We start from the raw sequence: 56,243 nt of genomic DNA, 5'->3' as shown, positions 1-56,243 counted from the left end.
GAAGGCGGCGAGAACAGCGTGCTGCACGGCGACCCCGGCAGCGAGCAGTTCCTGTCGGAGCTGTTCAACCCGGCGAGCTACCCCGACCGCCACCTGTCGATGGAAGGCATCTACGAGTACGGCTCGCGCGTCGGCGTATGGCGCTTCCTGCGCGAATTCGAACGCCGCGGCCTGCCGCTGACCGTGTTCGGCGTGGCGATGGCGCTCGAACGCCACCCGGAACTCACCGCCGCCTTCCGCGAACTCGGCCACGAGATCGCCTGCCACGGCTGGCGCTGGATCCACTACCAGAACACGCCGGAAGAAATCGAGCGCGAACACATGCGCATCGGCATGGAGATCATCGAACGCCTCACCGGCGAGCGCGCGCTGGGCTGGTACACCGGCCGCGATTCGCCCAACACGCGCCGGCTGGTGGCCGACTACGGCGGCTTCCTGTACGACTCGGACTATTACGGCGACGACCTGCCGTTCTGGACCGAGGTGCAGAAGACCGACGGCACCACCGTGCCCCACCTGATCGTGCCCTACACGCTCGACACCAACGACATGCGCTTCGCGCTGCCGCAGGGCTTCTCGCACGGCGACCCGTTCTTCCAATACCTGCGCGACGCCTTCGACGTACTCTATGCCGAAGGCGACGAACGCCCCGCGATGCTGAGCATCGGCATGCACTGCCGCCTGCTCGGCCGCCCGGGCCGCTTTCGCGCCCTGCAGCGTTTCCTGGATCATGTGGAAAAGCATGACCGGGTGTGGGTATGCCGCCGCGTGGACATCGCGCGGCACTGGATTGAAGAACACCCGTATGGGCGAAAGGCGTAATGGGTGGGGCGGCTCGAGCTTGGGTCGGGCGGGCTCCACGGTTTTGTCTTTCCCCTTTCGGGGGTAACGCCACGGGTTTCGGTACCCAGCGCTCGCTGCCTGTCGAAGGGCGGATGCAGTGGCCCGCTGGAGTGCTCCTCCGCGGCGCAACGGGGCAGGAGATGGTTTTCGTTCCTCCCCCTTCAAGGGGGAGGGTAGGAGGGGGATGGGGTTTTGGCACCGCGCGGCCCCGACCCCATCCCCACCCCAGCCCTCCCCTTGAAGGGGAGGGAGTACCTGCGCTCCCACTCGCCGCGTATGAAGGCCCAACAACACAAGTACAGATTGCCGCACTGACACATCGGAACCACCAGGAAAACAGCACATGGCCAGCATCCCCGGCACCCCCGTCTTCGCTCCCCCCGCCGACCTGCCCGAGTGGGCGCGGCGCTCGGTCGACCTTGCCAGCGTCCGCCTCGGCGCGAAGGCGCTCTACGCCTCCGACGACTTCTTCGCCCCGGTCGAGCGCATGCTCGACCCCGCGCCGGCGCAATTCGTGCCCGGCAAGTACGACGCCAACGGCAAATGGATGGACGGCTGGGAGTCGCGCCGCAAGCGCGTGGCCGGGCATGACTGGGCGCTGGTCAAGCTCGGCGTGCGCGGCGTCATCCGCGGCTTCGACGTGGATACCAGCCACTTCACCGGCAACTACCCGCCGGCGGTCTCGATCGAGGCCTGCGTGTCCGTCAGCGACGATGTCGAGGCGCTGAAGGCGGCGGCATGGACCGAAATCCTGCCCGCGACCCCCCTCGGCCCGAACAGCCACCACCTGCTGGAATGCGCGAGCACCGCGGCCTGGACCCACCTGCGCGTCAACATCTACCCGGACGGCGGCATCGCCCGCCTGCGGGTGTATGGCCGCCCGCTCGGTGCGCTGGCAAACGTGCCGGCGGATGCAACGGTCGATCTGGTGGCGATGGAGAACGGCGGCCGCGCGGTGTCGTGGAACGACGCCAGCTTCGGCTCCTCCGCCTCCGCGCTGCTGCTGCCCGGGCGCGGGCTGGACATGGGCGACGGCTGGGAGACGCGCCGCCGGCGCGAACCCGGCAACGACTGGTGCGTGCTGGAACTCGGCACGCCCGGCATCATCGAGCGCGTGGAGGTGGACACCGCGTTCTACAAGGGCAACTACCCGGACCGCTGCTCCCTCCAGGCCGCCTTCGTCAGCGGCGGCACCGACCGCTCGATCACCACCCAGAGCATGTTCTGGGCGACGCTGCTGCCCGAGCACAAGCTGGAGATGGACGCCGTCCATAGCTTCACCGCACTGGCCCCGCTCGGCCCGGTCACCCATGTGCGCTTCAACATCTTCCCCGACGGTGGCGTCTCGCGCCTGCGCCTGTGGGGCAAGGTCGCGCCGCGCTGATGCCGCCCCGCCCCGCCATGTCCGACACCGCCCGCGCGCTCGCCGTCGAACCCCTCAGCCGCGCCGCCTTTGCCCCGTTCGGCGACGTGATCGAGGCGAGCGACGCGGTGCGCCACTTCACCATCAACGCCGGCAACACCGAGCGCTACCACGACCTCGCGCAGGTGGAACCGGGGCCGGAGGGGCGCGCCATCCTCTCCATCTTCCGCGGCCAGCCGCGCGCGCTGCCGTTTGCGGTGACGATGATGGAGCGCCACCCGCTGGCCTCGCAGGCCTTCATCCCGATGTCCGGCAAGCCCTACTTGGTGGTGGTGGCACCCGCCGGGGCGGCGCCCGCGGTGGCGGACCTGCGCGTGTTCCTCGCGCGCGGCGACCAGGGCGTCAACTACGCGCCGGGCGTGTGGCACCACCCGCTGCTCGCGCTCGACACCGTGTGCGATTTTCTGGTGGTGGATCGCGCGGGGCCGGGGCACAACTGCGACGAAGTGGCGGTGGCGCCGCCGGGGCTGATCCTGTCGGTCTGAGCGTTTTGCGCCGGGACGGGGCGGGCGCACCGAAGCCCGCCCGGAAGCCCCGCTCGCGCGCGGTGGCGCGGGCGCGACGTTCCAGCCGCCGGCGGGCTCAGGCAAGCCGCCAGCGGATGTAGAACAGCAGCCCCACCACCAGCGCGCCCAACACCGCCGACAAGCACTTCCAGAACAGCACCGGATCGCGCTCCACCAGCGGCGTGCGCTGCGCGCGCTGGAAGCGCGCGCCGGGCGTGCGCAGGTCGTGCACGAACTCCGACACCGCCTCCTGCCGCTTGGCCGGCGCCACCTGCAGCGCCTTGGCGAGCACGCCGTCCAGCCACGCGGGCAGGTCCGGCCGGTGGTGGCGCAGCGGCACGTAGCGCAGGTTGCGCAGGTCCTGTTGGGTGCGCACCCGCGTCACGCTCAGCCCGTAGGGCAGCTGGCCGCACAGCATCTGGTAGGTGATCGCCGCCAGCGAGAAGAGGTCCGCCGCGGCGCTGGCCGGCTGGCCGAGCAGGCATTCCGGCGCCATGTACTGCAGCGTGCCGGGCGGCGCGCCCTGCTCCGCCCCGCCGCGGCCTTCGGCAAGGCCGGCGACGTGCACATTGGCGAGGTCGATCAGTTTGACCGTGCCGTCGCGGTCGATCATCACGTTTTCGGGACGCAGGTCGCGATGCAGCATGTCGCGGCCGTGCAGCGCCTGCACGCCCTGGGCGAGTTGCTCGACGATGGCGCGCACCGCTTCCAGCGCCGGCGCGGGGTGGTCGGTCATCCACTGCGCCAGCGTCTGGCCTTCGATGTACTCCATCGCCACGTAGAGATGCCGGCGGCGGCGTTCGCCCGGCCAGGCCTTGATTACGTGCGGGCTGTCGACCCGGCGCGCCACCCATTCCTCCAGCACGAAGCTGTCGAGATAGGCGGCGTCGCCGCGCAGATCGACCGAGGGCGCCTTCAGCACCACCGGCCGCCCGCTGTCCTTGTCAGTGGCCAGCAGCACGTGGCTGCGCGCGCTCACCTGCAGCTCGCGCACGATGGTGAAGCCTTCGAACTCGCTGCGCGGGGTCAGCGCCGGCGGCAGCGCCAGGCCCTCCCGGCGCAGCTGCGCCTGCGGCGCGTCGTCCTGCGGCAGTTCGTCGATGCGCAGCAGTTGCAGCGTGGCGTCGTCGTCGCTGCCGGCCGCGCGCGCCTGCGCCACCAGCGCCGCGGCGGCCGCATCGAGGTCGTCGGCATGGTGGGCGATGGCCCGGTGGATGGCCGCGGCGTCGAGCTGAGCGTAGGCGCCGTCGGTGGCGAGCACGTAAATCTCGCCCGCCTCCGCTTCCCAGCTGCGGTAGTCGATCTCGACGTGCGGACCGGTGCCGAGCGCGCGGGCGAGATAGCTTTCGACCGAGGAATGGCGGACGCGGTGGTCTTCGGTGAGCTGTTCGAGCGACTGCGGATGCAGCCGGTAGATGCGCGAGTCGCCGACGTGCAGCAGATGGAGGTCGCGGCCCTTCAGCACCAGCGCGCTGAAGGTGCAGACGTAGCCGCGGTCCTTGTCGAAGCGGCCCTCGCCGCGCTGGGTCTGGCCGTGCAGCCAGGCGTTGGTGGCGCCGAGCACGCGCTGCGCCGCGCGGCGAACGGTCCACGCCTCGGAGGTGGCGTAGTAGTCCTCAAGGAAGGAACCGACCGCGGTCTGGCTGGCGAGGTGGCTGACGCTGCTGGAGCTGATGCCGTCCGCCAGCGCCAGCGCGATGCCCTTGGCGGCGAGCAGATGCCCGCCCGGCAGCACCGCGCCATGGAAATCCTGGTTGGTGTCGTGCGCGCCGGCCAGCGAGTGCTGGCCGACGGACACACGGAGCGACTTCCGCATCGTTTGCGGTTGCCGGCGCCGCTTATGCGACCTTGCGCTTGGGCGCGGTCTTGTAGTGGGTGGAGTACAGCGTGGCGCCGACGAAGGTGAGGCCGCCCACGAGGTTGCCGAGCACGGTCGGGATCTCGTTCCAGATCAGGTAGTCCATGAAGGTGAACTGGCCGCCCAGCATCAGGCCCGAGGGGAACAGGTACATGTTGACGATGCTGTGCTCGAAGCCCATGTAGAAGAACACCAGGATGGGCATCCACATCGCGATGACCTTGCCGGACACGCTGGTGGACATCATCGCGGCGACCACGCCGGTGGAGACCATCCAGTTGCACATCACCGCGCGCACGAACAGCGTGAGCATGCCGGCCGCGCCGTGGGCGGCGTAACCGACCGTGCGGCCTTCGCCGATGTGGCCGATCTTCTGGCCGATGGCGTTGGGCGCTTCGGAGAAGCCGTTGGTGAAGATGATGGCCATGAACACCGCCACGGTGAGCGCGCCGGCGAAGTTGCCGGTGAACACCAGCGACCAGTTGCGCATCACGCCGCTCCAGGTGGCGCCGGGGCGGCGGTCCAGCACCGCCAGCGGTGCCAGCGTGAACACGCCGGTGAGCAGGTCGAAGCCGAGCAGGTAGAGCATGCAGAAGCCGACCGGGAACAGCAGCGCACCGATCAGCGGGTTACCGGTATTCACCGTGATCGACACCGCGAAGGCCGCCGCCAGCGCCAGGATGGCGCCGGCCATGTAGGCGCGGATGAGGGTGTCGCGGGTGGACATCAGCAGTTTGGATTCGCCGGCATCGATCATCTTGGTGACGAATTCGGCAGGAGCCAGGTAGGCCATGTTGTCGTTTTCCTGAATGCGTTGAACGAGGTCAGCCGAGCGCGACGAGCACGTCGTCGCCGCTGATCTGCACGCGGTGCGCGCGCACCGAGTGCTCCGGCGCTTCCAGGCATGCCCCGGTGCGCAGGTCGAAGTGGTTCTTGTAGATCGGCGAGGCCACCACGATGTGCTCGCCGAGGTTGCCGATCAGCCCGCGCGACAGCACGCTGACGCCAGAGCGCGGGTCGATGTTGTCGATGGCGTAGAAGTTGTCCTTGCCGAGGCGGAACACCGCCACGTGCCGCTCATCGACCAGCGCGCACACGCCGGTGCCGGGGAGGATGTCGCCGACCTTGCAGACGGCGGTCCAGTTGAGGGTTTCGGTAGTCATGTTGGCTATTCCTGTTCGGGCTCAGACGGCGAGCGGATCGGCGGTGGCGGCGTCGCGCTCTTCGGCGCGGGCCGGGCGGATCTGGCCGCGCTCCTTGACGAAGACGATGCGCTTGTCGGCCTGCGGGTCATTGACGAAGGTGCGGAAGCGCTTGCGCACGTCCGGATCGGTCACCGCGGTCTTCCATTCGCACTGGTAGGTGTCGACCACGTGCTGCATCTGCGCTTCCAGCTCGGCGCACAGGCCGAGGCTGTCGGCGATCAGCACGTCCTTCAGGTAATCCAGCCCGCCTTCCAGGTTTTCGCGCCAGGTGCTGGTGCGCTGCAGGCGGTCGGCGGTGCGCACGTAGAACATCAGGAAGCGGTCGATCAGGCGGATCAGCGCGGCCTTGTCGAGGTCGGAGGCGATCAGCTCGGCGTGGCGCGGCTTCATGCCGCCGTTGCCGCACACATAGAGGTTCCAGCCGCGCTCGGTGGCGATGATGCCGACGTCCTTGCCCTGGGCCTCGGCGCACTCGCGGGTGCAGCCGGACACGCCGAACTTGATCTTGTGCGGCGCGCGCAGGCCCTTGTAGCGGTTCTCCAGCTCCACCGCGAGACCCACCGAATCATCCACGCCGTAGCGGCACCAGGTGCTGCCGACGCAGCTCTTCACCGTGCGCAGCGCCTTGCCGTAGGCGTGGCCGGACTCGAAGCCGGCGGCGATCAGCTCTTCCCAGATCGCCGGCAACTGCTCGACGCGCGCGCCGAACAGGTCGACGCGCTGGCCGCCGGTGACCTTGGTGTAGAGGCCGTACTTCTTCGCCACCTGGCCGACGGCGATCAGGCCGTCCGGCGTCACCTCGCCGCCCGGCATGCGCGGCACCACCGAGTAGGTGCCGTCCTTCTGGATGTTGCCGAGGAAGTAGTCGTTGCTGTCCTGCAGGCTGGCGAGTTCGCCCTGCAGCACGAAGTCGTTCCAGCACGAGGCGAAGATCGACGCCGCAGTCGGCTTGCAGATGTCGCAGCCGTGGCCCTGCCCGTGGCGCGCCAGCAGGTCCTCGAAAGACTTGATGCCGCCGACGCGCACCAGGTGGAACAGCTCCTGGCGGGAATACGGGAAGTGCTCGCACAGGTGGTTGTTCACCGCCATGCCGCGCTTGGCCATTTCGGCCTTCATGATCTGCGTCACCAGCGGCACACAGCCGCCGCAGGTAGCGCCGGCCTTGGTGCACGACTTGATCTCGCCGATGCTGGTGGCGCCCTCGCCCACCGCCGCGCAGATCTGGCCCTTGCTGACGTTGTTGCACGAACAGATCTGCGCGCTGTCGGGCAGCGCATCCGGGCCCAGGCCGGGCTTGGCCTTGCCGTCGCTGGAGGGCAGGATCAGGAATTCCGGTTCGGCCGGCGGCGCGATGCCGTTCAGCGCCATCTGCAGCAGCGTGCCGTATTCGTCGGCATTGCCCACCAGCACCGCGCCGAGCAGGCGCTTGCCGTCCTCGCTGACGACGATCTTCTTGTAGACCTGCTTCACCTCGTCGCTGTAGCGGAAGCTGCGGCAGCCCGCCGTCTTGCCGTGGGCGTCGCCGATGCTGGCCACATCCACGCCCATCAGCTTGAGCTTGGTGCTCATGTCGGCGCCGGCAAAGGCCGCCTTGGTCTCGCCAGCCAGATGGCGGGCAACGAGGCGCGCCATGTCGTAGCCGGGGGCGACGAGGCCGAAGGTCTGGTCGCGCCACGCGGCGCATTCGCCGATCGCATAGATGTCCGGGTCGCTGGTGCGGCAGTGGTCGTCCACCGCGATGCCGCCGCGCGCGCCCACCGCCAGCGCGTTCTGCCGCGCCAGCTCGTCGCGCGGGCGGATCCCGGCGGAGAACACGATCATGTCGGTTTCGAGATGGCTGCCGTCGGCAAACACCATGCGGTGGCGCGCGGTCATGCCGTCGGTGATCTCGGTGGTGTTGCGGCTGGTATGCACCTGCACGCCGAGTTGTTCGATCTTCTCGCGCAGGATGCGGCCGCCGTCGTCGTCCACCTGCACCGCCATCAGCCGCGGCGCGAATTCGACCACATGGGTTTCCAGCCCGAGGTCGCGCAGCGCCTTGGCGCATTCAAGACCAAGCAGCCCGCCGCCCACCACCACGCCCTTGCGCGAAATCGCCCCGGCGGCCTTCATCGCCTCCAGGTCTTCGATGGTGCGGTAAACAAAGCACTGCTCGCGGTCGTTGCCCTTGACCGGCGGCACGAAAGGATAGGAGCCGGTCGCGAGGACCAGCTTGTCGTAGGACAGGGTCACGCCGTCCTGGGTGGTGACGGTCTTGGCGCGGCGGTCGATGGCCGCGGCGCGGCTATTCAAGCGCAGCGCGAAGCCGGTGTCGTCGAAGAAGCCCGGCGCCACCAGCGACAGGTCTTCGGCGGTCTTGCCGGAAAAGAATTCGGAGAGATGCACGCGGTCGTAGGCGGTGCGCGGTTCTTCGCACAGCACGGTGACTTCGGCACCCGGAATCTGCAGCTGCTGGAGTTCCTCGAGGAACTTGTGGCCCACCATGCCGTGGCCGACGAGAACGATCTTCATGCGCGGTATCACTCATTAGGCCCCGGGGAGGCTCGCGATACCTGTGCGCTTGGGGAATTAACCCCGCACATGCATGAAGGCCTCCGCAGAACGCGGTTCGATGTAGGTTCGAATGGCCGGAGAGCAACGATACGAATCGCACCTTCCGGACCCCACCGTCGTCGGCGGAGGCTTGCCCGCTAGCGTCTTTGCCAGCGGACGAGGAAGGTAGAGCAGGTTCCGTACCAGCCGATGGATGGCGCGGAATCCCAGTGTTTTCGGGGGATGAGGGCATTTGCGGCGAGGCGATGATGCACCGCAGCAGTGCATGGGTCACCAGAGTGGTGCCCGGCGGCCGGTTGAAGTTGGGGCAGCCGCCGCGCCCCATAATCGGGTGGAGCCGCGGGAAACAACGCCCTATGAGCCCGCCACGACCTCACCTGCGGCGGCCGCCCGCCACTCACGGCGACACGGCCCCGGATGTCTCCTAGAAGGCACCGACGGCGGTTCGAAACAGACGGAGCGCAGACCGAAGCGCCACAGCTCCGGAGGCCGAAAGCAGCCAGCCCAGCGCGCCGCAATTCACGATGACAGTCACCCAGAAGGTGACCTGAAACGACACCTTGGACGACTTGTGCCGCAGCAAGCCTTGCGCAGCCAAAGCGCCCGGCCAACCGCCGACAAGCGCAAAGAAATGCAAGGTGCTCTCCTGCGTACGCCAACGCCCCTTCACCGCAGCCCACTTGTCCAACGCATAGGCCACAAACGCAACGACGCTGGCACCGAGGTACACCACAAGGACCAGCGCGGGAACGCGCCCGGAATTCACCGCATACGCCAGAACGCCCAGAAAGGACGCCGCAACGAGGAGCGGCAGAAGGCGCCGGGGGCGAAACGATGAGGTGCGCCGCCGGTCGAGAAACGCCACCTCGCCTGCCTGGGCACGCCCCTGAGCGTCGGCTCTGAGCTCGTAGGTCACCCTGTCATCCACTTCCGGACGACCGCGCCGGTTGGCGAACGCACTGATATGGACGAAGACCTTCTCCCCACCGGCAGCCGGGGTGATAAAGCCGAAACCCTTGTCATCTTTCCAGCTGCTGATGTGACCTTGATGGCGCATGGTGGTTGAAAGCGGTGAATTTGGAGTGACGGTGAGACGAAATGGTACGCCGCCTAAGCGCAAACGATCCCGGGCATGACGGCCCGCGCACCTGGGCCACCGAGGTGCAGCGCCGCACCAATCACAACAAGGCCGCCTGCGCGCTGGCCAACAAGCTTGTCGGCATCTGCTACGCGGTCCTGCACGACCAAGCCACCTACGGCAATCCACAGCCTCGGCCCTAAAAGAAGCTCGAACGCACCGTCTTCGCCATCGCCGCCTGATCGATTCACCCTCACTCCCCACCCTTGCGCCGAGACTGACAACTCATCATGACCAAACCGGGTCACACCCACGCGACAGAACGCCGATAAGGCTTCCGGCTCTCCAGCAGCCGCTTGTACCGATTGGCGCTTCGTGGGCAGATTCCATGTCGGCACGGGCCATTCAGAACCCACCACAGATGCCGGATATACGACTGCAGGCGACTCATCCCGGAAAGTCAGAAACACGGTCAGTCTTGATTTACGGGGGAGTCCATATACGAGGGGTTAGGCGTCAACGCGTTCCACCTCGCCGGTAGGGAGCATTACGTAGACGCGCTTCGCGCGAAACCCTGCGGCGTTAAGTGCGCTGCTGATGCGTTCGAGTTGCTCTTCGTGTCGCCTCTCGAAGCCTTTAAAAGGCGGACACGCGCTTACGTTGAAGACCACTGTTGCATCCGAGTAATCCTTGACAGACTTCTTCAGCGCCGTGCGCTCGATGATCGGTATGAGGTCTTCAAGGTCGTCGCCGGGGTCTCCGACGCGAAGCCCGCCGATGCAGTGCTTCGCCAGTTCACGGCCTGTCTCAGCGATTGCGCGCCCATCCACAGGGTTGGCGATCTCTACTCGCTCAAAGATGTGTCCCCTCTCATCGTGGATCTCGGCGTCGTAGCCTTGATTGCCAAGAATGGGACACACCTTGTAGTCGCACGGGTACACAGCGACCGCGAACTTGGACAGCGGTACGACCTCATCGAAAAACTCCTTCAGGTGGCCGGTGCGAAGATGGCCGGCTCTCCGTAGTTCAGCGTCAGTCTTGGCGCGTTCCCGGACGGACTCAACGAAGGCAAGGAGCTCAGTCGGGGTCCGCGGCACTTGGATTTCTTGGATTGAGAGCGGCATGATGGTCGGAATTTGACGCCTAGCGCCCTAGTTAACCGGCGCCGGAGCGCGAAGCGCGGAGGGTACCAATACAGGCCATGAAAATGCCGAAGGCATGGACTGTATTGGCGTCCGCGTTGAACGCCCAGTTAGGCTGGGGCGCGAAGTAGAGGGCGTTGAGAACACTCAGTTCCTCAAGCTATCTGCACATTACTTGCGGTTGCTGGGATGAATGCGGGCATCGAGGATGTTCATAATCTGCTCGCGGCTCAGTGGATACCGTGGCTTTCCGAGCTTTTCCCATGCGTCGATCATCCTGTTGTACATGTCCGTTGTAGGCATGTGGGAGTTGCGAGCGGTTTTGCCAATGGTCTCAGAGTAGTTGCCGTTCGTACTTAGCGCTTGAGCGAAGTGCAGTAGCTCCGCTTCATTGTTGCCATCGAAGCCTGGGAAGGTGACGAGATGGGATTCGATGCCGCTTTTGTCAGAGAGGCTCTGATAGCTGTCTCTTAGGTCGCTGTAGATGCCCAGGATGTTTAGAACATGTTCGACCTGTGACTCTGGCAGGTTCTCAGAGATGGTTGTGGCGTGTTGCTCATACAACCACTTATGCCCGTCACGGAGGTTTCGCGCCATTTGGGCGTATGAGTCATCTTGCTTGAGCAGGCTAAGAATTTCGTATTGATTGGCCAATAGCAGGCGTTCTGCGTCTGTGAGTGCGATCTTTGTCAATTGGGTTCTCCTTGATGAAATGGTTCGTGCTGCAAATAGCGTGCGTTTATGGAAGGCCTAACGTGAAGGTGAGGGGCGACGGGCCAGCCCCGCCGGCACGGCGTCCCAGTGGCGTAGCCGCGCCTCGACCGTAGTGTTAGAGGTCGCGGCGTTTAGCATAGAGACCTGCGCTTACCAGCCCGCCGAGCGGTGAAAGGGAAAACCATAGCGAGTTGCTAGCGTGTGTGACGAGAAACCATAGCCCGCCAAGAGCAAGGCCAAGAAGCGCGCCGACAGCCGCAGCGAAACGCGGACCAACTGCCCAAACGCGCTGGAGATATGCGCCACGAGCGTAGAGCGCAACCGAGGCGAATGCGAATGCCCGTTGGGTACTGGACGAGAGTTTGTAAGTGCCATGTGGCGTAGGACTTGGGGCCTGACACCGTGGGCATGAGCTGTAGAAACCAAGGCGGGGTAAGCCAAAGAGGAGCGGAGAGCCATACAGCTTGCCCTTTGGGGTCGTCAATCGTGGCCGCGTAGGCTACTGCTGCTATGCAGTGGCCGAAGTAAAGGAGGACAAGAGCAAGCCCGAGGCGATTACGCACAACGATCTCTAACGACGGAGTTCAGCGGCAAACCGACAGCGAAGCTGGAGGTTTGCCGCTGGAACGGATTGTTAGCCGGCAGAGAACCCACCAAGCATCTCTTTAATTTCATTAATAGCCTCGCGGTCTTTGGCTTCCCAAGCCTTGAGCATGGCCTTCTCCAGAACTTGTTTGGCTTGTTCTTCGTTGCCGTCATCAAGTAACTGTGACGCCAACCCGATTTGTTTAGTATGGACAGGTTCTGCCGGGAAGTTCTCACATTGCTGGATTGCGAATAGGTATAAATCCGCTGCTTCCTTTGAGTTTTCAGTGAAATCGGCAAGCGTTTCGATAACAAATGGATCCGGATTGCCTGATTGGCATTGTTCTTCGTAAATATCTTTGAGTCGCTTGATCAGTTTTTGCTCAGCCGCCCAATCCTCTTCTTCCACAGCAGTAACTATCTTGGTGGAGATATCAAGGATTAATGAGTAGAGAGGCTCAGGAACTCGACGCATAAGCCGGCTAACGTTGTAGGTAAAGGGCGCTGCGCGGTGCTATATCGCGCAGCGTCCAGCGACCGAAGGGAGCGGCTTTGACCGCAATGTTAGGCTTGGCCATTGTGCTCACTTTCGGAAGCGGATTTAGTGGAGCCGCCGAGCAATAGCAGCATGAGGCCCGCAGGAAATGCAGGAAGCCCAACGAAGAGCATGCCTAAAGCGCCTTTGGTTGCCGGAAATTCCATGTGACTGAACGCCACAATGCCACCCAAGACAACGGACAAGCCGCCAAATGCAAGGCACCAGTTGGTAACTGAGTGACGAGTTTTTGCCCTTTCCGGCCCGTGGAACAAGCCAAGTAGGAGTAGGCCGACGGGTAGGCCAAGACCAATTAAGCCGAAATATTCTCCGAGGCTCATTTCTACATGCCTAATGTGGAAGTGAGGGGCAGCCGGACTGAAGCGGAGGGAACCACAAGCGCAGCTTGTGGCTGTCCCGCTCGACTGCAAAGTTAGAAGTATCAGGCGGGCAACGCATATGAGACCTTTGTGCCCGCAACTGTGATTAGCCCTTGCTCTTTAAGCTCATTCAGTAACGACTGAAGCTCCTGCTCGGGGAGTTGTTTTTGAAACATTGAGCTGATGGTGCTGGTGAGCGTCTTAACGGCCCGAGGCTTTGATGCACCTCTGCGCTTGAGGTCAGCAACGATCACAGCAATTTTCTCGCTCGGTGATTTTGAGTTTGAAGCTTTCACGATGGGGATGTCGGTCACATCCTTGGAGCGACAAGCAAATATCTTCCTGGTCTTAAGATGCGTGATCAGCGGGTCAAAGCCCGTATCCTTTGACACGATGTGGAAGTAAGCGTCGGGCTCTTTACTTGCCAAGGCTCCGATGTAGTACGCAACGTGAAAATCGAGAGCATTTGAACCATTGCCTGAAATCTTGATGTACTCAGCCCGCTCTCCCATTTGCTGAAGAACAGATGCAACCTCGAAGGTGACTTTGGCTTGATTGGCCCCGACAAAGACGACGACTTTGAAATGCTCCTTGTTGAGCACGGCCATCGCTTCTGGCTGCACGTTCTCGTAATCGATGAGTACGTAGTTTGTTCGCAAGTTGCCCCCGGATTTATGAGACTTCTAACGTGGAGGTAAGCGGACTGCCGCGACGGGCTGCAGAGAAAAAGCCAAGGCGGGTGTTCGGCATATCCGCTTGACCGCAGGGCTAGGGGTCATAGGCTGGAGAAATAGGCTCTGTTTTTTATAGCTGCTGGCTCAAGCGTTTTGAGTAAAGCGGAAGCGCTTTTCTTGAAAGGCAACCAACACGGATGACTCATGGCTTCTTGATTCGCAGACACTGAGGTTGCTCCAGCAAGCACCGATTTAGGGATGCTGTTGAGAGTGGCAAGGAAGCTTTGAATCTCTTGTTTTTGATCTTCACTCAGATAGCTGCAGGAGCTAGTGATCGCCGCGTTGCCATCTGTGTTCAGATCAGAGACGAATTCCCAGGCGACGTTGTAATTGCCCCATGCATTGCATAGCTCGACGGGTTCCATAGTCATGACTTCGAGCCACTGCAAAAAGTTGTGCAGACTGTATTCGAAGCTTTCTTCAGGAGTGATTACGTCGGCCATGCCGCACTGACCCCTAACGGCCAGCGTAACCGGCGCCCAACGGAGCGCAGCGCAGTTGGGCGTCCAAGTTGACGCTGTTGTTAGCGCTTCTTCTCATATCTCACCCGCGCCGGCTTGTAAGAAATCTTGCCGACCCAATCACGAACCACCTTCACCCTCATTACGAGCGGACCTGCCTCCAACTTCACACGCTCCCAATCGTGTTTGAGCAGAAGAGCTATTCGTTCCGCGAACTCCTCAGCACGCTCAAGCTCCTTTCCCTCCTCGGGCAGAGAAATACAGCTGATGATCGCGCCATCATCTTTATCTTCTGGGTTCAGTATCGCCATAAACTCTACCCGAAGCTTATCCAGCGATTCTTTGTCACGGGAAATTATGGCGTCGTGTACGGTAAGCGACTTTCCTCTGACCTTCTCACGCCAAGATCGGCGGTCTTGCGTGATGTTCTCGATGCCAATCTTTCGCTGCGCGGTCCAGGCGGCAACGAACCCAGCTACGATTGCTGCAATTACTGTTGAAGTAAGGATCACGTCCACCGCTACTTTCTCCCGCTAACGTGTTGTAGACATCAAACGTGACGTGTATTCCACTTCATGACGTATAAAACTCCGCGCCAGTCACGCAGAAAACCCGTCATAACAAGGCTTTGGCGTTGACCATGAGATACAGTCAAAAAATAAAAAAATGACAAACCCGTCAGAAAAGTAACACGGAATGACGGGGGCGTAGCTCACCCCGGCGGCTCCAGCGTGCAATCCTCCACAGCCGCGATGCCCGACCGTCGCCTTCCCCCTGACGCGACCAAAAGGGCCCCGCGCCTTTTCACGGCCGCTTAGCCAAGGATCATTGGGGTTGGACTCGTCGGAAAGTTAGTGGCAATACGCCCTTCGACAGGCTCAGAGTGAATGGGGCGGGGTAATTGTTCGGGTCGGACTGGGCCGCGTTTTCGATTGCTGGGTCAGTGAAGCGGGCAGCGGAAACCTCACCCTTCCGCTTCCGCCCCCGACTGCCGCGCCCTCGCCCGGTTTTCCCTTTCCTCCTGGCGCGCCCGCGCCTTCATGCTTTCGTGCACGAATTCGATATGCCCCTGCACGGCCCTTGCAGCCGCTACAGGATCGGCATCGCGAATGGCTTCCCAAACGGCGCGGTGCTGTTCGCGCAGGTGGGCCCAGTCGTCTTCGCTGCGGCGCAGGTGGCGCAGGTTACGGTCGATGTGGTCGTTGATGACTTTCAGCAGGCTGGCGGTGAGGTGGCCGATCATCACGTTGTGGGCGGCTTCGGCGATGGTCTGGTGGAAGGCGAGGTCGGCCTTGACCTGCTGTTCCAGCACCGCGGGCGAGGTGCCCTGGTCGAATAGTGCATCCACGCGGGCATAGGCCTCGCCGATGCGCTGCAGGTCGGCGGCGGTGGCGCGTTGGGCGGCAAGGATGGCGGCTTCCTTTTCGAGCATGCCGCGGAATTCCAGCAGGTCGTCCTGGATGTTGGGGTGCTGGCGCAGCATCTCGTGCCAGGGGTCGGTGAAGCCGGCTTCGAGCTGGTCGGTGACGTAGGTGCCGCCGCCTTGCCGGCTGTGCAGCAGGCCCTTGGAGACGAGTTTCTGGATGGCTTCGCGCAGCGACGGGCGGGAGACGCCGAGTTCCGCTGCCAGTTCGCGTTCCGGCTGCAGGCGGTCGCCGGGCTTGAGCACGCCGTCGAGGATGCGGCGTTCGAGTTCGTGGGCGATGGTGTCGGAAAGTCGCTGCACGACGAGTTTGCCGGTGGCCATGACGGGGCACCCCTGAATTGGTCTGACCAAAATTTTACTTTCGGCTTTGATGCGTCTCAAGGCAAAACACCGGGCGGGCTAGAGGTTTTCCCGGGGTTTGCCTACAAATCAAACACCTGAGTCTTGTAGAAGATTGACTTCGCTGCGCTTAGGACGTAGATTGCTTTCCACGGCATTAATTGGTCTTACCAATTTACCGAAAAGACTGAAACGAACAGTCAGCGTGACGCGACACGCACCGGGCACAGAGCCCGGACAGGAGGAGAGGTGAGTCATCCCGCAGCCGGTGCGCCCGCGCGCACCTACCCGCCCCGCCCGCAAGCGGTGTATTTCTACGGCACCTGTCTGGTGGACATGTTCGTCCCCGAGGCGGGCATGGACGCCATTGCACTGCTGGAGCGCGAAGGCATCCGCGTGATCTTCCCGGACAACCAGACCTGCTGCGGCCAGCCGGCCTTCACCAGCGGTTTTCCCGGCGAGGCGCGCCAGGTGGTGGCTTCGCAGCTCGATCTCTTTCCGGGCGACTACCCCATCGTGGTGCCGTCCGGCTCCTGTGGCGGCATGCTGCGCTGGCACTGGGAAAAGGCGGTGGGCGACGACCCGGCGCTGAAGGCGAAGGCCGCGGCGATCTCCGAACGCACCTTTGAATTCGCCGAATTCCTGCTCCACGTGGTCGGCTTTAACCGCCAGGACCAAGGCCCGGCCACCACGGTGACGCTGCACACCTCCTGTTCCGCCCGCCGCGAGATGGGTACACATCTGGTCGGCCGCGAACTGCTGGCGCGGTTGGGCAACGTCACCCTCGCCCACCACGACCACGAATCCGAATGCTGCGGCTTCGGCGGCACCTTCTCGCTCAAGCACCCGGACGTGTCCACCGCCATGGTCAGCGACAAGGTGGCGTCGCTGAAGGCGACCGGCGCCGCGCAGATGGTGACCGCCGACTGCGGCTGCATGCTCAACATCACCGGCCGCGCCGCGAAGGAAGACCAGGACGCCGGTCGCGCCAAGCCCTCGCTGCCGGGCGAGCATCTGGCGACTTTCCTGCTGCGCCGTACCGGAGGTAAGGCATGAGCGCCCGCGACCGCATCCTGGCCAAGCTGCGCGCCGCCCAACCGGCCCAGCCCAATGCCCTGCCCGATCCGGCCGAGCATTACGCCACCCGCGCACGCAACGAATCGAAGGCCGACCGCCTCGCGCGCTTTCGCACCGGCATCGAAGGCTTCCATGCCGAAGTGCACGTCAGCACCGCAGCGGATTGGCCTGACCTCCTGGCCAGCCTGTGCGCGCAAAAGCAGATCGGCACGCTGATGTACGGTGCCGACACGCCCGCCGGCGCCCGCTTGCACGCCACCGGCTTTGGCGCGACCGCGCTGCGCCCCTGGCAAGGCGAGTTCGAGCAACTGAAGGCCGACCTCTTCCACACGGTGGATGCCGGCTTCACCCAGACCCGCGGCGCCATTGCCGAAACCGGCAGCCTGATCGTGTGGGCCTCGGCCGCGGCGCCGCGCACGCTGTCGCTGGTGCCGCCGATCCACTTCGCGCTGCTGGACGCCAACCACATCCACCCCACCTTCTTCGACGCGCTGCGCGCCGAGAACTGGGCCGCCGGCCTGCCCACCAATGCGCTGCTGATCTCCGGCCCGTCGAAAACCGCCGACATCCAGCAGACGCTGGCCTACGGCGCCCACGGCCCCAAGGAACTGGTGGTGATCGTGATCAACGCCGAGGGAGACGCGCAATGAACGGCCAGACGCACACCACCGCCGGCCAGCCCATCGCCATCGTCTCCGCGCAGGCGCTGCGCGAGCGCATGCACGCGGCGGTGAATGACCCGCATCTGCGCCAGAGCTTCCGCGGCGCGATGGATTTCCTGATGGCCAAGCGTCTCGCCCAGTTTCCGGACGAATCCGAGCTGGTGTCGTTGCGCAGCCTGTCCGAGGCCATCCGCCAGTACAGCCTCTCCAAACTGCCCGATCTGCTCGAACAGCTCGAAGCCAACCTGACCCGCAACGGCGTGAAGGTGCATTGGGCGGAAACGCCCGAGGAAGCCAACGCGATCATGCTCGGCATCGCCCAGGCCCACCGGGCCCGGCTGATCGTCAAGGGCAAGTCGATGGTCAGCGAGGAGATCGAGTTCAACCACGCGATGGAAGCGGCCGGCGTCGGGGCGCTGGAGTCGGACATGGGCGAGTACATCGTCCAGCTCGCCGGCGAGAAACCCTCGCACATCATCATGCCGGCGATCCACCAGACCAAGCAGCAGATTGCGAAGCTGTTCGCCGAGAAGATTCCCGGTGTCGATTACACCGACAACGTCGATGCGCTGATCCAGATCGGACGCCGCGTGCTGCGCGAGAAGTTCGAGGTGGCCGACATCGGCCTCTCCGGCGTCAATTTCGCGGTCGCCGAAACCGGCACGCTGTGCCTGGTGGAAAACGAAGGCAACGGCCGCATGTGCACCACGGTGCCCAAGGTTCATATCGCCATCACCGGCATCGAGAAGGTGGTGGAAAAGCTGGAGCACGTCGCGCCGCTGTATTCCATCCTCACCCGCTCGGCCACCGGCCAGGCGGTGTCCACCTACTTCAACCTGATCTCCGGCCCGCGCCGCAGCGACGACCGCGACGGCCCCGAGGAAGTGCACCTGGTGCTGCTCGACAACGGCCGCAGCCAGGCGTATGCCGACGAGCAACTGCGCAAGACGCTGCAGTGCATCCGCTGCGGCGCCTGCATGAACCACTGCCCGGTCTACACCCGCATCGGCGGCCACGCCTACGGCACCACCTACCCCGGCCCCATCGGCAAGATCGTCTCGCCGCACATGATGGGCCTGGAGCAGACCCATCTGCTGCCCACCGCCTCCAGCCTGTGCGGTGCCTGTGGCGAGGTCTGCCCGGTGAAGATCCCGATTCCCGAACTGCTGATCCGCCTGCGCGGCGAAGCCAACAGCGCGCCCCACGCCCACCCGGCGATGGTCGGCCAGGGCGCCGCTTACGATCCGAAGATCAGCCTGCTGTGGCGCATTTGGGCGCGGGTGTATGGCCACCCCGCCGCCTACCGCGCCTTCAGCTGGCTGGCCACCCGCTTCCGTGCCCTCACCCCCCGCAAGCAAGGCGGCTGGACCGTGGCGCGCACGCCCCTGCAACCTGCACCGCGAAGGCTGAGGGACATGTTGAAAGAGCGACCTTGACGGTAAATCCCGCCCCGGCGCACGGATAAGCGCAGCGGTTTTCCCCCTCCCCTTCAAGGGGAGGGTTGGGGTGGGGATGGGGTCATTGCGGCGCTGAGCCCAACCCCATCCCCCTCCCAGCCTCCCCCTTGAAGGGGGAGGAGAAAACCGCCGCCCCCGGCCCCCAATCCACCCCACACCCAACCATCCCTTCCCCGGGAGGAACCCCTGTGTCCGCTCTCATCGACGCCCTGCGCCTGCGGCTGCCCGCCGAGCGCGTCATCACCGACGAACTGCGCCGCCTTGCCTATGGCACCGACGGCAGCTTCTACCGCCTGATTCCCGAAGTGGTCGCGGTGGTGCAGGACGAGGACGAGGTGCGCGAGGTGACGCGCATCGCCCGCGCGCATCAGCGTTCGGTCACCTTCCGCGCCGCCGGCACCAGCCTGTGCGGGCAGGCGGTTACCGATGGCGTGCTGGTGCTGCTCGGCGAAGGGCTGGCGACCTGCCGCATCGGCGACGGCGGCAACACGGTGGAAGTGGGCCCGGCCATCGTTGGCGCCGAGGTCAATCGCCGTCTCGCCCCGCTGGGGCGCAAGATCGGGCCGGACCCGGCCTCGATCAACGCTGCCAAGATCGGCGGCATTGCCGCCAACAACAGCTCCGGCATGTGCTGCGGCACCGCGCAGAACAGCTACAACACGCTGGCCTCGCTGCGCGTGATGCTGGCCGACGGCACCGTGCTCGATACCGGCGACGCCGCCAGCGTGACGGCCTTCCGCCACAGCCACGGCGAACTGCTCGACCGCCTGGGCGCCCTCGCCCACGGCGTGCGCGCCGATGCCGCGTTGGCCGGGCGCATCCGCAGCAAGTACAAGATCAAGAACACCACCGGCTACAGCCTCAACGCGCTGGTGGATTACCACGACCCGGTGGACATCCTCGCCCACCTGATGATCGGCTCCGAAGGCACGCTGGGCTTCATCTCGCGCGTCACCTACAACACGGTACCGGAGCATGCCCACAAGGCGAGCGCGCTGGCCTTTTTCGAGGACATGGAGAGCGCCTGCCGCGCGGTGGTCGGGCTGAAGGCGCGGCCGGTGGCGGCGGTGGAACTGCTCGACCGCGCCTCGCTGCGCTGCGTGGCACACAAGCCGGGCATGCCGCCGCTGCTGAAGACGCTGTCCGAAGGCGCCACCGCGCTGCTGATCGAAACCCGCGCGCCGTCCGCGGCCGAACTGCGGCAGCAGACGGATTCCATTCTTGAAGAACTGCAGGCCTACACCCTGATCGAGGCGCCCGCCTTCACCACCGACCCGGCCGAAATCGAGCGCCTGTGGAACGTGCGCAAGGGCACCTTCCCGGCGGTGGGCGCGGTGCGCAAGCCGGGCACCACGGTCATCATCGAGGACGTGGCGGTGGCGGTGCCCGACCTCGCGGCCTGCTGCCTCGACCTTCAGCACCTCTTCGCCAAGCACGGCTATCACGAGGCGATCATCTTCGGCCACGCGCTGGAAGGGAACGTGCACTTCGTGTTCACGCAGGATTTCGGCATCGACACCGAGGTGGCGCGCTACGCCGCCTTCATGGACGAGCTGTGCGCCACGCTGGTGAAGAAGTACGACGCCTCGCTGAAGGCCGAGCACGGCACCGGCCGCAACATGGCGCCCTTCGTTGAGCTGGAATGGGGCGCGCAGGCCTACGGGCTGATGAAGGAGATTAAGCAGCTCTTCGATCCGGAAGGCCTGCTCAACCCGGGCGTCATCATCAACGACGACGCCGAAGCCCACCTCAAGCACCTCAAGCCCATGCCCGCGGCGGGCCAGCTCTACGCCGCGGTGGACCGCTGCATCGAGTGCGGCTTCTGCGAGCCGCAGTGCCCGTCCCACGGCCTCACCCTGTCGCCGCGCCAGCGCATTGTCGGCTGGCGCGAACTGTCGCGCCGCGAAGCCGCCGGCGAAGCGCCGGGCCAGCTCGGCGAGGACTACCTCTACATGGGCCTGGACACCTGCGCCGCCTGCGGCCTGTGCGCCACCGCCTGCCCGGTGGGCATCGAAACCGGCGCGCTGACCCGCGCAGTGCGCGGCGAAAAGCTCTCCGGCGTGGCGCGCAGCCTGGGTCGCGTTGCCGCCAACCACTTCGGCGCCACCCAGGCGCTGGCGCGCACCGCGCTCAAGGCCGGGCACTTCGCCGAAGCCATCGTCGGCAGCCGCGCGCTCAACCGCCTGAGCGGCGGCGCCTGGAAGGAAGGCATGCCGCACCCGCAGCCGCTGCGCTATCAGGTCAGCCGCAGCGCGGGTGACCCGATCGTGTATTTCCCCACCTGCGCCGGCCGCATGTTTGGCGCCGACTCGGCCGAGCAGGCGCTCTCGGCCACGGTGATCCGCGTGCTGGAACGCGCCGGCTACCGCCCCATCGTGCCGGACGGGGTGAACAGCCTGTGCTGCGGCCAGTCCTTCGCCAGCAAGGGCCTGGCGGCGGAAGCCGACGCCAAGTCGGCCGAAGTGGAAGCCGCGCTGATGAAGGCCAGCAACTATGGCGAGTACCCGATCGTGCTCGATGCCAGCGCCTGCACGCTGCGCATGAAGACCTTCCTCGCCGAACGCCTGAAGGTGTTCGACCTGGTCGAATTCGCCCACGACGCCCTGCTGCCCCGCCTGATGCTGCAGAAGAAGGCCGACCCGGTGCTGGTGCACCTCAACTGCTCCGCCCGCCGCATGGGCTTCGAGGCCAAGCTGAAGCAGCTCGCCGCCGCCTGCGCCGAGCAGGTGGTGATGCCGCCCGAGGTGAAGTGCTGCGGCTTCGGCGGCGACCGCGGCTTCGCGGTGCCAGAACTCAATGCGCACGCACTGCGCAAGCTGGAAGTGCCCTCCGGCTGCTGCGGCGGCTACTCCAGCAACCAGACCTGCGAGATCGGCCTCACCCACGCCAGCGGCGTGCCGTATCGCTCCATCGTCCATCTGCTGGACGAGTGCAGCGCGGAGGCCGCCCGCATGGCCAGCTGCTGACCACCGCCAGACCCCCGGCGCTGTCCCCGCGCGGAGAGGGCTCCGGCCCTTCCGTGGGGGCGGGCTGTGCCCGTTGAACCGGAAGCCGCCCCGAAGCCCCGGCGTGGCAGGCGACAGTGGGTCGAAACCCCTCCCCCTTCAAGGGGGGTGAGGGCGGGGTTTCAGCGAGCATCGCTCGCTGCCGACCGAACGACAGTGCCTTTCGGCACCGGCTTCCGGCCGGGAGGGGGAGGGGGTTGAAGCAGCGCTGCGAGTGACCCCATCCCCACCCCTGCCCTCCCCTTGAAGGGGAGGGGGCAAAGCCGTCGCCCGCGGCCAGCCACCCGGCTCGCAACAGATCACACCCACCCACCGTAGGAGTCCCTTTGATGCAACCCTGGATGCAGATCTACGATCCGCTCGGCAACCTCTGGTTGTCTGCGCTGGTCGCCGCACTACCGATCATCTTCTTCTTCGTCGCACTGGCCGTGCTGCGCATGAAGGGCCATGTGGCCGGCACCATCACCGTCGCCATCGCGCTCGCGGTGGCCATCCTCTTCTACCAGATGCCGGTGCCGATGGCGCTGGCCGCGGCGGGCTACGGCTTCCTGTACGGGCTGTGGCCGATCGCGTGGATCATCATCGCCGCGGTCTTCCTCTACAAGATCACGGTCAAGACCGGCCAGTTCGACATCATCCGCGCCTCGGTGGTGTCGATCACCGACGACCAGCGCCTGCAGATGCTGCTGGTGGGCTTCTCGTTCGGCGCCTTCCTGGAAGGTGCGGCCGGCTTCGGCGCCCCGGTGGCCATCACCGCCGCGCTGCTGGTGGGCCTGGGCTTCAACCCGCTGTACGCCGCCGGCCTGTGCCTGATCGCCAACACCGCCCCGGTGGCCTTCGGCGCCATGGGCATTCCCATCATCGTCGGCGGCCAGGTTACCGGCATCGACCCGTTCAAGATCGGCCAGATGGCCGGCCGCCAGCTGCCGCTGCTGTCGATGATCGTGCCGTTCTGGCTGGTGGCGATGATGGATGGCTGGCGCGGCATCAAGGAAACCTGGCCCGCGGTCATCGTGGCCGGCGGTTCCTTCGCGGTCACCCAGTTCTTCACCGCCAACTACATCGGGCCGGAACTGCCGGACATCACCTCCGCGCTGGTCAGCCTGATCTGCCTGACGATCTTCCTGAAGAACTGGAAGCCGAAGAACATCTTCCGCTTCGACCAGCAGCACCACGCCGAACTGGGCGAGGACAGGCACTACGGCTTTGGCCAGATCGCCAAGGCGTGGTCGCCGTTCGTGATCCTCACCGCCATCGTCACCGTCTGGAGCCTGAAGCCCTTCAAGGCGCTGTTCGCCAGCGGCGGCGCGCTGTACTCCACGGTGTTCCAGTTCCCGGTGCCGATGCTCGACAAGCTCGTCATCAAGATGGAGCCGATCGTCGCCCAGGCTACCCCGTACGCCGCGGTGTACAAGCTGGACATCCTGTCGGCCACCGGCACCGCGATCTTCATCTCGGCGCTGGTCAGCATGGTCGTGCTCGGCATGCGCGGCGGTGAAGCCGCCAAGGCGCTGAAGGAAACCGTGGTCGAGCTGAAGCGCCCGATCTACTCCATCGGCATGGTGCTGGCGTTCGCCTTCGTGGCCAACTACTCCGGCCTCTCCGCCACCCTGGCCCTGCTGCTGGCCGGCACCGGCGCGCTATTCCCGTTCTTCAGCCCCTTCCTCGGCTGGCTGGGCGTGTTCCTCACCGGTTCGGACACCTCGTCCAACGCGCTGTTCTGCTCGCTGCAGGCCACCACCGCCCATCAGGTCGGCGTCTCCGACACCCTGCTGGTGGCGGCCAATACCACCGGCGGCGTCACCGGCAAGATGATCTCGCCGCAGTCCATCGCCGTGGCCTGCGCGGCGGTCGGCCTGGTCGGCAAGGAATCCGACCTGTTCCGCTTCACCGTAAAGCACAGCCTGATGTTCGCCGCGATGGTGGGCGTGATCACCACGCTGCAGGCCTATGTGTTCACCTGGATGATCCCCTGATCGTTCGCGGTGCTGCTGCCGTGTGAGGAAGGCGGTCTGCTTTCCTCATGCGGGCAAAAAGAAACGGCGACCACCCGCGTGGTCGCCGTTTCTTTTTGCAGAGAAGCAGCCAAGCGATGGTGTATAGCCAGTTCCTCCCCCTCCCTTTCAAGGGGCGCGGGCGAGGTTTCGCAGAGCATTGCTCGGTGCCGCCGGAGTGGCGGAGCGAAGCGGAGACTCCTGGGCTGGCCTGCCCTCTCCCCTTCAAGGGGAGGGTCGGGGTGGGGATGGGGTCAGCTCTGTCTGAGGCAGCAAAATGCACTCCCCCATCAAACCCCTGCCGCTTCCCCCTGCCGCCGCAGCATGATGTCCACCGTCTCGCCCAGCCGCCGGGCCAGATCCTGATCATGCCGCCACAGCGCGCCCTCGATCCCGAGCCGCGCCCTCTCGAGGAAGTTCTCGCGCGTGGTATCGGTCGCCATGTCCACCTGCTGGCCGGTGGCAGCCGAAATCTTCAGCGTCATCCCCAGAAAGCAGGTGCTCTCGTCGAGCGTCATCTTCCCGGCGCGCAACTGGCTGTTCATCCAGTCGAACAGCTCCTGGCGGGTCATGCTGGTGAAGTCGAGTTGCGTGGCCTCTTTCGCCGTGCCGGAATCCGTCGGCGCGGCTTTGGAGGTCCGGCTGGTCTGGGGTGCCGCGGCGGCTTGCGTCGTCATCGCATCGAGGATGGCGGCAAAGGGCGTGGAACCGCTTCGCCCACCCGCCTGGCTTGCGGTGGTGGCGGTCTGGCTGGCGTACAGGTCCGGGGCGGACACACCGATTCTCATGAGGCGCTCCTGTCGTGGGCATAGGGACACGAGCGCCTGCGCAACATTCGTTCCATGACGACGAGATGCAGGCGCCGCGGGCAAGACGGGCAGAACGCTGCCGCTTCAACGGCAACATCTGCCGCCTTCCGGCAAGGAGGTGCCGCGCGGAGGGGTGTTCAGGCAAGCGATGAAACGAGGTTCAGCGCCAGGAAGAAAGGAGCCTGCGACACCCGGCAGCGCATTTCGGCGCCACGTCCGGCCTGTCGTGGTCAACAATTCAGGCTTCGCCCCGCTCGGTTGAGCACCGACAGCCGGCGCGGCCCTCACCCGGGCCACCGCCGCCCTGCCCCTGCCCCCGCCGGAAGCGCCCGCCCCTTTGGAGAACCCCATGCCGAAACTCGCGGCCAACCTCACGCTGCTCTTCACCGAACTGGACTTCCTCGATCGCTTCCAGGCCGCGGCCGCGGCGGGGTTCAAGGCGGTGGAGTTCCAGTTTCCCTATGCGTGGCCGGCGGCACGGATTGCCGAACGGCTGGATGCGGCCGGCCTGCCGGTCGTGCTGCACAACCTGCCTGCGGGCGACTGGGCTGCCGGCGAGCGCGGCATCGCCTGTCATCCGGATCGCGTGGGGGAATTCCGGGATGGCGTCGGACGCGCCGTCGACTACGCCGTTGCGCTCGGGTGCAAACAGCTGAACTGCCTGGCCGGCATCGTGCCCGCCGGCGTGACGGCGCAGGCCGCGCACGAGACCTTCATCGCCAACCTGCGCTTCGCGGCCGATGCGCTGAAGTCGGCCGGTATCCGGCTGCTGGTGGAGCCGATCAACACCTTCGACATTCCCGGCTTCTACCTCAGCCGCACCGCGCAGGCGGCGGCCATCCTGGACGAGGTGGGCGCGGACAATCTTCATATCCAGTACGACATCTATCACGCGCAGCGGATGGAAGGCGACCTCGCCAACACCATCGCCCGCCACCTGCCGCGCATCGCCCACATGCAGATTGCCGACAACCCGGGCCGCCACGAACCCGGCACCGGCGAGATCAACTACGGCTGGCTGTTCCGCCACATCGACCGGCTGGGCTACGACGGCTGGATCGGCTGCGAATACCTGCCGGCCGCGGGCACGCGCGAAGGACTGGGATGGATGACGGCACTGGCCCCGGAGGCGCAGTAACCACGGCCGCGCAGGAGCACCCGACATGACGATGCCACCGCGCGAACTGCTCGCGCAGATGTTTGCCGCCGCGATCAACGCGGCCCAGCCGGAACACTGCATTCCGCCCCATCTGCCGGCCCCGCCTCGCGGCCGCACCGTCGTCATCGGCGCCGGCAAGGCCTCGGCGGCGATGGCGCAGGCGCTGGAGCGCCACTGGGCGGGGCCGCTGTCCGGCGTGGTCGTCACCCGCTACGGCTATGCGGTGCCGTGCAAGCGCATCGAGATCGTCGAGGCCGCGCACCCGGTGCCCGACGCCGCGGGGCACGCGGCCGCCGCCCGGGTGCTGACCCTGGTGGATGGACTGAGCGCAGACGACCTGGTGATCTGCCTGGTTTCCGGCGGCGGCTCCGCGTTGCTGCCGCTACCGGGCGCAGGCGTGACGCTGGCGGACAAGCAGGCAATCAACCGCGCGCTGCTGAAGTCCGGCGCGACGATTTCCGAGATGAACTGCGTGCGCCGCCACCTTTCGGCGATCAAGGGCGGCCGCCTCGCCGCCGCCTGCCATCCGGCGCGGGTGGTGAATCTGCTGATTTCCGACGTGCCCGGGGACAATCCGATCGACATCGCCTCCGGCCCCACCGTGGCCGATCCGACGACCTGCGCCGACGCGCTGGAGATCGTGCGCCGCCATGGCATCGAGCTGCCCGCCGGCGCGCGCGCGTTGCTGGAAAGCGGCGCGGGCGAGACGGTGAAGCCGGGCGATCCGCGTCTGGCCGGCGTCAGCACCCATCTGGTCGCCACGCCGCAGCAGGCGCTGGAGGCCGCGGCGCGGGTTGCCGAAGCAGCCGGCGTGCGGGCGCTGATCCTGGGCGACAGCATCGAGGGCGAGGCGCGCGACGTCGGCAAGGTGATCGCCGCGATCGCGCTGCAGGTGAAGCGGCACGGACAGCCGGTGGCGGCTCCCTGCGTGCTGCTGTCCGGCGGCGAAACCACGGTGACGGTGCGGGGTCAAGGCCGCGGCGGGCGCAACGTCGAATTCCTGCTGGCGCTGGCGATTGCGCTCGATGGCGCGCCGGGCATTCACGCGCTGGCGGGCGACACCGACGGCGTAGACGGACTGGAGGACATCGCCGGCGCCTTCGTCACCCCGGATACGCTGGCGCGCGCCTGGGCGGCCGGCCCGCGCCCGCGCGACCGGCTGGACGACAACGACGGCCATGGCTTCTTCGAGGCCTTGGGCGATTCGCTGGTTACCGGGCCGACGCTGACGAACGTGAATGACTTTCGGGCGGTGTGGGTGGGGTGAGCGGCTCGCCGGCAGCCGAATTCCAGTACCCCGTATCCCCATAGCGCTGCTTGAGGTAATCGATGAAGTAGCGCACCCGCAGCGCAAGGTTGCGGCGGTACGGAAAGACCGCGTAGATGCCGGTGGGGCGCGCGGCGAATTCGTCCAGCACCGACACCAGCCGGCCCGCGGCGAGGTCCTCGGACACTTCCCACAAGGATCGCCACGCCAAGCCCTGCCCGGCCAGCGCCCATTCGTGCAGCACCGCGCCGTCGTTGCACTCCAGCCGGCCCGCCACCTTGGCCGAGACCGCGCCGCCGCGGCCGTCGGCGAATTGCCAGCCGCGCTGCTGCACCAGCGTAAGGCAGACGTGGCGCGGCAGATCCTCCGGCGTGCGCGGCACGCCGTGGCGGGCAAGATAGTCGGGGCTGGCCACCACCACGCGGCGGTTGTCGGCCAGCTTCACCGACACCAGGCTGGAATCCGCCATGTCGCCGATGCGCACGGCGCAATCCAGCCCTTCGTTGACCAGGTCGACGAGGCGGTCGGAGAGGTCGAGGCTGCAGCTGACGTCGGGATTCGCGAGCAGGAATTCGCGCACCAGCGGCGCGACGTGGCGGCGGCCGAAACCGGCAGGCGCGGAGACGCGCAGATGCCCGCTCGGCTTGACGCCGCCGAGGCTGACCGAGGCCTCGGCGTTGGAGAGATCGTTGAGGATGCGCTGGCAGTCCTCCAGGAAGGCGCTGCCTTCGAAGGTGAGCGTGATGCTGCGCGTGGTGCGCACCAGCAGCCGCACGCCCAGCCGGGCTTCCAGCCCGTCGAGCCGACGGCCGATCACCGCCGGGGTCACGCCTTCTGCCCGCGCCGCGGCCGACAGGCTGCCGCGACTGGCGACGGCAACGAAGGTTTCGATCTGCTTCAGCTGATCCATTTTGTACTTTTAGTAAAAGATAAAGTGATCATACCGTTTCTTCTGTTTTATTTAGGTCCGATCTAGACTGCAGCTCATTCGGGGGAGGAGACATCCCGATACCTAGACGACGCACTCCGGCCAAGCCGCGGAGCAGCACGCAAGCTTGACCAGATCCCGCAACCCTTGCCGTCCGGAACCCCATGACCAGCCTCGCCCTCATCGACATCGTGATCATCGGCATTGCCGCGCTGGCGGCGGGTGCGGTGAATTCGATCGCCGGCGGCGGCACCTTCTTCTCCTTCCCCGCCCTGCTCGCGGTGGGCGTGCCGCCGGTGGTGGCCAATGCCAGCAACTCGGTGTCGCTGTGGCCGGGCAGCCTCGCCGGCGCCTGGGCCTTCCGGCGCGAACTCGCCCGCTTTTCGCGCAGCCTGCCGCTGCTGTCCGCGGTCGCTTTTGTCGGCGGCATCGCTGGCGGGCTGCTGCTGCTCGCGACCTCCAACGCGGCATTCTCCAAGCTGATTCCGTGGCTGCTGCTGGTGGCAACCGTGCTGTTCGCGTTCAGCGCGCAGATTTCCGCGCTGGTGAAAAAGCTCAAGCCCGCGCCTGCGCACGCCGACGAGCGCCACGTGGGCCCCGCCGGCTACGTGTTCCAACTGGCGGTGTCGGTGTACGGCGGTTTTTTCGGCGCCGGCATGGGCATCCTGATGCTGGCCGCGCTCGCCATCCAAGGCTTCAAGGATGTGCATGAGATCAACGCGCTCAAGAACTGGCTGTCGGCGGTGATCTACAGCGTCGCCGTCGGCACCTTCGTCATCGCCAACGCAGTGTCGTGGCCGCACACCATCGTGATGCTGCTCACCGGCACCGCCGGCGGCTACCTCGGCGCGGCGTTCGCGCGCCGCATTCCGGCGCGGCTGCTGCGCTACTGCATCATCGCCACCGGCAGCGTGCTGACCGCCTACTATTTCTCCAAGACCCTCTGATCAAACAAGGAGCCTTTCATGACCGCCACGCTCGACCTGCCGCAAGGCATGCAGATCAACGCGCCGCTGCATCCGCGCTTCGACCAGATCCTGACCCGCGACGCCCTCGAACTCGTCGCCAAGCTGCACCGCGCCTTCGAGCCGCGCCGCCAGGAACTGCTGAAGGCCCGCGTCGCCCGCCAGGCCCGCATCGACGCCGGCGAGCTGCCCGACTTCCTGCCGGAAACCAAGCACATCCGCGAAGGCGACTGGAAGGTGGCGCCGCTGCCGAAGGCGCTGGAATGCCGCCGCGTGGAAATCACCGGCCCGGTCGAGCGCAAGATGATCATCAACGCCTTCAACTCGGGCGCTGATTCCTACATGACCGACTTCGAAGATTCCAACAGCCCCAACTGGTACAACCAGATCCAGGGCCAGGTGAACCTGTTCGACGCGATCCGCCGCGAGATCAGCTACACCAACGAAGCCGGCAAGGTCTACAAGCTCAACGACAAGATCGCCACCCTGCAGATCCGCCCGCGCGGCTGGCACCTGGACGAGAAGCACGTGCTGGTCGACGGCCAGCGCGTCTCCGGCGGCATCTTCGACTTCGCGCTGGTGTTCTTCCACAACGCCAAGGAACAGATCGCCCGCGGCGCCGGCCCGTTCTACTACCTGCCGAAGATGGAATCCCATCTGGAAGCCCGCCTGTGGAACGACATCTTCGTGATGGCGCAGGACCACATCGGCCTGCCGCAGGGCACCATCAAGGCCACCGTGCTGGTCGAAACCATCCTCGCCACCTTCGAGATGGAAGAGATCCTGTACGAACTGCGCAACCACTCCGCCGGGCTGAACGCCGGGCGCTGGGACTACATCTTCTCCTGCATCAAGAAGTTCAAGAAGAACAAGGACTTCTGCCTCGCCAACCGTGGCGCCATCACGATGGAAGTGCCCTTCATGCGCTCCTACGCGCTGGCGCTGGTGCAGGCCTGCCACAAGCGCGGCGCCCCGGCGATGGGCGGCATGAGCGCGCTGATCCCGATCAAGAGCGACCCGGTCGCCAACGAGAAGGCGCTGGCCGGCATCCGCCACGACAAGACCCGCGACGCCAACGACGGCTACGACGGCGGCTGGGTGGCGCACCCGGGCCTGGTGCCGATCGCGATGGAAGAGTTCGTCAAGGTGCTGGGCGACAAGCCCAACCAGTGGGAAAAGCAGGTGTCCGGCAGCTTCGGCCCGAAGGACTGGATGAACTTCCAGCCTGAGCAGCCGATCACCGAAGTGGGCGTGCGCAACAACATCAACGTCGGCATCCACTACCTCGGCAGCTGGCTGGCCGGCAACGGCTGCGTGCCGATCCACAACCTGATGGAAGACGCCGCCACCGCCGAAATCAGCCGCTCGCAGATCTGGCAGTGGGTGGTGAGCCCGAAGGGCAAGCTGGACGACGGCCGCAAGGTCACCGCCGACATGGTGCGCGCGATGATTCCGGAAGAACTCGCCAAGGTGAAGGCCACCGTGACCGCCCAGGGCGAGAACACCGCCACCTACGACCAGGCCGCGACGATCTTCGAAGAGATGTCGCTGTCGGAGAACTTCCCCGAGTTCCTGACCCTGCCGCTGTACGAAGCGATGGAATAAGCCGGCACCGGCAGTCGCAACCCATACGCCGCCGCGGGAGACCGCGGCGGTTTTTTTTCGTCGGCCGCCCACCCTTCTGCGCCGACGATGCCAGGGCCGCGGGCTGGGTCAGCGGCTCACCGCCTGCCACTCCCGGACCAGTTCGGCGACGATCTGCGCCGCCGGCATTTCGCGCGCCAATGGCGCGCCCTGCCCGGCCCAGTGCGGCGCGAAGTCGCTGCAACCGCGCGCGCTCGCCGCGGCATGCAGCGCCTTGGCGGCGTCATAGGCGATCGGGTAATCCGGCAGCACCGCAGTGCCCGGCAGGTCGTCGAAGCGGTTGGGCAGCCCGCGCGCGGCGCGGCCGGAAATCGCTGCCGTGAGGCGGGTGCGATAGGCCGCCGCCGATTTCATCGCCGCGCGGTAGGCCGCATTCGCGGCCGATTCCGGCGCCAGCACGAAGGCGGTGCCGAGTTGCACGGCCGCCGCACCAAGCTGCAGCGCGGCCGCGATGCCGGCCCCGTCCATGATGCCGCCGGCCGCGACCACCGGGGCCTTCACCTTGCCGGCGAGCAGGCGCAGCAGCGCGACAGTGCCGAGCAGGGCATCGCCCGCCTCGGGCTCGAACACGCCGCGATGGCCGCCGGCTTCCACGCCCTGCGCCACGATGATGTCGACACCTGCCGCCTCCACCGCCTGTGCCTCGGCCAGCGTCGTTGCGCTCGCCAGCGTCACGCTGCCCGCGGCGCGCAGTTCGCGTATCCATTCTTGCGGCGGCAAACCGAAGTGGAAGCTGACCACCGCCGGCCGTTCGGCCAGCAGCATGTCCAGCATCGCACGCTGGCCGATGAAGCTCTGGTAGGGCTCGCGCAGCACGGCGGGCGGCTGGGCGCCGAATTCGGCGAACAGTGGCCGCAGTTCGGCCAGCCAGGCCGCCTCCCTCGCGGGGTCGGCCACAGCGGGGCGGTGGCAGAACAGGTTGACGTTGAAGGGCGCGCTCGTCAGGGCGCGGGTGGCACCGATGGCCGCGCGCGCTTCGTCGACACCGCCGCCTCCGAGGCCGATCGAGCCGAGTCCACCGGCGTTGGACACTGCCGCCGCAAGCGCCGGCGTCGACACGCCCACCATCGGCGCCTGGATGATTGGATGGCGAACGGCGACGCGGCTCAGGAAATCGGCGGTGGCGGACATGGCGGGCTCTCCGGTGGGCGAAGCGACGATCTTAGTCCGCCGGACGCACCTCGCGGCCACCCGCGCCCCACCACAAAGCAGATCGCCCCATTGTTCCCGCGTTCTGCACGGTCCGTGTAGGTTCCACCACAGCGCCGCGCGCTTGCCCCGCCCGTCGGCGGGAGCCGCCGCCGTTTCCGGCGCACCGGCACCGGCTTTCGCCCTCGCCACGCTCGCACTCCCACCGCCCGCCTGCAGCGCAGCACACAGCGCGTACTCCATCGCAAAGGCATAGACCTTGGGCATAGGTGCCCGGTGTCGAAATTCCGGCACTGCCCGTCCTGTTTCCTACACTGGAAACAGAAGCCGCCGGGCACGATTTGTGCAACGCACAAAACACCACTACAAAAGTTACCCCAGGAGAACGACATGACCCGCTGGAACCGGATCACCGACTTTCTCGCCCACGGTACCCTCGTGCTGCCGCTGGTCCTCGGTCTAGGCATGCACAGCTTCGATACCTTCGCGCTGACGCTGGCGCCGATGCTGCTGCTGCTGATCGGCGTCACGCTCGGCGCGCCGGCGGTGGTCGTGCCGACAGAAGAAGACGAAGGGCCGGACGGCGACGGACGCTGAGTCGCGAGGAAGACAGGGCGGGGCACGGGCCCCGGCGCCCACGCCCCGCAACGCCGCAGTCCCGCGGCAGCCGCCTTAGTGGACGTGGGTCGCACCCGGGCGGAGTGCGGGCCTGGGCCGCGACGCCTCGGTCCGGTCTGCGCGAGGGTCCGGTCTGCGCGAGGGTCCGGCCTGGTTCGTCCCGGCGCCGGGCGCTCCGGGCTGCCCGCTTCTATCCATCCCGTGGTCCAGCCATCGGCCGGCCCCCGTGAGCTGGCCCAACTGGCCTTCCGAGCCTGAACAGCCTTCCCTCGCGGCGGGCAGGTGGCCGCACTGCCCAGGTCGCCGCCTTCCCGCGTCGCACAAGCCCTTTGTCCTCGCGGGCAGCCTTCGCAGCGGGTAGCATCTGCGGCGTTGCACAAATAACGACAAGACATGGATCAGCTCACCGACATCATCCTGCGTGCCGGCCGCTCGGCCGTCGAACTCTCTCTCTTCGTGTTGCTGCCGATCATGGTCGTGATGCTGTCGCTGATGCGCATGCTCGAAGCGCGCGGCGTGATCGACTGGGTGGTCGCGCGCCTCGCGCCGGTGCTGCGTCCGGTGGGGCTCACCGGGCTGGGCGTGTTCGCAGCGTTGCAGATCAACTTCGTCAGTTTCGCCGCGCCGGTGGCGACGCTGACGATGATGGAGGGCCGCGGCGCCTCCGACCGCCACCTCGCGGCCACGCTGGCGATGGTGATGGCGATGGCGCAGGCCAACGTCACCTTTCCGATGGCGGCGATGGGGCTGGCCTTCGGCCCGGCGCTGGCCTTGTCGCTGCTTGGCGGCTTGATCGCGGCGGCCGCCACCTACCACGGCTTCGGCCGCGGACTGTCCGCGCTGGAAGGACGGCTGGACGAGACCCTGCACCACCAGGTGGCCGACAACGCCAAGGGCGTACTCGACGTCATCAACCGCGCCGGGGCCGAGGCCTTCAAGATCGCGGTCGGGTCCATTCCGATGCTGGTGCTGGCGCTGGTGGCGGTGATGGCGCTGCGCGCCACCGGCAGCATTGACGCGCTGACCGCCGCGCTGACGCCGCTGCTGGCGGCCATCGGCATCGACCCGGCCATGATCCTGCTGACGCTGACCAAGTACATCGCCGGCGGCACCGCGATGATGGGCGTGATGGACGAGATGCTGAGGAACGGCGTCACCACGGTGGCCACGCTCAACCACGGCGCGGGCTTCCTGATCCATCCGCTCGACGTGGCCGGGGTGGCGATCCTGATGTCCGCCGGACGACGCGTCGCCACGGTGTGGAAACCGGCTGCGCTTGGCGCCGCCGTGGGCATCGCGGCGCGCACCGTGGGCCACGCGCTGTTGCGGTAAGCTCGGCCCCCAACATTCCCCAAGGGCCGCGGCGCCAGGCGCGGCGGCCCCTTCCAGGAGGAGACCCCGGATGCTCGCGGCGCTGACCTTGCTGCTGCTGTTTCAACTGGCGGGCGAAGTCATCGCCCGCGCGCTCGCGCTGCCGATCCCCGGCCCGGTGATCGGCATGGCGCTGTTGTTCCTCGCGCTGCTGGTGCGCGGCGGTCCCGGCGACGATCTGCGCAGCACCGCCGGAACGCTGTTGCAGCACTTGTCGCTGCTGTTCGTGCCTGCGGGCACCGGGGTCGTGCTCTACGGCAGCCGCATCGCAGACGAATGGCTGCCGCTCGGCGTGGCGCTGGTCGGCAGCACCGCGCTCGCGATCGCCGTGACCGCGCTGGTGCTGCAGGCCCTGCTGCGCCGTCGCGAACCGCCGGCGGAGGATCGGCGATGAGCCCGCGTCTGGACGAGATCTGGGTCTATCTCTCCACCACGCCGCTGCTCGGCCTGACCCTCACGCTGCTCGCTTACCAAGGCGCGTTCTGGCTCTACAAGCGCTGCGGCTTTCATCCGCTCGCCAACCCGGTGCTGATCTCGGTGCTGATCCTCGCCGGCATCCTGCTCGCCACCGGCATGCCCTATCAGCGCTATTTCGACGGCGCGCAGTTCGTGCACTTCCTGCTCGGCCCCGCCACGGTGGCGCTGGCGATTCCGCTCTACGCGCAGTGGCCCCGGCTGAAGGCGATGGCGCTGCCGCTCTGCATCGCGCTGGTGGTGGGCTCGCTGACCGCGGCGCTGTCGGCCTACGGCCTGGGTGCGCTGTTCGGGGCCAGTCGCGAATCGCTGATCTCGCTCGCCCCCAAGAGCGTGACCACGCCGATCGCGATGGGCATCGCCGAACGCCTCGGCGGCCTGCCCTCGCTGACCGCGGTGCTGGTCATCACCACCGGCATCCTCGGCGCCGTCGGCGCACGCTACCTCTACCGCTTGCTGCGCATCCACGACCCCGCGGTGCGCGGCTTCGCCATCGGCATCGCCTCGCACGGCATCGGCACCGCGCGCGCCTTCCAGGTCAGCGAACAGACCGGCGCCTTCGCCGCGCTGGCGATGGGACTGAACGGACTGGCCACCGCAGTGTCATTGCCGTGGATATTGCCTTGGATAGAGAGACTGTTCGGCGGGTGAGCGGGACGCGCCGGCTCATCGGAGCGCAACGGATTTACCCCTCCCCCTTCAAGGGGGAGGTTGGGAGGGGGATGGGGTTAGGGCACGCTTGGCGCCTGACCCCATCGCCACCCCACCCCGGGAGCCGTCGCTTCGCTCCGTCGTTCGACAGGCGACAAGCAATGCTTGCCGAAACCCCTGTCTCACCCCCTTGAAGGGGAGGGAGCAAAACGGCCCAACCCGGTAGCCGGTGTCTGGAGGCACCGTCGTTCGGGCAGCGGCAAGCAGTGCTTGCCGAAACCCTGCCCTCACCCCATTGAAGGGGAGGGAGTAGAGCCCTGAGGCATCGCCAACCAAGCGGTCCCCGGGATTGAACAACCACAGAAAACACCAAGGACCACCCGCGTGCTCGCCGCCCTTCAACAGAACGCCTTCTACCGCTGGCTGGACCGCAACATCCTGGAACTCGGACGCGAGATGCGGCTGGCCTATCTGCCGCCGCTGATGGTGTATTGCGCGGCCGGTGTGTCGGGGCTCACCGGCATCGTCGGCACCTTCTTCATCAAGGATTACCTCGGGCTGTCGGCCGCCTTTCTCGCCGCGCTCGGCTTCTGGGCGGGCATTCCCTGGGCGCTGAAGATGCCGATCGGGCATCTGGTCGATCTGCTGTGGCGCTACAAGGCGGGGCTGGTGTACCTCGGTGCGCTGCTGATCGCCGCCAGCATCGCGATCATGATCGGGCTGATCGGCTCGCCCGAGGCGATGCGCGCGGTGATGCCGGCCGAAGCGTGGTTCGTGCTGTCGGTGCTGCTGTCGCCGGTGGGCTACGTGATGCAGGACGCGGTGGCCGACGCGATGACGGTGGAGGCGGTGCCGCATTTCGACGAACGCGGCGAGCGCATCGGCGAGGACCAGGTGCGGCTGATGCACACCACGATGCAGATGCTGGGCCGCGTCGCCATCATCGGCGGCACCGTGCTGGTCAGCTTCGCCAACGTGGTGATGTTCCAGGGCGCGGAAAACCTGCCGGAATCGGCCAAGGTCGAGATCTACCTGCGCATCTATGAGCTGGCGCTGGTGATTCCCTTGATGTCGGTGAGCGGCGTGCTGCTCGCGGGCGTGCTCAAGCGCCGCGAGGCGCGCCGGCTGGCCGCGCTGGGGCGCGAGCGCGCCGAGATCGACCGCCTGCTGCACGAGCCGGCGGAAAAGACGGCACCCAACTGGTGGATACTCGGCGGCAGCGCGGTGTTCGTGGCCTTTACGCTGGCGATCGGCCTGTCCGGCATCGAATACGGCCAGGAAATCATCTTCGCCGGCTCCTTCGCCATCATCGGCTTCATGATCACCCGCCTGCTGCGCGAACTGTCGCCCGAGGCGGCGCGCACCCTGCTCGGCACGGTGATCGTGATCTTCGTGTTCCGCGCGATGCCGGGGCCGGGCGCCGGTGCGAGCTGGTGGATGATCGACGAACTCGGCTTCGACCAGAGCTTCCTGTCGCGGCTGGACCTGATCACCAGCCTGCTGACGCTTGCCGGCCTCTTCATGTTCCGCCGCTTCATGGCGGAAAAGTCGATCGCGCAGATCGTCATCTTCCTCACCCTCGCCGCCACCGTGCTGTCGCTGCCCATCATCGGCATGTACCACGGCCTGCACGAATGGACCGCGCGGCTGACCGGCGGCGTGGTCGATGCGCGCTTCATCGCGATCGCCAACACCGCGCTCGAATCACCGCTGGGCCAGGTGTCGATGGTGCCGATGCTGGCGTGGATCGCCAACAGCGCGCCGCCGCACCTCAAGGCCACCTTCTTCGCGGTGATGGCCTCCTTCACCAATCTCGCGCTGTCGGCGGCGCAGCTGGGCACCAAGTACCTCAACGAGATTTACGTGGTCAGCCGCGAGGTGCGCGACGCCGCCACGCGCGCAATCACCACCCCAGCGGATTACAGCCAGCTCGGCGTGCTGCTGGTGGTGGTCACGGTCGTCGGCTTCGTTGTGCCGCTGCTCGCGATCCTGCTGACGCGCGTGGCCGGGCTGCGCAGCGCGTAAGCGGCGCCGGCAATGGCGGCAGCTTGATCTGACGCATTGCCAGTGCGCGCCGAGAGGCGGACACTCTCACCCGATAACGCGAAGGGGAGACCGCCATGACGCCCAGCTCGGTGCACGACATCCGCAACCTCACCCTGCTCGGTCACGCCGGCTGCGGCAAGACCACCCTGCTCGAAGCGCTGCTCGCGGCCGCCGGCGTCATCGGCGCGCCGGGCAGCGTCGAGCGTGGCGATACCGTGTCCGATTTCGACCCGCAGGAGAAAGCGAGCGGCCACTCCCTCAACGCCACGCTGGCGCACCTGGAATGGTCGGGGCACTGGATTAACGTGCTCGACACCCCGGGCCTGCCCGACCTGGCCGGGCGCGCGCTCGCCACCCTGCCCGCGGTGGAAACCGCCGCGATCGTGATCAACGCCGCCGCCGGCATCGAAACCGGCAGCCGCCGCATGATGGCCGCCAGCGAGGGCAAGTGCCGCCTCATCATCGTCACCAAGATCGACGCCGCCGGGGCCAACTGCGGCGCGCTGATGGACGCGATCAGCGCAGAGTTCGGCCGCGAATGCCTGCCGCTCAACCTGCCTGCGCCCGCCTCCGATGGCGTGGTGGATTGTTTCTTCCGCCCTGCCCCCGCGGCCACCGCGTTCGGCGACGTGGCTTCCGCGCACGACGGCATCGTCGACCAGGTCGTGGAACTGGACGAGGCGCTGATGGCGCGCTATCTGGAACAGGGCCAGTCGCTCGATCCGGAACAACTGCACGCGCCTTTCGAGCAGGCGCTGCGCGAAGGGCATCTGATCCCGGTGTGCTTTGTCTCCGCCCGAACCGGGGCCGGCGTGCGCGAGCTGCTTGAGGTGATGGGCCGGCTGCTGCCCGACCCCACCGAAGGCAATCCGCCGACCTTCCTGAAAGGCCAAGGCGCGGACGCGCAACCGGTCAGCGTCAGCCCCGCCCCGGCCCGGCACGCGGTGGCCCATGTGTTCCAGGTCAGCAACGACCCCTACCGCGGCAAGCTGGCGCTGTTCCGCCTGCACCAGGGCACGGTCACGCCCAACTCCACGCTCTTCATCGGCAACGGCCGCAAGCCGTTCAAGGTCTCGCACCTGTTGCGGCCTCAGGGCCGCAACGCGGTCGAAACGCCGCTCGCGGTGCCGGGCGATATCTGCGCGCTGGCGCGGGTGGAGGAACTGCACCGCGACGCGGTATTGCACGACTCGCACGACGAGGATCACTTCCATCTGGTGCCGCCGCGCTACCCGCAGCCGGTATTCGGCCTCGCGCTGACGGCGACCAAGCCCGCCGACGAGCAGAAGCTGGCCGAAGCGCTCGCCCGCCTGGTCGATGAAGATCCCTGCCTGGAAGTGAGCAATGATGCGCACGGCCGCCAGACGGTGGTGCGCGGGCTGGGCGCACAGCACCTGAAGATCGTGCTGGAGCAGCTCGCGGCACGCTGGAACCTGCGCCCGGCCACCGCCACGCCCGCCATTCCCTACCGCGAAACGATTGGCGCGGTGGGCGAATCGCGCTACCGCCACAAGAAGCAGAGCGGCGGCGCCGGCCAGTTCGGCGAGGTGGCGCTGCGGGTGGAACCGCTGCCGCGCGGCAGCGGCCTGGCCTTTGGCGACGAGGTGAAGGGCGGCGCGATTCCGATCCAGTTCATGCCGGCGGTGGAAAAAGGCGTGCGCCAGGCGCTCGCCGAAGGTGCGCTGGCGGGCTATCCGCTACAGGATCTGCGCGTGGTGGTGACCGACGGCAAGCATCACGCGGTCGATTCCAACGAGGTCTCGTTCATCACCGCGGCGCGCCACGCGCTGATGGAGGCGGTGCTGGCCGCCCGCCCGCAGGTGCTCGAACCGCTGCTGAGGGTCAGCGTGAAGGTGGCGGACAGCCACTTTGGCGAGGTCAGCGCCGAGCTGGCGGGGCGACGCGGCCGCGTGGTGGGCACCGACAGCCCGGCCGGGGGCTGGACGCTGATCAGCGCGATCGTGCCGATGGCCGAGCTGGAAGGTTTCGAGTCGCGCCTGAAGGCAATCAGCGCGGGCGACAGCGAGTTCGTACTGGAAGCCGCGGGCTACGACAGCGCGCCCGGCGATACCCAGAACCGGCTGGCCCAGGCCCACCGCTCGCAAGGGGCCGCGCAGTGACGGAACCGGTCGAAATCCCGCTCGCGCCCTCGCGCCTGACCCGCCGCCACCGCGCCTACTGGCGCTGGACCCAGGTGCTGACGGCCGTGCTGCTGACGCTGTGGTTCGCGGTCACCTTCGTGTCCGGCTTCTATGCGTCGGACCTCAACGCCCACACCTTTCTCGGCTTTCCACTCGGTTTCTACCTGCTCGCCCAAGGCTCGCTGATCGCCTACGTCGCGATCATAGGCGTCTACGTGCTGGCGATGAACTGGCTGGACTGCCACTACGGGGTTGGCGAGCGCCGCTAAAGGCACCTTTTTTGCCCAGCACTGCGGTCGTGCCGCAAAAAAACCGTTGCCAACCCGGCGGGTCGGCAACGGCTCTGGTGATACCCGGCATATCACGCTCGGCGGAATCTACATGCGGGCGATCATCGCATCACCAAAAGCAGAGCAGCTCACCTCCTGCGCGCCCTCCATCAGGCGGGCGAAATCGTAGGTGACGACCTTGTCGCCGATCGCCGCCTCCATCGAGCGGATCACGAGGTCGGCCGCCTCGGTCCAGCCGAGGTGGCGCAACATCATCTCCGCCGACAGGATGATCGAGCCGGGATTCACCTTGTCCAGCCCGGCGTACTTGGGCGCGGTGCCGTGGGTGGCCTCGAAGCAGGCGTACTGGTCGGAGATGTTGGCGCCCGGCGCGATGCCGATGCCGCCCACCTGCGCGGCCAGCGCGTCGGAGATGTAGTCGCCGTTGAGATTGCAGCAGGCGATCACGTCGTACTCGGCCGGACGCAGCAGGATCTGCTGCAGGAAGGCATCGGCGATCGCATCCTTGACCACGATCTCGCGCCCCGTTTTCGGGTTCTTGAAGCGGCACCACGGTCCGCCGTCGATCGGCTCGGCGCCGAACTCCTTCTGCGCCACCTCGTAGGCCCAGTCGCGGAAGGCGCCCTCGGTGAACTTCATGATGTTGCCCTTGTGCACGATCGTGAGATTGCGGCGGTCGTTGTCGATCGCGTAGCGCAGCGCCGCGCGCACCAGGCGGGTGGTGCCTTCGCGCGAGACGGGCTTGATGCCGATGCCCGAGGTGGCGGGGAAACGGATCTTCTTGACGCCCATTTCCTCCTGCAGGAAGCGGATCACCTTCTTCGCGCTGTCGGATTCCGCAGCCCATTCGATGCCGGCGTAGATGTCTTCGGTGTTCTCGCGGAAGATCACCATGTCCACCTTGCTCGGGTCCTTCAACGGCGAGGGCACGCCATTGAAATAGCGCACCGGGCGCACGCACTGGTAAAGGTCCAGTTCCTGCCGCAGCGCGACGTTGAGCGAGCGGATGCCGCCGCCCACCGGCGTGGTCATCGGCCCCTTGATCGATACCGAGTATTCCTTCAGCGCGTCGAAGGTTTCCTTCGGCAGCCATTCATCCGGGCCGTACAGCCGGGTCGATTTCTCGCCGGCGAAGACCTCCATCCAGTGGATCTTCCTGCCGCCGCCGTAGGCCTTGTCCACCGCGGCGTCGATGACCTTGATCATCACCGGCGTGATATCGATGCCGATGCCGTCGCCTTCGATGTACGGAATGATCGGATTGTCGGGAATCGGCTGGCCCGGGACGATCTTCTGGCCACCTGCCGGAACCTTGATGTGGGACGTGCTCATGTCTACCCCCTCCTGGTTGTTCGATTCGACCAACGGGCTTCCCCGAACGCAGCGTACGGGGCCGCTGGCTGGATTATGGGCGAAAACGACAGGGAGGATTCCCGCGGCGGCCCGTCGCGCCGCCGCTGGCGGCGATGTCCTTGCGCCGCCGGACGAAAAAAAACGCCAGGGAAACCCCTGGCGTTTCGGGACTGCAGACCGCGATGGATCAGCCGGTGATGCTGGCGATCGCGGCGTTGAAGGTGGCACTCGGACGCATCACCGCGGTGCACTTCTCGACGTCGACGCGGTAGTAGCCGCCGATCTCGGCGGGCTTGCCCTGCACCGCCTTCAGCTCGTCGACGATCTTCTGCTCGTTCTCGGCCAGCGTCTTGGCGAGCGGGCCGAACTGCGCGGCCAGTTCGGCGTCGTCGGTCTGCGCCGCCAGCGCCTGCGCCCAGTACAGCGACAGATAGAACTGGCTGCCGCGGTTGTCGAGTTCGCCGGTGCGACGCGAGGGCGACTTGTCCAGGTCCAGCAGCTTGCCGGTGGCTTCGTCCAGCGTCTTGGCGAGCACCTTGGCCTTGGCGTTGCCGGTCTTGATGCCGAGTTCTTCCAGCGACACCGCCAGCGCGAGGAATTCGCCGAGCGAATCCCAGCGCAGGTGGTTTTCCTCGACCAGCTGCTGCACGTGCTTGGGCGCGGAACCGCCGGCGCCGGTTTCGTACATGCCGCCGCCGTTCATCAGCGGAACGATGGACAGCATCTTGGCCGAGGTGCCCAGCTCCATGATCGGGAACAGGTCGGTGAGGTAGTCGCGCAGGATGTTGCCGGTGACCGAGATGGTGTCGAGGCCGCGGACGACGCGCTCCAGCGTGAAACGCATGGCGCGGACCTGGCTCATGATCCGGATCTCGAGGCCGCTGGTGTCGTGATCCTTCAGATACTTCTCGACCTTCTTGATCAGCTCGTTTTCGTGCGGACGATAGGGGTCGAGCCAGAAGACCGCCGGCATGCCGGAGTTGCGCGCGCGGGTGACGGCGAGCTTCACCCAGTCGCGGATCGGCGCGTCCTTGACCTGGCACATGCGCCAGATGTCGCCCGCTTCCACATTCTGCGACAGCAGCACTTCGCCGGTAGCCAGGTCGGTGATGTTGGCGACGCCGTCTTCCGGAATCTCGAAGGTCTTGTCGTGCGAGCCGTACTCTTCGGCCTTCTGCGCCATCAGGCCGACGTTCGGCACCGTGCCCATCGTGCGCGGGTCGAAGTTGCCGTGCCATTTGCAGAAGTTGATCATCTCCTGGTAGATGCGGGCGAAGGTCGACTCCGGCATCACCGCCTTGCAGTCGTAGGGCTTGCCGTCAGCGCCGTACATCTTGCCGCCCGCGCGGATCATCGCCGGCATCGAGGCGTCGACGATGACGTCGTTGGGCGAGTGGAAGTTGGTGATGCCCTTGGCCGAATCCACCATCGCCAGTTCGGGGCGATGCTCGTGGCAGGCGTGCAGGTCACGGATGATCTCGTCGCGCTTGGACTCCGGCAGGGTCTTGATCTTGTCGAACAGGTCGACCATGCCGTTGTTGACGTTGATGCCCAGCTCGTCGAACAGCTTGCCGTGCTTCTCGAAGGCTTCCTTGTAGTAGATCTTGACGCAGTGGCCGAAGACGATGGGGTGCGACACCTTCATCATCGTCGCCTTCACGTGCAGCGAGAACAGGATGCCCGCTTCGCGGCAGTCTTCGAGCTGCTGCTCGTAGAACTCGAGCAGCGCCTTCTTGCTCATGAACATCGAATCGATGACCTCGCCGTCCAGCAGCGCGACCTTCGGCTTGAGCACGATGGCCTTGCCGCTCTTGGTCAGCAGCTCCATCTTCACGTCGCGCGCCTTGTCCAGCGTCATCGACTTTTCGCCATGGTAGAAGTCGCCGTGCTCCATGTGCGACACGTGCGTGCGCGACCACTGCTTCCAGTCGCCCATCGAGTGCGGATGCTTCTTGGCGTAGTTCTTGACCGCGGCGGGCGCGCGGCGGTCGGAGTTGCCTTCGCGCAGCACCGGGTTCACCGACGAGCCCAGACACTTGGAGTAGCGCGTCTTGATCGCCTTCTCTTCGTCGTTCTTCGGATCTTCCGGGAAGTCCGGAATCTTGTAGCCCTTGCCCTGCAGCTCCTTGATCGCGGCCTTCAGCTGCGCCACCGAGGCGCTGATGTTGGGCAGCTTGATGATGTTGGCTTCGGGCTTCAGGGTCAGCGCGCCGAGTTCGGCCAGGGTGTTCGGCACCTTCTGCGCATCGCTCAGGAAATCGGGAAATTCGGCCAGGATGCGGCCAGCGAGCGAGATATCCGCCTCTTCGATCTGGATGCCCGCCGGCTTGGTGAAGCTGCGGATGACCGGCAGGAAGGCGGCGGTCGCCAGCATCGGCGCTTCGTCGGTGATGGTGTAGATGATGGTCGGCTGCTGCGAAGGCATTACAGGTATCTCCCTCATTGTCGTGGTAGAGCGTGTCGAACGACGGCACGGGCTGCCCGGCGCGGGCGCTGCGGCGGGCGCGTTGAAAGACCTTGGCGACGAGGGCCGACACCGGAGGACGCGCTCACCCGCGAATCGATCTCCGGCCTTCGGCCTGACCGCTGCCGCGCTCGCGCTGCTGGGCATCACGAGGCCTCGCGACCACCGACCAACCTTTCAAACGAACGAATTATAGCGCCGGGAAGGCGCCACCATGCCAGAAGTAAAAACACCTTTCACGATATGAAAAATTACAGAAGATAAAAGATATAAGACATCGCCCCCCGGAGGCCCCGACGAGCACCCGCGGATACCGCCGGGCGGCCCTGAAACCTGCGCCGGCACTGGCCTCAGGACGCACCGGAGTGCGACACTGCGCGGACATCGAAGCGGGCGGCGGCGAGACATGCAGCGCCCGGCCGCGAACAGGGGAACGCGAGCATGGATGCACAAGTCGGGGACAATCCGGTGGCGCAGGCGATCGCGCACGCGCTCGTCGAAGGCTTCAACAAGCACTACCGCATCTTCCGCGGCACCTCCCGGCGGGCGAAGGAATACTTCGAGGCGGGCGACTGGCGCGCGCAGCTCGACGCGGTGCGCGACCGCGTGCAGTTCTACGACGACCGGGTGGATGAAACCGTGCGCCGCCTGCTCGAAGAGTTCGACGCGGATTCGCTCGACGACGCCACCTGGCAGCAGGTGAAGCTGCATTTCATCGGCGCGCTGATCAACCACAAGCAGCCCGAGCTGGCCGAAACCTTCTTCAACTCGGTCGGCTGCAAGATCCTGCACCGCACCTATTTCAACAACGACTACATCTTCGCGCGGCCGGCGATCTCGACCGAGTACATCGAGTCCTACCCGCCGGTGTATTCCAGCTACTACCCCCAGGACGGCGGGCTGCGGGCGACCATCCGCCGCATCATCGAGGACTTCGACTGGCAGCGGCCGTTCGAGGACCTCGACCGCGACATCGACTGCATCATGCGCGCGGCGCTCGCCCACCTTGGCGAATGGCCGGCGATGGAGGTGAATTGCCAGTTGCAGGTGCTGTATTCGGCCTTCTACCGCAACAAGACCGCCTACATCATCGGCAAGGTGATCAACGGCTGGCAGGACTATCCCTTCACGCTCGCCGTGCGCCACGGTGCCAGCGGCCGGCTCGTCATCGACACCATCCTGCTCGACGCCTGGCGCATCTCGGTGCTGTTCTCGCTGTCGCGCGCCTACTTCATGGTGGATATGGAGGTGCCGTCGGGCTACGTGCAGTTCCTGCGTTCGATCATGCCCAACAAGCCGCGCAGCGAGCTGTACACCATGCTGGGGCTGGGCAAGCAGGGCAAGACGATGTTCTTCCGCGACCTGGTCGCCCATCTGCGCCATTCCAACGACCAGTTCATCATCGCGCCGGGCATCCGCGGACTGGTGATGCTGGTGTTTACGCTGCCCTCCTACCCCTACGTGTTCAAGATCATCAAGGACGTATTCGGCAGCTCGAAGAACATGGACCGCGCGACGGTGAAGCGCAAGTACCTGATGGTGAAGCAGGTGGACCGCGTCGGCCGCATGGCCGACACGCTGGAGTTTTCCTACGCCGCGCTGCCGCTATCGCGCTTTCACCCCGAGCTGCTGGAAGAGCTGCGCACGCTGGCGCCGTCCGCCTTCGAGATCGACGGCGACGCACTGGTGCTCAAGCACTTCTACATCGAGCGCCGCATGACGCCGCTCAACATCCACCTGGAAAAGGCGAGCGACGGCGAGGTGGAGGCGGCCGTGCGCGAATACGGCAACGCGATCCGCGAACTCGCCATCGCCAACATCTTTCCGGGCGACATGCTGTGGAAGAACTTCGGCGTCACCCGCTACGGGCGGGTCGTGTTCTACGACTATGACGAGATCGAATACATGACCTCGATGAACTTCCGCCGGATTCCGCCCGCGCCGCACGAGGACATGGAGTTGTCCGGCGAGCCGTGGTACTCGGCGGGGCCGATGGACGTCTTCCCGGAAGAGTTCGCCACCTTCCTGCTCGGGTCGCCGCGGGTGCGCAAGGCCTTCATGAAATACCACCGCGACCTGCTGGAGCCGGCCTTCTGGCAGGCGGCGCAGCAGGGCGTGCGCGACGGCCACGTCGAGGACTTCTTCCCCTACCCCGCGGAACTGCGCTTCAGCGTGATGTTCCCCGCGACGCCCGTCGCCGCGCAGGATTGAGCGGCTGGCCTAGCCGATGCGCGCCTCGTCGCTGCGGCTGTCGCTGCCGTTGTCGGTCCAGCGCACCGCGATGCGATCGCCGCTGGCCCCACCCTGGAAGCGGAACGCGAGATAGGGGTTGGCCGAAACCGAAGGACCAAACTGGGCCGCCAGCACGACGCGCTCGTTATGGGTGACGCTCACCTCGGTGATGAAGTGCGCCGGCACCACCACGCCGCCGGCGTCCTTGCGCTGGCCGTTTTCCATCACATGCGACATCAGCACACGGACTTCGGTGTAGCCGTCCTTGACGGTCGCGCGGATACGGGTCGGATTGGACATGCTGCTCTCCTCAGGCGCCACAGCCGCCCAGCGTCACCTTCACCTCGCGGCGGGCGACGTGGAAGCGGCCACCGGCCTTGACCAAGGCATAAACGTTGGCGCTTTCGGCCATCTTGATGCGCGTCTGGATATCCGGCGCCGTGCCAGGCGGGATCACGAAATGCGCCGCCAGCGTGTAGGGATTGCGGTCCACCAGCAATGCAATCTGTTCCGTCTGCGGCAGGTTGCTGACCACCGACACCGCGACCACCGCGCCGTTTTCCGCGATTTCCGGGGCATTGATGCGGATCTCCGTGCTCGGCGCGGGCTTGCCCGCCCCAAGCGCGGCAAACACCGCTTCAACCCCGCGGCTGTCGAAGGCCGCCTTGTCCCATGCCGCGCGCGCCACCTGGGGGCTTACGAGTCCCGCGCCCACGAGCAGGCCGAGCAACCCGAAGCCACCCCCTGCCTTCATCACTTCCCTGCGCCTTGAATCCATCCTTCATCCTTGCTGTCGATGCTGCACGTGCGCCGCCGCGGTCGGAACCGCGGGTTATCCGCCGTGGCGCGGCGGCGACGTTATACTTTGTTACCGATCCGGCATCTGCTGGGTGCCGTGTCCACGCCACCCCCGCCGGGGCCTGCCGACACCGTTTGCGACATCCCGATCCCGCATGAAATCCCGCGCCACGCTCACCGCCCTGTTCTGCCTCGGCCTCGCCCAGTCCGCCCTGGCCGCCGCCCCGCCACCCGGCCGCAGCCTGGCCGCAACCTGTTTCAACTGCCACGGCAGCGACGGGCGCAGCCAGGGCGCGATCGCATCGCTGGCCGGCATGCCCAGCGACACGCTGCTCGCCACGCTGGAGGAATTTCGCAGCGGCGCGCGACCGGCCACCATCATGCATCAGATCGTGCGCGGCTATACCCCGCAGCAACTCGAGCTGATCGCCCGTTATTTTGCGCAACTGAAGTGAGGCCGCCCAGCACCATGTTCCCCCGTCGCCGTTTTCTGCAGGGCATCGCCGCACTCGCCGGCGCACCGGCGCTGGCGCTGCCGCTCTCGGGCTGCGTCAGCGCGCCCGGCCGCGCCGCCCCTCATGTTGTGGTGGTGGGCGGCGGCTTTGGCGGCGCGACCGCCGCGCGCTACCTGCGGCTGTGGAGCGAAGGCACGGTCCGGGTCACCCTGATCGAACGCGACGCGCGCTTCGTGTCCTGCCCGCTCTCCAACCTGGTGCTGGGCGGCAGCATCGGCCTCGACGATCTCACCCGCAGCTACGATCGCCTGCGCGACGACTGGGGCGTGACGGTGGTGCGCGACGAGGTCACCGCGGTCGATGCCGCGGGACGCACGGTCACGACAGCCTCGGGCGCCCGCTTCAACTACGACCGCCTGGTCCTGTCGCCCGGGGTGGACTTCATCCCCGGCGCGATCGAGGGCCTGAGCCCGGGCGACGAGCGCGTGCCGCACGCGTGGAAAGCCGGTCCGCAAACCGCGTTGCTGCGCCGTCAACTGGTGGCGATGCGGGCGGGCGGGGTGTACGCCCTCCATGTTCCGAAGGCGCCCTACCGCTGCCCGCCGGGGCCTTACGAGCGCGCCTGCGTGATCGCGGATTACCTGCGCCACGCCAACCCGCGCGCGAAGGTTCTGGTGCTCGATGCCAATCCGGAGATCCAGTCCAAGAAGGCGCTGTTCACCGCCGCCTTCGCAGAGTACAAGGGCCTGATCGAATACCGTCCGAACAGCGACCTGCGCGCGGTGGATGGCGCCACGCGCACCGCAGAGCTGGAGTTCGAGCGGATCGCTGCCGACGTGCTGAACGTGTTGCCGCCGATGCGCGCCGGCGATCTCGCCCGCCGCGCGGGACTGCCCTTGATCAACGAGCGCTGGGTGGACATCGACTGGCTCAGCTACGAGGCGCGCGGCGTGCCGGGCGTCCACGTACTCGGCGATGCGGTGTTTGCGGCACCGGGCATGCCGAAGTCCGGCCACATGGCCACCCAGCACGCCCGCGTCGCCGCTGCGGCCATCCTGCGCCTGCTGGCCGGCGAGGCGCCCGACCCGGCGCCGGTGGTGATGAACACCTGCTACAGCTTCGTCGACGCGCGCCGCGTCATCCATGTCGCCTCGGTCCATCCCTTCGATCCCGAGAAGCGCCAGCCCGTACCGGTTGCGGGCGCGGGCGGCGTCTCGGCGGTCGCGAGCGAAGCGGAAGGCGAAATCGCGTGGACCTGGGCGCGCAACACCTGGCGCGACATGCTGGGCTGAGGCTACCAGCCGAGTTCCAGCATCCAGGGCGTGTGCGCCTGCCCCAAGGCGTGGCGCACGTAGGGGACCATCGCTACCGGCAGGTCGTCGGGCGCAAACCAGCCGATCGCGTCGCATTTTTCCGGCTCGCAGATCTCGGGCTCGCCCATCCAGGCTGCGGCGCGCAGGAAGAAGTCGATGCGGTTGGAATCGGAACGGCGGTGCACGACGCCGAGCCAATCCAGCGCAGCCTCGTCGACGCTCAAGCCGGTTTCCTCACGCAGCTCACGCACGGCCGCGGCGCGCACCGATTCGCCCTCCTCCACGTGACCACCCGGCAGACTGTAGAGACCGTCGAAAAACCCGGTGCCGGCGCGCCGCATCAACAACACGCGTCCACCACGCTCGCACACGATGTGCACGCCGGTGGGAATCCCCTTCGCCTGCACGTCAGTGCTTGCCGGTGCTGCCGAACCCTCCCTCGCCCCGCTCGCTGGCGGCGAAGTCGTCCACGACGTTGAACCCGACCTGCAGCACGGGCACCACCACCAGTTGCGCGATGCGCTCCATCGGCTGGATCGTGAACACGTCGCGGCCCCGGTTCCACACCGACACGAAAACCTGCCCCTGATAATCCGAATCGATCAGTCCCACGAGATTGCCGAGCACGATTCCGTGCTTGTGGCCCAGCCCGGAACGCGGCAGCACCATGGCGGCGAGTCCGGGGTCGGCGAGGTGGATGGCGAGTCCGCTCGGCACCAGGGTCGTCTCCCCCGGGTGCAGCAGCACCGGCGCGTCGAGGCAGGCGCGCAGGTCCAGCCCCGCGGCGCCGGCACTGGCATAAGCAGGCGGATGGGTTTTCAGACGGGGATCGAGCAGCTTGACGTCGATGCGGTGCATGGCGGTTTCCGATGGGTCAGCGGGAATTCGAAGGCGGCAGCAGGGCGGCCAGATGGTCGACGATCTGTCGGGCGAGTTCGGTTTTGGGCGCACGTGGCAACGGGTGCTTGCCGCGATCGTCGTACAGCACGACGAGGTTGTCGTCGCCCCCGAGGCCGTCGCCGACCAGATTGCCCACGAGCAGCGGCAGCCGCTTGTTGCGCCGCTTGCCCTCCGCATAGGCATCCAGATCGCGGCTTTCGGCGGCAAAACCGACGCAGAACGGCGCATCCGGGCGCGCCGCGACCTCGGCGAGGATGTCGGGATTGGGCGTCAGGGAAAGGTGCAAGGTGTCGCCCGACTTCTTGATCTTGTGCTCCGCCGTCTGCGCCGGGCGGTAGTCCGCCACCGCGGCGACGGCGATGAAGACGTCAGTGCCCGGCAGGGCGTCCAGCACGGCGCCGCGCATCTCCAGCGCACTGCGCACATCGACGCGGCGAACACCCCTCGGCACCGGCAAGGCCACCGGGCCACTGACGAGCACGACCTCGGCGCCGGCCTGGGCACAGGCGCGGGCCAGCGCGTATCCCATCTTGCCGGAACTGCTGTTGGTGATGCCCCGCACCGGATCGATGGCCTCGAAGGTCGGCCCCGCCGTCAACACGACCCGGCGCCCCGCCAGCGTCTTCGCCACGAAGAAGGCCTCCAGGCCCTCGAGCAGCGCCTCCGGCTCTTCCATGCGCCCCATGCCGGTTTCCCCGCAAGCCTGGTCGCCAGCCGCCGGACCAAGCATCGTGACACCGTCGGCGACGGCCTGGCCGACGTTGCGCTGCGTGGCAGGGTGTTCCCACATCTGGCGGTTCATCGCGGGCGCCACCAGCAAGGGGCAATCGCGCGCAAGGCACAAGGTGGTCAGCAGGTCGTCGGCCCGGCCGCCAGCGATGCGGGCGATGAAGTCCGCCGATGCCGGCGCGACGAGCACCGCGTCGGCCTCACGGCCGAGGTCGATGTGCGCCATGTTGTTTGGCATGCGCGGGTCCCACAGGTCGCTCCACACCGGATTGCCCGACAGCGCCTGGAACGTGACCGCGCCGACGAAGCGCGCGCCCGCCTCGGTCAGCACGACGTGGACGTCCACACCGGCCTTGCCCAGCAGACGTACCAGTTCGGCCGCCTTGTAGGCGGCAACCCCACCGGTAACACCCAGCACTATCCTCTTGCCTTGGAGACTGGTCATGACATTCGCGTTAAACTGGAAAAATACAAAGGCATAATCAAAACTGGCGCGAAGATGGCGATCACCGACTGGCCCGAAGACGAACGCCCGCGAGAAAAGCTGCTGTCGCGCGGCGCCAATGCGCTTTCAGACGCCGAACTCCTTGCACTGTTTTTGCGCGTCGGCATCCGCGGCCGCACCGCGGTGGACCTCGCCCGCGACCTCATCGCCCGTTTCGGCACCCTCACCCGCCTCTGTTCCGCGACCTCATCCGAGTTCGCCGCCATCCCGGGCATGGGGCTGGCGAAGTATGCCCAACTGCAGGCGGTCATGGAACTCGCCCGGCGCGCCCTGTCCGAAACGCTCTGCGCCCGCGACCTGTTCGACTCACCCGAAGCGGTGCGCGACTGGCTGCGGCTGCGGCTCGGGCACCTCCCGCACGAAACCTTCTGCGTCCTGCTGCTCGATGCCCGCAACACCCTGATCGACGCGGTCGACCTGTTCCGCGGCACACTGACCCAAACCAGCGTTTACCCCCGCGAAGTGGTCAAGCTCGCGCTCGACCGCAATGCCGCAGCGGTGATCTTCGCCCACAACCACCCTTCTGGCGCCGCCGAACCCAGCAGCGCCGACGAGCAGCTGACCCGCCACCTGAAGGACGCCCTCGCCCTCGTCGATATCCGGGTACTCGATCACTTCGTCGTGCCGGCGCACGGCAAGCCGACCTCGTTCGCCGAGCGCGGGCTGATCTAGGCCCGTGCGGAGCGCGAGAAAACATCCGTGATTGGCCTTGCCTACGCCCCGTCGCATAGGGTATATTCCGGCGTTTTCGCAATCCGAATTCCCTGGAGCATCGTATGGCTCGCGTCTGCCAAGTGACCGGTAAAGCACCGATGGTGGGAAATCACGTTTCCCACGCCAACAACAAGACCAAGCGCCGCTTCCTTCCGAACCTGCAAAACCGCCGGTTCTGGAGCGAAGCCGAAAACCGCTGGATCCGCCTGCGCGTCTCCAACGCCGCGCTGCGCACCATCGACAAGAAGGGCATCGACGTCGTCGTTGCCGAGCTGCGCGCGCGCGGCGACAAGATCTGAGCGCCCAGGCGCTTAGGCAAGAACCACGCGGCTAGCGCCGCCGAACTGAACGGAGATCGCCATGGCCAAGGGCATCCGCGAAAAGATCAAGCTGGAATCGACCGCCGGTACCGGTCACTTCTACACCACTTCCAAGAACAAGCGCACCACGCCGGAAAAGCTCGAGTTCAACAAGTACGACCCGGTTGCCCGCAAGCACGTGCCGTACAAGGAAGTGAAGCTGAAGTAATGCGGTTGCGGCCCAGGCCGCAGCCTGTACCGTCCGGCAGTTGTCGGACAAAGCACTTGCCATCGTCGCGAAGCGCTCGCCCAGCGAGCGCGGTGCTCCAGTAAGAACGCCTCTCCATCTCGTCACCCGGCTACGCTGCAGGCAGCCGCTGCGACGGGTGAACGCGGTAAAGCAAAAGGCCGCCGGGATTCCCGGCGGCCTTTTGCTTTACCTAGAGACCGACCTTCAGGCCATTCCCTTCGGGTCGCGCCTCCCTGGTGTCCGGCAATCAGGCTCGCTGGATGTTCGAAGCCTGCTTACCCTTCGGCCCCTGAGTGACCTCGAAGGAAACCTTTTCGCCTTCCTTCAGGGTCTTGAAGCCGTTCATGTTGATGGCCGAGAAGTGCGCGAACAGGTCTTCGCTGCCATCGTCAGGGGTAATGAAACCAAAACCCTTGGAGTCGTTGAACCACTTAACAGTGCCAGTTGCCATATTGCTCTAATCCTTCAAAGTTACTTGATACAAACCGACGATCCCCGTCGGCAGATGCCTCGTTGTCAAGTCAAGCATAACCAGCACTGCGGGCTCAGACCGCGACGCCAAAACGGCGCGCCCGGCCGCAACTAACAGAACCAGCGCATTACACCTTACACGACGCACGCGCTAGCTTTTACCCACTTGTCAGCACAGCGTCAACGTTTTCTTTGCCTTCCCCTTGCCATCACTGGCGTTCCCGCCGTCTGCGCGAAGCGCAAAATCCAATCCGAATTTCCGGGCTTTAAATGGCACGTTTCTGGCTAGATTGAAATCAACCGGAACGTCCTCATATCGGATTGGCGAGGTCGTTTTCCGGGACATCAGAGCGCTGAATTCCCCCTCCGGGAGGCGTGTTGCACTCTGCTTCGACTTGATTAGAATGGACCGCATGGCCACGCAGAAACAAGACGGATTCGTATTGGAAGCCAAGCGGACACGCACCCGTCCGCCCCCGTTGTACAAGGTGCTTCTGTTGAATGACGACTTCACTCCAATGGATTTCGTCATCGTCGTTCTGCAGAAATATTTCAGCATGGACCGCGAACGTGCCACGCGGGTCATGCTCCAAGTCCACAGAGAGGGCATGGGGGTATGCGGCGTCTTTCCCCGGGACATCGCATCGACCAAGGTGGAACAGGTCGTCTCCTTTGCTCGCCAGCATCAGCACCCACTGGCATGCGTGATGGAGGAAAACTGAATGATCGCGCAAGAGCTTGAAGTCAGCCTGCACATGGCCTTCGTCGAGGCGAGGCAAAAGCGACACGAGTTCATCACCGTGGAGCATCTGCTACTCGCCTTGCTCGACAATCCGTCGGCGGCCGAGGTACTGCGCGCTTGCGCTGCCAACCTCGATGAACTGCGCCGCGAACTGACCAACTTCATCAACGAGCACACCCCCAAGGTGGAAGGCAGCGAAGAGATCGATACGCAGCCCACCCTGGGATTCCAGCGCGTCATCCAGCGCGCGATCCTGCACGTGCAGTCGAGCGGCAAGAAGGAAGTCACCGGCGCCAACGTCCTTGTCGCGATCTTCGGCGAGAAGGACTCGCATGCCGTCTATTTCCTCCAGCGGCAGAACATTTCCCGCCTCGACGTGGTGAATTTCATCTCCCACGGCATCGCCAAGACGCCGCAGCAGGGCGGCGGCACGCAGGGCCGCGGGGCCGGCGAACAGGGTGAGCAGGGCGAACAGGAAGCCGAGGAAAAGCAGTCGGCCGGTGCGCTCGAGAACTACACCCAGAATCTCAACCAGCAGGCGTTGGTCGGCAAGATCGACCCGCTCATCGGCCGCGAGAAGGAAGTCGAGCGCGTCATCCAGACGCTGTGCCGCCGGCGCAAGAACAACCCGCTGCTGGTCGGCGAAGCGGGTGTCGGCAAGACCGCGATCGCGGAAGGCCTCGCGCGCCGCATCGTCGAAGGCCGCGTGCCGGAAATCCTGGAGAACGCCCAGGTCTATGCACTCGACATGGGCGCGCTGCTGGCCGGCACCAAGTACCGCGGCGACTTCGAGCAGCGCCTCAAGGCGGTGCTGAAGCAGCTCGTCGAAAACCAGGACGCCATCCTCTTCATCGACGAGATCCACACGCTGATCGGCGCGGGCGCCGCATCGGGCGGCACGCTTGATGCCTCCAACCTGCTCAAGCCGGCGCTGTCCTCCGGCCAGCTGAAGTGCATCGGCGCGACCACCTATAACGAGTATCGCCAGATCTTCGAGAAGGACCACGCGCTGTCGCGGCGCTTCCAGAAGGTCGACGTGACCGAGCCGTCGGTGTCCGAGACCGTCGAGATCCTCAAGGGGCTCAAGAGCCGCTTCGAGGAGCACCACGGCGTCAAGTACTCGGCCTCGGCGCTGTCGAGCGCGGCGGAACTGTCGGCCAAGTACATCAACGACCGTCACCTGCCCGACAAGGCGATCGACGTCATCGACGAGGCTGGCGCCGCGCAGCGCATCCTGCCGAAGTCCAAGCAGAAGAAGACCATCGGCAAGAACGAGATCGAGGAGATCGTCGCCAAGATCGCCCGCATCCCGCCGCGCACGGTGTCCAACGACGACAAGGCCGCGCTCAAGACGCTGGAACGCGACCTCAAGAACGTCGTGTTCGGCCAGAACGCAGCCATCGAGGCGCTCGCCAAGGCGATCAAGATGTCGCGCTCCGGCCTGGGCAACCCGGCCAAGCCGATCGGCTCCTTCCTGTTCTCCGGCCCCACCGGCGTCGGCAAGACCGAAGTCGCCCGCCAGCTCGCCTACACGCTGGGCATCGAACTGGTGCGCTTCGACATGTCGGAGTACATGGAGCGCCACGCGGTCAGCCGCCTGATCGGCGCGCCTCCGGGCTACGTCGGCTTCGACCAGGGCGGCCTGCTCACCGAGCAGATCACCAAGAAGCCGCATTGCGTGCTGCTGCTGGACGAAATCGAGAAGGCGCATCCGGACATCTACAACATCCTGCTGCAGGTCATGGACCACGGCACGCTGACCGACAACAACGGCCGGCAGGCGGACTTCCGCAACGTGATCATGATCATGACCACCAACGCCGGCGCCGAGACCATGCAGAAGTCGGTCATCGGTTTCTCGGCGAAGCGTGAGGCAGGCGACGAGATGTCGGAGATCAAGCGCATGTTCTCGCCGGAGTTCCGCAACCGCCTGGATGCGACGATCTCCTTCAAGGCGCTCGACAGCGAGATCATCCTGCGCGTGGTCGACAAGTTCCTGATGCAGCTCGAAGCCCAGTTGCACGAGAAGAAGGTCGAAGCCCACTTCAGCGACGAACTCAAGGCCTGGCTGGCCGAGCGTGGTTTCGATCCGCTGATGGGCGCCCGCCCGATGGCGCGCCTGATCCAGGACACCATCCGCTCTGCGCTGGCCGACGAGTTGCTGTTCGGCCGCCTGGCCAACGGCGGCAAGGTGACGATCGACATCGACGACGAGCAGAAGGTGAAGCTGACCTTCGACGAAACCGAAGTCGCGACGGTGTAAGCCGTCGGCTGGCTGCACGCCCGAAGGGCACGGTCGCAAGACCGTGCCCTTTTTCTTTGCTGGCCGCACGGCAGCGATAACCCCTTCATCGGCATGCTTATTGCAGGGCAGCTTGGCATTTCTCAAACCAAGCAGGAGATTTACATGCTGTTCGACCGCTATGAGCAACAAGGGCTGCTCTTCAACATGAACTTCAAGGAGGCCAGCACCACCGCCGGTAAGGCTGCCTACCGGGGCGAACTCGTCCTGGTCGAAGGCGAAGTCGGCGATGCCGCCGGTCGTCGCAAGCCGCCCACCGAAGTGATGCGCGGCGCTGTCCTGCTGTCCGACGGCGACAAGCTGGAGATGGCTGCCGGCATGCTGAACGACGTCAGCGAAGTGCCGCTGTTCTTCGAGAAGTACGGCGAAGACCTCGTCCCGGGCGCCAAGCTGCTGTTCTTCGTGGTCAACGTCGCCAAGCCGCTGTTCACCGAGTTCGGCGGCCAGACCTCTGCGCTGATCCCGCTGCAGGACGGCATGGTGTGGAACGAGCTGATCGACGAACTGAAGCTCGAAAAGGGCGACTTCAAGGGCCAGTCCGCCGCCGACAAGGTACTGACGGTCGCTGGCGCCTTCGCCGACTACAAGCCCAAGTACCCCACCGTGGGCTGGGACGAAGTCGTCGCCACCAAGACCAACGCCGTTCGCGAAGCGCGCGGTCCGGTCTGAGTCTTGTCGGGTTCAGCCTTGTCGGCTGTCCTACAACGGACGGCCGGCAGGCTGCAGTGTGGCCCAACGCATCCGGTATGATGCCGACGCCCGGCGCCGCCGGGCGCCCACCGTCCTCCCCGGAAACGCCAGGGTGCGCTTTCCGCAGCCCACCGGAGGCGGTCACTCATCACGGAGCCATCATGTCCCAGTCCATCCAGACCGCCGACCTCTGCGACGCCAACGAAGGCAAGGTCGCCGTCGTCGCCCCGATGTTCCGCAGCTTCGGCGGCCGCAGCGCCTTTGGTGGCGCCATCGCCACCCTCAAGCTGTTCGAAGACAACGCGCTGGTGCGCAAAACCCTCGAAACCCCGGGCAACGGCCGCGTGCTGGTGGTCGATGGCGGCGGCTCCATGCGCTGCGCGCTGGTCGGCGACCAGCTCGGCGAACTCGGCGTCAAGAACGGCTGGGCCGGCATCGTCGTCTATGGCTGCATCCGCGATTCCAAGGCGCTGTCCGGCATGGACATCGGCGTGTTCGCGCTTGGCACCCACCCGCTGAAGTCGATCAAACGCAACA

At 66.0% G+C, this 56,243-nt stretch carries 54 protein-coding genes (2 of these 54 cut by a window edge); 30 read left to right on the top strand and 24 right to left on the bottom strand.

Annotation, left to right across the window (positions count from 1 at the left end):
- The 3 genes from puuE to dqs_RS06350 form a co-directional block, all read left to right on the top strand.
- On the top strand, positions 1-822 hold the 3' portion of the coding sequence (gene puuE, locus dqs_RS06360) for an allantoinase PuuE (protein WP_065339966.1). 126 nt of this gene lie to the left of the window's left edge; only the last 822 of its 948 coding nucleotides appear in the window; its start codon lies off the left edge, out of view; its stop codon occupies positions 820-822.
- Positions 823-1,186: 364 nt separating this feature from the next.
- The gene (gene alc / locus dqs_RS06355; protein ID WP_011764913.1) at positions 1,187-2,227 is read left to right on the top strand and encodes an allantoicase; all 1,041 of its coding nucleotides are present in this window, start codon (positions 1,187-1,189) and stop codon (positions 2,225-2,227) included.
- A gap of 17 nt (positions 2,228-2,244) precedes the next feature.
- The gene (locus dqs_RS06350) at positions 2,245-2,751 is read left to right on the top strand and encodes an ureidoglycolate lyase (RefSeq protein ID WP_041643369.1); all 507 of its coding nucleotides are present in this window, start codon (positions 2,245-2,247) and stop codon (positions 2,749-2,751) included.
- Positions 2,752-2,848: 97 nt separating this feature from the next.
- On the opposite strand, the gene dqs_RS06345 is transcribed toward dqs_RS06350, so the two are convergent.
- The 5 genes from dqs_RS06345 to dqs_RS06325 form a co-directional block, all read right to left on the bottom strand.
- Entirely contained in the window at positions 2,849-4,588 is a 1,740-nt protein-coding gene (locus dqs_RS06345; RefSeq protein WP_065339965.1) for a bifunctional protein-serine/threonine kinase/phosphatase, read from the bottom strand.
- Between the two features lie 22 nt (positions 4,589-4,610).
- Complete coding sequence (locus dqs_RS06340) at positions 4,611-5,423, bottom strand: formate/nitrite transporter family protein (protein ID WP_011764910.1); 813 nt, start codon at positions 5,421-5,423, stop codon at positions 4,611-4,613.
- Between the two features lie 31 nt (positions 5,424-5,454).
- Positions 5,455-5,793 carry a nitrite reductase small subunit NirD gene (gene nirD / locus dqs_RS06335; RefSeq protein ID WP_011764909.1) on the bottom strand — a complete coding sequence of 113 codons (339 nt, stop codon included), beginning with the start codon at positions 5,791-5,793 and terminating at the stop codon, positions 5,455-5,457.
- A gap of 21 nt (positions 5,794-5,814) precedes the next feature.
- Positions 5,815-8,346: a nitrite reductase large subunit NirB gene (gene nirB, locus dqs_RS06330; protein ID WP_065339964.1), complete on the bottom strand. Its 2,532-nt coding sequence runs from the start codon at positions 8,344-8,346 to the stop codon at positions 5,815-5,817.
- A gap of 466 nt (positions 8,347-8,812) precedes the next feature.
- The gene (locus dqs_RS06325) at positions 8,813-9,445 is read right to left on the bottom strand and encodes a DUF1294 domain-containing protein (protein WP_065339963.1); all 633 of its coding nucleotides are present in this window, start codon (positions 9,443-9,445) and stop codon (positions 8,813-8,815) included.
- 41 nt (positions 9,446-9,486) lie between these two features.
- On the opposite strand from dqs_RS06325, the gene dqs_RS06320 reads away from it, so the two are divergent.
- Positions 9,487-9,669, top strand: a complete 183-nt coding sequence (locus tag dqs_RS06320; protein WP_065339962.1) for a hypothetical protein — start codon at positions 9,487-9,489, stop codon at positions 9,667-9,669.
- A gap of 306 nt (positions 9,670-9,975) precedes the next feature.
- On the opposite strand, the gene dqs_RS06315 is transcribed toward dqs_RS06320, so the two are convergent.
- The 8 genes from dqs_RS06315 to dqs_RS06295 form a co-directional block, all read right to left on the bottom strand.
- Complete coding sequence (locus dqs_RS06315; RefSeq protein ID WP_065339961.1) at positions 9,976-10,590, bottom strand: hypothetical protein; 615 nt, start codon at positions 10,588-10,590, stop codon at positions 9,976-9,978.
- A gap of 189 nt (positions 10,591-10,779) precedes the next feature.
- A complete protein-coding gene (locus dqs_RS06310) occupies positions 10,780-11,301 on the bottom strand; it encodes a YfbU family protein (protein WP_065339960.1) in 522 nt (173 codons plus the stop codon).
- A 655-nt stretch (positions 11,302-11,956) separates the two neighbouring features.
- Positions 11,957-12,316: a hypothetical protein gene (locus dqs_RS20685; protein ID WP_157108153.1), complete on the bottom strand. Its 360-nt coding sequence runs from the start codon at positions 12,314-12,316 to the stop codon at positions 11,957-11,959.
- Between the two features lie 155 nt (positions 12,317-12,471).
- On the bottom strand, positions 12,472-12,783 hold the full coding sequence (locus dqs_RS20680; RefSeq protein WP_157108152.1) for a hypothetical protein: 312 nt from the start codon (positions 12,781-12,783) through the stop codon (positions 12,472-12,474).
- Between the two features lie 101 nt (positions 12,784-12,884).
- A complete protein-coding gene (locus tag dqs_RS06305) occupies positions 12,885-13,430 on the bottom strand; it encodes a PIN domain-containing protein (RefSeq protein ID WP_221405623.1) in 546 nt (181 codons plus the stop codon).
- Positions 13,431-13,597: 167 nt separating this feature from the next.
- Positions 13,598-13,999: a hypothetical protein gene (locus dqs_RS20675; RefSeq protein WP_157108151.1), complete on the bottom strand. Its 402-nt coding sequence runs from the start codon at positions 13,997-13,999 to the stop codon at positions 13,598-13,600.
- Positions 14,000-14,079: 80 nt separating this feature from the next.
- Positions 14,080-14,535 carry a hypothetical protein gene (locus dqs_RS06300; RefSeq protein ID WP_065339958.1) on the bottom strand — a complete coding sequence of 152 codons (456 nt, stop codon included), beginning with the start codon at positions 14,533-14,535 and terminating at the stop codon, positions 14,080-14,082.
- A 446-nt stretch (positions 14,536-14,981) separates the two neighbouring features.
- A complete protein-coding gene (locus dqs_RS06295) occupies positions 14,982-15,764 on the bottom strand; it encodes an FCD domain-containing protein (RefSeq protein WP_011764903.1) in 783 nt (260 codons plus the stop codon).
- Positions 15,765-16,031: 267 nt separating this feature from the next.
- Here dqs_RS06295 and dqs_RS06290 point away from each other — a divergent pair, with 267 nt between their 5' ends.
- The 5 genes from dqs_RS06290 (at position 16,032) to lldP (ending at position 23,959) form a co-directional block, all read left to right on the top strand.
- Entirely contained in the window at positions 16,032-16,838 is an 807-nt protein-coding gene (locus dqs_RS06290; RefSeq protein WP_065339957.1) for a (Fe-S)-binding protein, read from the top strand.
- Positions 16,835-17,509: a LutC/YkgG family protein gene (locus dqs_RS06285; RefSeq protein ID WP_065339956.1), complete on the top strand. Its 675-nt coding sequence runs from the start codon at positions 16,835-16,837 to the stop codon at positions 17,507-17,509. Before dqs_RS06290 ends, dqs_RS06285 begins: the two co-directional genes overlap by 4 nt.
- Positions 17,506-18,957: a LutB/LldF family L-lactate oxidation iron-sulfur protein gene (locus tag dqs_RS06280; RefSeq protein WP_065339955.1), complete on the top strand. Its 1,452-nt coding sequence runs from the start codon at positions 17,506-17,508 to the stop codon at positions 18,955-18,957. Before dqs_RS06285 ends, dqs_RS06280 begins: the two co-directional genes overlap by 4 nt.
- Before the next feature lie 209 nt (positions 18,958-19,166).
- Complete coding sequence (locus tag dqs_RS06275) at positions 19,167-21,944, top strand: FAD-binding and (Fe-S)-binding domain-containing protein (RefSeq protein WP_065339954.1); 2,778 nt, start codon at positions 19,167-19,169, stop codon at positions 21,942-21,944.
- Between the two features lie 368 nt (positions 21,945-22,312).
- Complete coding sequence (gene lldP, locus dqs_RS06270) at positions 22,313-23,959, top strand: L-lactate permease (RefSeq protein WP_065339953.1); 1,647 nt, start codon at positions 22,313-22,315, stop codon at positions 23,957-23,959.
- 308 nt (positions 23,960-24,267) lie between these two features.
- Here the strand turns inward: lldP and dqs_RS06265 are convergent, their stop codons facing one another.
- Positions 24,268-24,765, bottom strand: coding sequence for a hypothetical protein (locus dqs_RS06265; protein WP_221405622.1), 498 nt, complete (start codon positions 24,763-24,765; stop codon positions 24,268-24,270).
- Between the two features lie 370 nt (positions 24,766-25,135).
- Here dqs_RS06265 and hyi point away from each other — a divergent pair, with 370 nt between their 5' ends.
- Positions 25,136-25,924, top strand: coding sequence for a hydroxypyruvate isomerase (gene hyi, locus dqs_RS06260; protein ID WP_065339952.1), 789 nt, complete (start codon positions 25,136-25,138; stop codon positions 25,922-25,924).
- A 25-nt stretch (positions 25,925-25,949) separates the two neighbouring features.
- Positions 25,950-27,212 carry a glycerate kinase type-2 family protein gene (locus dqs_RS06255; protein ID WP_065339951.1) on the top strand — a complete coding sequence of 421 codons (1,263 nt, stop codon included), beginning with the start codon at positions 25,950-25,952 and terminating at the stop codon, positions 27,210-27,212.
- Here the strand turns inward: dqs_RS06255 and dqs_RS06250 are convergent.
- On the bottom strand, positions 27,157-28,122 hold the full coding sequence (locus dqs_RS06250; protein ID WP_011764894.1) for a LysR family transcriptional regulator: 966 nt from the start codon (positions 28,120-28,122) through the stop codon (positions 27,157-27,159). The genes dqs_RS06255 and dqs_RS06250 overlap by 56 nt on opposite strands.
- A gap of 182 nt (positions 28,123-28,304) precedes the next feature.
- On the opposite strand from dqs_RS06250, the gene dqs_RS06245 reads away from it, so the two are divergent.
- Both dqs_RS06245 and aceB read left to right on the top strand, forming a co-directional pair.
- Positions 28,305-29,087: a sulfite exporter TauE/SafE family protein gene (locus dqs_RS06245; protein ID WP_011764893.1), complete on the top strand. Its 783-nt coding sequence runs from the start codon at positions 28,305-28,307 to the stop codon at positions 29,085-29,087.
- A gap of 18 nt (positions 29,088-29,105) precedes the next feature.
- A complete protein-coding gene (gene aceB / locus dqs_RS06240) occupies positions 29,106-30,710 on the top strand; it encodes a malate synthase A (RefSeq protein ID WP_011764892.1) in 1,605 nt (534 codons plus the stop codon).
- A 108-nt stretch (positions 30,711-30,818) separates the two neighbouring features.
- On the opposite strand, the gene dqs_RS06235 is transcribed toward aceB, so the two are convergent.
- Positions 30,819-31,880 carry an NAD(P)H-dependent flavin oxidoreductase gene (locus tag dqs_RS06235; RefSeq protein WP_065339950.1) on the bottom strand — a complete coding sequence of 354 codons (1,062 nt, stop codon included), beginning with the start codon at positions 31,878-31,880 and terminating at the stop codon, positions 30,819-30,821.
- A 408-nt stretch (positions 31,881-32,288) separates the two neighbouring features.
- Here dqs_RS06235 and dqs_RS06230 point away from each other — a divergent pair, with 408 nt between their 5' ends.
- The 7 genes from dqs_RS06230 to dqs_RS06200 all read left to right on the top strand — a co-directional run bounded on the left by dqs_RS06230 (position 32,289) and on the right by dqs_RS06200 (position 39,468).
- The gene (locus dqs_RS06230; protein ID WP_065339949.1) at positions 32,289-32,495 is read left to right on the top strand and encodes a hypothetical protein; all 207 of its coding nucleotides are present in this window, start codon (positions 32,289-32,291) and stop codon (positions 32,493-32,495) included.
- A gap of 414 nt (positions 32,496-32,909) precedes the next feature.
- A complete protein-coding gene (locus dqs_RS06225) occupies positions 32,910-33,848 on the top strand; it encodes a hypothetical protein (RefSeq protein WP_011764889.1) in 939 nt (312 codons plus the stop codon).
- 70 nt (positions 33,849-33,918) lie between these two features.
- Complete coding sequence (locus tag dqs_RS06220; RefSeq protein ID WP_011764888.1) at positions 33,919-34,281, top strand: CidA/LrgA family protein; 363 nt, start codon at positions 33,919-33,921, stop codon at positions 34,279-34,281.
- Complete coding sequence (locus dqs_RS06215) at positions 34,278-35,012, top strand: LrgB family protein (RefSeq protein WP_065339948.1); 735 nt, start codon at positions 34,278-34,280, stop codon at positions 35,010-35,012. The genes dqs_RS06220 and dqs_RS06215 overlap by 4 nt, the downstream gene beginning before the upstream one ends.
- A 456-nt stretch (positions 35,013-35,468) precedes the next feature.
- Complete coding sequence (locus tag dqs_RS06210) at positions 35,469-37,037, top strand: MFS transporter (RefSeq protein ID WP_065341655.1); 1,569 nt, start codon at positions 35,469-35,471, stop codon at positions 37,035-37,037.
- 95 nt (positions 37,038-37,132) lie between these two features.
- Positions 37,133-39,178, top strand: coding sequence for an elongation factor G (gene fusA / locus dqs_RS06205; protein WP_065339947.1), 2,046 nt, complete (start codon positions 37,133-37,135; stop codon positions 39,176-39,178).
- The gene (locus tag dqs_RS06200) at positions 39,175-39,468 is read left to right on the top strand and encodes a DUF4212 domain-containing protein (RefSeq protein WP_084018261.1); all 294 of its coding nucleotides are present in this window, start codon (positions 39,175-39,177) and stop codon (positions 39,466-39,468) included. Before fusA ends, dqs_RS06200 begins: the two co-directional genes overlap by 4 nt.
- Before the next feature lie 108 nt (positions 39,469-39,576).
- Here the strand turns inward: dqs_RS06200 and icd are convergent, their stop codons facing one another.
- Together icd and dqs_RS06190 are read right to left on the bottom strand one after the other, a co-directional pair.
- Entirely contained in the window at positions 39,577-40,821 is a 1,245-nt protein-coding gene (gene icd / locus dqs_RS06195; protein ID WP_065339946.1) for an NADP-dependent isocitrate dehydrogenase, read from the bottom strand.
- A 208-nt stretch (positions 40,822-41,029) separates the two neighbouring features.
- Positions 41,030-43,267, bottom strand: coding sequence for an NADP-dependent isocitrate dehydrogenase (locus tag dqs_RS06190; RefSeq protein WP_065339945.1), 2,238 nt, complete (start codon positions 43,265-43,267; stop codon positions 41,030-41,032).
- Between the two features lie 480 nt (positions 43,268-43,747).
- Between dqs_RS06190 and aceK the strand changes: the two genes are divergently transcribed.
- Positions 43,748-45,517: a bifunctional isocitrate dehydrogenase kinase/phosphatase gene (gene aceK / locus dqs_RS06185; protein ID WP_065339944.1), complete on the top strand. Its 1,770-nt coding sequence runs from the start codon at positions 43,748-43,750 to the stop codon at positions 45,515-45,517.
- Positions 45,518-45,526: 9 nt separating this feature from the next.
- Here the strand turns inward: aceK and soxZ are convergent, their stop codons facing one another.
- Both soxZ and soxY read right to left on the bottom strand, forming a co-directional pair.
- Positions 45,527-45,838: a thiosulfate oxidation carrier complex protein SoxZ gene (soxZ, locus tag dqs_RS06180; protein ID WP_065339943.1), complete on the bottom strand. Its 312-nt coding sequence runs from the start codon at positions 45,836-45,838 to the stop codon at positions 45,527-45,529.
- Between the two features lie 10 nt (positions 45,839-45,848).
- Entirely contained in the window at positions 45,849-46,292 is a 444-nt protein-coding gene (soxY, locus tag dqs_RS06175; protein WP_011764876.1) for a thiosulfate oxidation carrier protein SoxY, read from the bottom strand.
- Between the two features lie 199 nt (positions 46,293-46,491).
- Here soxY and dqs_RS06170 point away from each other — a divergent pair, with 199 nt between their 5' ends.
- Both dqs_RS06170 and dqs_RS06165 read left to right on the top strand, forming a co-directional pair.
- Positions 46,492-46,791 (top strand): c-type cytochrome, encoded by a 300-nt coding sequence (locus dqs_RS06170; RefSeq protein WP_011764875.1) that lies wholly within the window; start codon positions 46,492-46,494, stop codon positions 46,789-46,791.
- A 14-nt stretch (positions 46,792-46,805) separates the two neighbouring features.
- On the top strand, positions 46,806-48,083 hold the full coding sequence (locus dqs_RS06165) for an NAD(P)/FAD-dependent oxidoreductase (RefSeq protein WP_011764874.1): 1,278 nt from the start codon (positions 46,806-46,808) through the stop codon (positions 48,081-48,083).
- 2 nt (positions 48,084-48,085) lie between these two features.
- Here dqs_RS06165 and dqs_RS06160 read toward each other — a convergent pair whose 3' ends face one another.
- Genes dqs_RS06160 through coaBC form a run of 3 tightly spaced genes read right to left on the bottom strand, consistent with a single transcriptional unit; the run spans position 48,086 to position 50,178 of the window.
- Positions 48,086-48,511 (bottom strand): NUDIX hydrolase, encoded by a 426-nt coding sequence (locus dqs_RS06160; RefSeq protein ID WP_065339942.1) that lies wholly within the window; start codon positions 48,509-48,511, stop codon positions 48,086-48,088.
- 1 nt (position 48,512) lies between these two features.
- Positions 48,513-48,962, bottom strand: coding sequence for a dUTP diphosphatase (gene dut, locus dqs_RS06155; protein ID WP_011764872.1), 450 nt, complete (start codon positions 48,960-48,962; stop codon positions 48,513-48,515).
- A 16-nt stretch (positions 48,963-48,978) separates the two neighbouring features.
- The gene (gene coaBC, locus dqs_RS06150; RefSeq protein ID WP_011764871.1) at positions 48,979-50,178 is read right to left on the bottom strand and encodes a bifunctional phosphopantothenoylcysteine decarboxylase/phosphopantothenate--cysteine ligase CoaBC; all 1,200 of its coding nucleotides are present in this window, start codon (positions 50,176-50,178) and stop codon (positions 48,979-48,981) included.
- 54 nt (positions 50,179-50,232) lie between these two features.
- Here coaBC and radC point away from each other — a divergent pair, with 54 nt between their 5' ends.
- The 3 genes from radC (at position 50,233) to rpmG (ending at position 51,480) form a co-directional block, all read left to right on the top strand.
- Entirely contained in the window at positions 50,233-50,910 is a 678-nt protein-coding gene (gene radC, locus dqs_RS06145) for a RadC family protein (RefSeq protein ID WP_011764870.1), read from the top strand.
- A 104-nt stretch (positions 50,911-51,014) separates the two neighbouring features.
- Positions 51,015-51,251, top strand: a complete 237-nt coding sequence (gene rpmB, locus dqs_RS06140; RefSeq protein WP_011764869.1) for a 50S ribosomal protein L28 — start codon at positions 51,015-51,017, stop codon at positions 51,249-51,251.
- 61 nt (positions 51,252-51,312) lie between these two features.
- The gene (gene rpmG / locus dqs_RS06135; RefSeq protein WP_004258834.1) at positions 51,313-51,480 is read left to right on the top strand and encodes a 50S ribosomal protein L33; all 168 of its coding nucleotides are present in this window, start codon (positions 51,313-51,315) and stop codon (positions 51,478-51,480) included.
- Positions 51,481-51,748: 268 nt separating this feature from the next.
- On the opposite strand, the gene dqs_RS06130 is transcribed toward rpmG, so the two are convergent.
- A complete protein-coding gene (locus dqs_RS06130; protein ID WP_011764868.1) occupies positions 51,749-51,952 on the bottom strand; it encodes a cold-shock protein in 204 nt (67 codons plus the stop codon).
- A gap of 433 nt (positions 51,953-52,385) precedes the next feature.
- Between dqs_RS06130 and clpS the strand changes: the two genes are divergently transcribed.
- The 4 genes from clpS to rraA all read left to right on the top strand — a co-directional run.
- Positions 52,386-52,694, top strand: a complete 309-nt coding sequence (gene clpS, locus dqs_RS06125) for an ATP-dependent Clp protease adapter ClpS (RefSeq protein WP_011764867.1) — start codon at positions 52,386-52,388, stop codon at positions 52,692-52,694.
- Complete coding sequence (clpA, locus tag dqs_RS06120; protein ID WP_011764866.1) at positions 52,695-54,977, top strand: ATP-dependent Clp protease ATP-binding subunit ClpA; 2,283 nt, start codon at positions 52,695-52,697, stop codon at positions 54,975-54,977.
- A 144-nt stretch (positions 54,978-55,121) separates the two neighbouring features.
- Positions 55,122-55,685, top strand: coding sequence for a hypothetical protein (locus dqs_RS06115; protein WP_041642371.1), 564 nt, complete (start codon positions 55,122-55,124; stop codon positions 55,683-55,685).
- A gap of 182 nt (positions 55,686-55,867) precedes the next feature.
- Positions 55,868-56,243, top strand: partial view of a ribonuclease E activity regulator RraA gene (rraA, locus tag dqs_RS06110; protein ID WP_011764864.1) — the 5' portion only. It continues 110 nt past the right edge of the window; 376 of the gene's 486 nt are visible here — the first part of the coding sequence; the start codon lies at positions 55,868-55,870; its stop codon lies off the right edge, out of view.

It is taken from the genome of Azoarcus olearius (genome assembly GCF_001682385.1).
Classification (GTDB): Bacteria; Pseudomonadota; Gammaproteobacteria; order Burkholderiales; family Rhodocyclaceae; genus Azoarcus; species Azoarcus olearius.
Note: the sequence above shows the minus strand (reverse complement) of the source record. Positions and strands in the feature narration are given on the sequence as shown.

What these genes read in the sequence shown, in the direction of transcription:
- alc (WP_011764913.1), top strand. Translation starts at nt 1,187, where the DNA reads ATGGCCAGCATCCCCGGCACCCCCGTCTTCGCTCCCCCCGCCGACCTG.
- dqs_RS06350 (WP_041643369.1), top strand. Translation starts at nt 2,245, where the DNA reads ATGTCCGACACCGCCCGCGCGCTCGCCGTCGAACCCCTCAGCCGCGCC.
- dqs_RS06345 (WP_065339965.1), bottom strand. Translation starts at nt 4,588, where the DNA reads ATGCGGAAGTCGCTCCGTGTGTCCGTCGGCCAGCACTCGCTGGCCGGC.
- dqs_RS06340 (WP_011764910.1), bottom strand. Translation starts at nt 5,423, where the DNA reads ATGGCCTACCTGGCTCCTGCCGAATTCGTCACCAAGATGATCGATGCC.
- nirD (WP_011764909.1), bottom strand. Translation starts at nt 5,793, where the DNA reads ATGACTACCGAAACCCTCAACTGGACCGCCGTCTGCAAGGTCGGCGAC.
- nirB (WP_065339964.1), bottom strand. Translation starts at nt 8,346, where the DNA reads ATGAAGATCGTTCTCGTCGGCCACGGCATGGTGGGCCACAAGTTCCTC.
- dqs_RS06325 (WP_065339963.1), bottom strand. Translation starts at nt 9,445, where the DNA reads ATGCGCCATCAAGGTCACATCAGCAGCTGGAAAGATGACAAGGGTTTC.
- dqs_RS06320 (WP_065339962.1), top strand. Translation starts at nt 9,487, where the DNA reads ATGGTACGCCGCCTAAGCGCAAACGATCCCGGGCATGACGGCCCGCGC.
- dqs_RS06315 (WP_065339961.1), bottom strand. Translation starts at nt 10,590, where the DNA reads ATGCCGCTCTCAATCCAAGAAATCCAAGTGCCGCGGACCCCGACTGAG.
- dqs_RS20680 (WP_157108152.1), bottom strand. Translation starts at nt 12,783, where the DNA reads ATGAGCCTCGGAGAATATTTCGGCTTAATTGGTCTTGGCCTACCCGTC.
- dqs_RS06305 (WP_221405623.1), bottom strand. Translation starts at nt 13,430, where the DNA reads ATGGCCGTGCTCAACAAGGAGCATTTCAAAGTCGTCGTCTTTGTCGGG.
- dqs_RS20675 (WP_157108151.1), bottom strand. Translation starts at nt 13,999, where the DNA reads ATGGCCGACGTAATCACTCCTGAAGAAAGCTTCGAATACAGTCTGCAC.
- dqs_RS06295 (WP_011764903.1), bottom strand. Translation starts at nt 15,764, where the DNA reads ATGGCCACCGGCAAACTCGTCGTGCAGCGACTTTCCGACACCATCGCC.
- dqs_RS06285 (WP_065339956.1), top strand. Translation starts at nt 16,835, where the DNA reads ATGAGCGCCCGCGACCGCATCCTGGCCAAGCTGCGCGCCGCCCAACCG.
- dqs_RS06280 (WP_065339955.1), top strand. Translation starts at nt 17,506, where the DNA reads ATGAACGGCCAGACGCACACCACCGCCGGCCAGCCCATCGCCATCGTC.
- lldP (WP_065339953.1), top strand. Translation starts at nt 22,313, where the DNA reads ATGCAACCCTGGATGCAGATCTACGATCCGCTCGGCAACCTCTGGTTG.
- dqs_RS06265 (WP_221405622.1), bottom strand. Translation starts at nt 24,765, where the DNA reads ATGAGAATCGGTGTGTCCGCCCCGGACCTGTACGCCAGCCAGACCGCC.
- hyi (WP_065339952.1), top strand. Translation starts at nt 25,136, where the DNA reads ATGCCGAAACTCGCGGCCAACCTCACGCTGCTCTTCACCGAACTGGAC.
- dqs_RS06255 (WP_065339951.1), top strand. Translation starts at nt 25,950, where the DNA reads ATGACGATGCCACCGCGCGAACTGCTCGCGCAGATGTTTGCCGCCGCG.
- dqs_RS06250 (WP_011764894.1), bottom strand. Translation starts at nt 28,122, where the DNA reads ATGGATCAGCTGAAGCAGATCGAAACCTTCGTTGCCGTCGCCAGTCGC.
- dqs_RS06245 (WP_011764893.1), top strand. Translation starts at nt 28,305, where the DNA reads ATGACCAGCCTCGCCCTCATCGACATCGTGATCATCGGCATTGCCGCG.
- aceB (WP_011764892.1), top strand. Translation starts at nt 29,106, where the DNA reads ATGACCGCCACGCTCGACCTGCCGCAAGGCATGCAGATCAACGCGCCG.
- dqs_RS06235 (WP_065339950.1), bottom strand. Translation starts at nt 31,880, where the DNA reads ATGTCCGCCACCGCCGATTTCCTGAGCCGCGTCGCCGTTCGCCATCCA.
- dqs_RS06230 (WP_065339949.1), top strand. Translation starts at nt 32,289, where the DNA reads ATGACCCGCTGGAACCGGATCACCGACTTTCTCGCCCACGGTACCCTC.
- dqs_RS06225 (WP_011764889.1), top strand. Translation starts at nt 32,910, where the DNA reads ATGGATCAGCTCACCGACATCATCCTGCGTGCCGGCCGCTCGGCCGTC.
- dqs_RS06220 (WP_011764888.1), top strand. Translation starts at nt 33,919, where the DNA reads ATGCTCGCGGCGCTGACCTTGCTGCTGCTGTTTCAACTGGCGGGCGAA.
- dqs_RS06215 (WP_065339948.1), top strand. Translation starts at nt 34,278, where the DNA reads ATGAGCCCGCGTCTGGACGAGATCTGGGTCTATCTCTCCACCACGCCG.
- dqs_RS06210 (WP_065341655.1), top strand. Translation starts at nt 35,469, where the DNA reads ATGCGGCTGGCCTATCTGCCGCCGCTGATGGTGTATTGCGCGGCCGGT.
- fusA (WP_065339947.1), top strand. Translation starts at nt 37,133, where the DNA reads ATGACGCCCAGCTCGGTGCACGACATCCGCAACCTCACCCTGCTCGGT.
- icd (WP_065339946.1), bottom strand. Translation starts at nt 40,821, where the DNA reads ATGAGCACGTCCCACATCAAGGTTCCGGCAGGTGGCCAGAAGATCGTC.
- dqs_RS06190 (WP_065339945.1), bottom strand. Translation starts at nt 43,267, where the DNA reads ATGCCTTCGCAGCAGCCGACCATCATCTACACCATCACCGACGAAGCG.
- aceK (WP_065339944.1), top strand. Translation starts at nt 43,748, where the DNA reads ATGGATGCACAAGTCGGGGACAATCCGGTGGCGCAGGCGATCGCGCAC.
- soxZ (WP_065339943.1), bottom strand. Translation starts at nt 45,838, where the DNA reads ATGTCCAATCCGACCCGTATCCGCGCGACCGTCAAGGACGGCTACACC.
- soxY (WP_011764876.1), bottom strand. Translation starts at nt 46,292, where the DNA reads ATGAAGGCAGGGGGTGGCTTCGGGTTGCTCGGCCTGCTCGTGGGCGCG.
- dqs_RS06170 (WP_011764875.1), top strand. Translation starts at nt 46,492, where the DNA reads ATGAAATCCCGCGCCACGCTCACCGCCCTGTTCTGCCTCGGCCTCGCC.
- dqs_RS06165 (WP_011764874.1), top strand. Translation starts at nt 46,806, where the DNA reads ATGTTCCCCCGTCGCCGTTTTCTGCAGGGCATCGCCGCACTCGCCGGC.
- dut (WP_011764872.1), bottom strand. Translation starts at nt 48,962, where the DNA reads ATGCACCGCATCGACGTCAAGCTGCTCGATCCCCGTCTGAAAACCCAT.
- coaBC (WP_011764871.1), bottom strand. Translation starts at nt 50,178, where the DNA reads ATGACCAGTCTCCAAGGCAAGAGGATAGTGCTGGGTGTTACCGGTGGG.
- radC (WP_011764870.1), top strand. Translation starts at nt 50,233, where the DNA reads ATGGCGATCACCGACTGGCCCGAAGACGAACGCCCGCGAGAAAAGCTG.
- rpmB (WP_011764869.1), top strand. Translation starts at nt 51,015, where the DNA reads ATGGCTCGCGTCTGCCAAGTGACCGGTAAAGCACCGATGGTGGGAAAT.
- rpmG (WP_004258834.1), top strand. Translation starts at nt 51,313, where the DNA reads ATGGCCAAGGGCATCCGCGAAAAGATCAAGCTGGAATCGACCGCCGGT.
- dqs_RS06130 (WP_011764868.1), bottom strand. Translation starts at nt 51,952, where the DNA reads ATGGCAACTGGCACTGTTAAGTGGTTCAACGACTCCAAGGGTTTTGGT.
- clpS (WP_011764867.1), top strand. Translation starts at nt 52,386, where the DNA reads ATGGCCACGCAGAAACAAGACGGATTCGTATTGGAAGCCAAGCGGACA.
- clpA (WP_011764866.1), top strand. Translation starts at nt 52,695, where the DNA reads ATGATCGCGCAAGAGCTTGAAGTCAGCCTGCACATGGCCTTCGTCGAG.
- dqs_RS06115 (WP_041642371.1), top strand. Translation starts at nt 55,122, where the DNA reads ATGCTGTTCGACCGCTATGAGCAACAAGGGCTGCTCTTCAACATGAAC.